The sequence below is a fragment of the Kluyvera sp. genome (assembly GCF_965301105.1).
This window is the reverse complement of record NZ_CBDKZX010000020.1, coordinates 1-54,497: the sequence shown is the minus strand read 5'-3', so window position 1 is coordinate 54,497 and position 54,497 is coordinate 1. Positions and strand designations below refer to the sequence as shown.

The window sequence follows — 54,497 nt, the reverse complement described above, 5'->3', positions numbered from 1 at the left end:
CCGAACAGCGGCCACAGGCTCTTCACGCCGCCCAGCGGGTCAACCACGCCTTGATACAGCAGGTAGCCCCACAGACCGACGCAGCCCGCGGTAGCGACCACGCCAGCCACCAGAGAGTCGGTTTTCTTCAGGAACGGCACGAAGTTACCGAGCAAATCCTGCAGCATAAAGCGGCCCGCACGGGTACCGGCGTCCAGCGCGGTGAGGATAAACAGCGCTTCGAACAGAATACCGAAGTGGTACCAGAAGCCCATGTCAGCCATCGGCAGGACTTTGTGGAACACGTGAGCAATACCGACAGCCAGCGTAGGCGCGCCGCCCGCGCGGTTCAGGACCGACGGTTCGCCGATGTCTTTCGCGGTTTGCAGGATCTGCTCTGGCGAAATCACGAAGCCCCAGGAACTGACGGTCGCCGCCGCATGCGCGGTCACATCTTTCAACTGCGCAGCAATCAGCGCCGCGTTCTCACCGCCCATTTCGTGCAGGTTCGGCATTGTGATGCCAAGGCCCGCTGGCGGGGTGTTCATCGCAAAGTACAGGCCAGGCTCGATAATGGAGGCCGCAACCAGCGCCATAATCGCCACGAAGGACTCCATCAGCATCGCGCCGTAACCGATAAAACGCGCGTCGGTTTCATTCGCCAGCAGCTTCGGCGTGGTGCCGGAGGAGATCAGCGCGTGGAAGCCTGAAACGGCGCCACAGGCGATGGTGATAAACAGGAACGGGAACAGCGCGCCTTTCCACAGCGGGCCGGTACCGTCGATGTACTGGGTTACCGCCGGCATTTTCAGATCCGGGTTGAGGATCACGATGCCCAGCGCCAGGCCGACGATAACGCCGATTTTCAGGAAGGTGGCGAGGTAGTCGCGCGGTGCCAGAATCAGCCATACCGGCAGCAGAGCGGAGATAAAGGCGTAGCCAATCAGCGCGAAGGTGATGGTGGTGTCTTTAAAGGTCAGCGCCGGGCCCCAGTACGGGTCGTGGGCAATCACGCCGCCGAAGTAGATGGAAGCCACCAGCAGCACGATACCAATTACCGACACTTCACCGACGCGGCCCGGGCGGATAAAGCGCATGTAGATACCCATAAACAGCGCAATCGGCACGGTCGAGCAGACGGTGAACACGCCCCACGGGCTTTCCGCCAGCGCTTTCACCACGATCAGCGCCAGCACGGCGAGGATGATGATCATAATCAGGAAGCAGCCGAACAGGGCAATCGAACCCGGCACGCGGCCCATCTCTTCTTTAACCATCTCGCCCAGCGAGGAACCGTTACGGCGCGTGGAGATAAACAGCACCATAAAGTCCTGCACCGCGCCCGCGAGCACCACGCCCGCCAGCAGCCACAGCGTACCCGGTAGGTAGCCCATCTGCGCGGCCAGTACCGGCCCCACCAGCGGACCTGCGCCGGCAATCGCGGCGAAGTGGTGGCCGAACAGCACGTAGCGGTTGGTCGGCACGTAGTTCAGGCCATCGTTGTTAATGACCGCCGGCGTCGCGCGCGTCGGGTCGAGCTTCATCACCTTCTGGGCGATGTACAGGCTGTAGTAGCGATAGGCCACCAGATAAACGGAAACCGACGCCACGACGATCCACAGGGCACTGACGTGCTCACCGCGGCGCAGAGCGACGACCGAGAGGCAAAACGCACCGATGATTCCGAGAATCACCCAGGGTATGTGCTTGAATAGCTTTTTCGTATCCATAGTAAAACCTGGTTTTTAAGATTAATAATCAGCCGAAGCTGCCGTTGTTTTTTGGGTTTGGGGGTTGAGGAGGTCTTGATTCTGCTGATGAGTTTGCCAGACCTACGCGCGCGTAAAGTTGGGTAAATGGGTGAGCGGTTAAAAGCGGAGGCTAAGCGGTCACTTTTCGCGGTAAGCGGTTGGGCAACCTTTGTCCTACGCGGAAATATGTGATTGAGATCGCAAGTTTTTTTCCCGTCGCCGTTTCCCTACGCGCAACTACGTATGATTAAAAACCAATAAAAAACACTATTGTCACTAATTGATCACAACTCAGGGGGATGACCGTCTCCACACCGCCGCTTTTTCCCGACTATTGGCTCAACCCGGCCGGTGAGCCATTCAGCCCGCTGGCCTGTACCCCTAAAAAGGATTAACACAATGAATAATAAGCGGCTAAAAGCACTTTGTTGGGTTCTGGGCGCAGGAATCTTGTGGCCAGCGGTAGGGCACTCCGCCACGGAATTACGCATGTCGTGGTGGGGCGGCAACCAGCGCCATCAGGCGACCACCGAGGCGATTAAAGCCTTCGAAGCACAGAACCCTGACGTCAAAATCAATACCGAACCGAGCGGCTGGGATGGTTACTTATCGCGTTTGAGTACCCAACTGGCAGGGAACACCGAACCGGACGTGATGCAGATTAACTGGAACTGGCTGGTGATGTTCTCAAAAAACGGCGACGGGTTTTACGATATTAACCGCCAGTCGTCGATTATCGACCTTAGCCAGTTCTCCAGTCAGGGCAAACAGCTGGTGACGATGAACGGCAAGCTGAACGGCGTGCCGGTGGCCATGACCGGTCGCTCGATGTACTACAACCCCGAACTGTGGAAAAAAGCGGGCGTTGCCTATCCGCAAACCTGGGAGCAGATGATTGCCGCGGGGCCGGTGTTTAAAACCAAGCTGGGAGACGACTACTACCCGTTTATCCTCGCCAATCACGACACCACCATCATGACGTTTCTGAACTCCTATATGGTGCAGAAATACAATATCCCGATGATTGACCCGCAGAAGAAAGACTTCACCTACACCCGTGAGCAGTGGCTGGACTATTTCGGCATGTATAAGAAGCTGGTGGACAATCATGTTATTCCGTCGATGAAGTACCTTTCGTCCTTTGGTAAAGCCAACGCCTGGGAAATTAAACCGTGGCTGGACGGCAAAATTGGCGGCGTGCACACCTGGAGCACCGACGGCACCTTTGCCGGTAGCCTGCGCGCGCCTGCGCATCTGGAAGTGGGGCCTTATCCAATGCTGCCCGGCGCGACCGATGCCGGCATCTTCTTTAAACCGGCGATGATGTTCTCCATCGGTAAAAACAGCAAACACCCGGAGCTGGCGGCGAAGCTGATTAACTTCCTGCTTAATGACCCACAGGGCATTAAAGCGATGGGCCTCCAGCGCGGCGTACCGCTGAGCGCCGAGGCGGTCAAGGTCTTGCAGCAGGAAGGCGTGTTGGATAACAGCCAGATTCAGGTGCAGGGGCTGGCACAGGTGGATCAACTGATGGGCAAAATCGAACCGTCACCGTGGTTTGAAAACCCGCAGCTGCTGTCCTACTTCCTTGATGCCGTTCAACGCTATGACTATGGGCAGCTCACCCTCGAACAACTGGCCGATGAATTCCCTCAGCGCGCGCAGCGTGTGCTGAAAAAGATCATGTAATTGAGGTGGTTATGTCGCAATTATTAAAAGAGTCCATTTTAAGCAAGCTGGATACCCTGTTTAATGAAGTGATTGTGGTACGCACCGATGACGCCGAGCTGAAAAAACAGAAAGTTATCGCTTCTGACCTGTCGATTGAAAACTGGGACTGGTCGCAGGGCGTGGGGATTTACGGTATCTGGCGTCTCTATCAGATTACCCGTGAGCCGCGCTACCTTGACTATCTGAAGGGCTGGTTCTCACGGCGCATGGCCGAAGGGCTGCCGGAGAAAAATATCAACCGGATGGCGCCGATGCTGACCGCCACCTGTATGGCGGCGGAACTCGGCGAAACGGGCTGGCTGGCGGATATCGCCGAGTACGCCGACTGGATCGACACGCGCCTGCTGCGCACGCAGGAAAACGGCTATACCCACTGTACCAGCGACCATCTCAACGAAGAGCAGCTGTGGGTCGACACGCTGTTTATGAGCGGCCTGTTCCACGCCAGAGCGTCGCAGCTGCTCAATAAACCGCACTACATGGACGATGTGGCGTATCAGTTCTTACTGCACATCAAATACCTCGTCGACCGTCGCAGCGGGCTGTGGATGCACGGCTGGAGCTTTATCGAGCACAATAACTACGGCGCGGCGCTGTGGGGGCGCGGTAACGGCTGGGCGGCGGTCGGCAGCGTCGATTTTCTGGAGATGGCGAACGCGGATACCGCCAACACGCGGTTTATCCGCGAGGCGTTTCTCCGCCAGATGCAGGCGGCGGTGCACTACCAGCATAACAACGGGATGTGGTCGACGTTAATCGATCACCCTGAGAGCTATCAGGAGGCGTCGGGGACCGCGGGGCTGACCTATGCGTTGCTGAAAGGCGCGCGGCTGGGTCTTTTGGATAACCGCTGCCGCGACGCGGGTTGGGCGGGCATCCAGGCGCTGATTGCACGGATTAACGATCAAGGGGAAGTGGCTGACGTGTCGGCGGGCACATCGGTGGGGCGCGACCTCCAGCACTATCTGGATATTCGCGTTCGTCAGCGCGCCTACGGGCAGTCGCTGGCCATGCTGGCGCTAGGGGAAGCGCTTGCCCATTTAAACGGATAACTTAAGGACAAGGTCATGACGACAAACCCTTGCGCGGTGCTGAGCGTCGAGGAAGAGCAAAACATTCTGGCGCGGATCCATGATCCGCGCATTCCTTCAGCCGAGGTGAACGTGCGCGATTTTGGCGCCGTCGGCGACGGCGTCACGCTGGACACGCAGGCGATTCAGCGGGCTATCGCTTATCTCCACCGCCAGGGCGGCGGCAGGGTGATTGTGCCCGCCGGGCGCTATCTTACCGGCTCTCTGGCGCTGCTCAGTCATATAAATCTGCATCTGGACAGCCCGCAGAGCGTGCTGTTGTTCACGACCGAGACCACCGAAGCGCACTACCCGCTGGCCTTCGGCCACTGGGAGTGCTCGCCGCTGTGGAACTACCGGGCGCTGATTTACGCCTGTGATGCGCAAAATATTGCGCTCACCGGGCGAGGCGTGCTGGACGGTCAGGCCAGCGACGGCGTCTGGTGGCACTGGACGCATCAGATTGAGCACGCCTGGTCGACCTCCGCCCGCAACCTGCAGCGCCCCGCCAGCCTGCGGCTGCGTGAAATGAACCTCAACGGTGTGCCGGTGGCGGAGCGGCGCTTTGGCGACGGGCACTACCTGCGGCCCATGTTTATCCAGACGCTGCGCTGTCAGAACGTGCTGCTGGAAGGCGTCACGCTACGCAATTCGCCGATGTGGCAGGTGAATCCGGTCATGTGTCGCAACGTCACCATCCGACGCATGACGCTACGCTCCCATGGCCACAATAACGACGGCGTCGATCCCGAAAGCTGCTGTGATGTGCTGATTGAAGACAACCTGTTCGACTCCGGCGATGACTGCATCGCCATTAAATCCGGGCGCGATCGCGACGGGCGTGAAGCCAACATTCCCTGTGAAAACATCATCATCCGCAATAACCGTTTTGCCGACGGTCACGGCGGTATTGCGCTGGGCAGCGAGATGAGCGGCGGCATTCGCAACGTCTTCGCCGTGGGGAATGAATTTGACAGTCCGGCGCTAACCTACCCGCTACGTCTCAAAGCTAACGCCTTGCGCGGCGGCGTAATCGAAAACATCTGGCTACGCCACTCACGGGTCAAGCGGGTGCGTGACGCGGTGGTTCACGCCACCATGAACTATGCCGAGGGCGTCTACGGTAGCCATCTACCGCGTTTTCGCAATATCGTGATTGAAGACCTGGAAGCGAGCGGCGGTGAATACGGTCTGTTTATTGAAGGTCTGGCGCAGTCGCCGATTGAAGGTCTGGTGCTGAAGGATATTCGCATCACCGACGTCGACCATCCGCTGCATGCCGCCCACTGGGGCAGCGGCGTGAAGATGGAAAACGTCACCATTAACGGTCTGGCGTACCCTCGACCGGTGCAGCTTTTCATTCGCGGACTGCCGCAGGTGGGCGATTATCTGCGGGCGATTGCGCAGTTGCCGGGTGATGATGAAGCGGTCCTGCATTATTCGTGGTGGCTGGGAAAAACGGCGGAAGGGCCAATGACGCCGCTGGGCGAGGGCGATATTCTGGCGCTGACGCCGACCATGGCCGGGCGCTTCGTGCGCTGCCGGGTCAACCACGGTGAGATGAGCTTGCTGAGTAAGCCGTGGTTGATTCAGCCGGAAGGCAGCATCGATCTGGCGAACGGTAATTCGGTTAATGCCGGTATTTTGCGCGCACGCGGGGTGATCGAAGAGGAAAGCGGCGCGGAGTGTATTACCCGCTTTGAACTGGCGCAGATGATCATTCGTCTGTGGGGATTGCAGTATCAGCCGTCGAATGGCGTCGTCATCCAGGATATTGCGCCGGACTCCGTCTGGTATCCGGGCATTGCCGCGCTGATTCAGCGCGGCATGATGGCGCTGGTGCAGGGGAAATTCCTGCCCGACAGGCCGATCCGCCGTGAAGAAGCGGCCACGGTGGCGATGATGAGCTGCGGCGTATCGTACCGTAACGCATCAACGATGCTGCAATCGACCTTCACAGACGGACGTATCCTGCGCGATATCTACCTGACTAACGCCCAGCGGGCGGTGGCTTTTGGCTTTATGCGCTGCGATGAAGAAGGGCGCTTCCGTCCGCGCCGCTATCTGCGCCGCCATGAGGCGCTGGAGATGCTGTTGGCGATTGGTCACTTCATGGGCGATCAGGATGCGCCGCAGCGGCAGGTGAAGCCGCTGCGCTAGCGAAATTAACGGCGAGCGGTTTGATCGATCGAACGGATCATCGACTGTTTCGCCGTCATTAAATGGTTGCGCAGCGCCAGGGTGGCGTCGATCTCGTTACGGCAGATCAGCGCGATCAGGATCATCATATGTTCGTCAATGGCGATAATATTGCGTTGTTTAAGATCGCTTTCATCCCACTGATAGTGGAAGTGGAAAATAACCGAGATAATCTCCAGTGATTGATTGAAAAATATATTATCAGCAGCCGAAAGTAATAATGCATGAAAATCCCGATCGAGCTGGGAGAATGTTTTTACGTTATCGCCAATGCGATCTCTTAATTGGCGATGATGTTCCAGTAATGTTTTCGCCTGCAGCCAGTGAGGATCGCCATCGGGCAAATTAAGGAAGCGCTGAAGGGCGTGTAATTCCAGCATTTCGCGTAATTCAAAAAGCTGTTCGGCGTAGGCTCGGTCAAATTCTTTCATGCGCCAGAAGCCGCGTTTTTCGCTGACAATCAGATTATAGCGACCAAATTTGAGCAAATATTCCCTGGCGGCTACCGGGCTGACCCCGGCCATTTTTGCCAGCGCTATTTCGCTCATCACTTCTCCGGCCTTCAGCTGCCGCTGGTTAATCATCGAAAAGAACGCCTGTTCAAAAATCTGCGTCTGCTCTTCGAGCGGCGCCTGGGTGCATTCGAAGCCGTCCAGCGCATCGGGTTTACGTAGCACGATGTAATCATTGCCAATTTTTTCCAGCACGCCGCGCTGTTGCAGATGGGTGAGAATGTGCCTGACGGTGGTGCGGCTAATGTTGTACATCTCGGCCAGCGCCGATTGCACCGGCAGCGGAGAGGGGATATGGCCGCGGGCGATACCTTCAATAATCTGGTTCACCACGCTACGGCGTAAATTCTGCGAACGGCTCATGCTGACATCCTCCTGATAATCATTAAAAACGAATTTAAAACCTATTTCTGCGTTGGCATTCACAAGAATTTGTGGCGTGACTGCTGAATTATTACGAAATCCACAATAACAAGGAGAACAAAAAAGGAGAAGTTCAAATGAATATTATGAAAGCGTTAGTTTGTCAGCAACCGGGTGAATGGGCATGGCAATCAAGAAATATTCCAAAGCCACAAAAAGATGAGGTGTTAATAAAAATAAAAACGGTAGGGATATGTGGCACTGATATCCATGCATGGGGCGGTAAACAGCCTTTTTTCAGCTACCCACGGGTATTAGGGCATGAAATTTGCGGCGATATTGTTGAGGTCGGCAGCGAGGCGCAACAATGGCAGATTGGGCAGCAGGTGGCGGTGATCCCCTATGTGGGTTGCAATACCTGTAGCGCCTGTCGCGAGGGGCGCGGCAACTGCTGCGAGAATATCGCGGTGATCGGCGTGCATCGCGACGGCGGCTTTAGCGAATATCTTTGCGTACCGCAGCAGAACGTACTGCTGGCGGAAGGGATTGCGCCGGAAGCCGTTGCGCTCATTGAACCGTTCGCCATCAGCGCCCATGCGGTGCGGCGCGCGGCGGTACGGGCGGGGGATGAGGTGCTGGTAGTTGGCGCGGGGCCAATCGGTCTGGGCGCGGCGGCCATTGCCAAAGCGGAAGGCGCGCGGGTCGTGGTGGCGGATGTCAGCGATGAACGACGTGCGCATGTGACGGATCAGCTGGATCTTCCAGCGCTGGATCCGCTGGCGGCGGATTTCGACGCCCGGCTGCGCAGCCTGTTTGGCGGCAATCTGGCGCAAAAGATCGTGGATGCGACCGGCAATCCGCAGTCAATGAACCGTGCGGTGGATCTGATCCGTCACGCTGGCAGCATCGTGTTTGTTGGTTTGTTTAAGGGCGATCTGCAGTTTTCCGATCCGGAGTTTCATAAAAAAGAGACCACCCTGATGGGCAGCCGCAACGCCACCGCCGAGGATTTTGCCCGCGTTGGCGAACTGATGCGCAGCGGCGAGCTGAGTGCCGGAATGCTACTGACCCACCGGTTGCGCTTTAGTGAACTGGGTAGCACCTTTGAGCGCGACGTCATCAATAATCCACGGTTGATTAAAGGCGTGATAGAGTTTGCAGAGAACATCGACGGCGCCTCCGGGAATTAATGTGATTTAAATCACTGCGTTAACCAAGTAAAACCTGCGCCTCCGTCTACGCTTTATGCCAGTACAACAATAATACGGAGAACTACATGACAACGGTCAACATCGCACTCAACGACGCTTACACGCTGGCCTTCGAGGTCCTGCGTGCCAACGGTTTTTCACAACCTCATGCCGACGCCATCGCGCGTAACGTAACGGCGGGTGAACGCGACGGCTGCGCATCGCACGGCCTGTGGCGTCTGCTCGGCATTGTGGAAACCCTGCGCAAAGGCAAAGTTTCGCCGGACGCCGAACCGACGATCGTCGATCAGGCTCCGGCGATCGTCAAAGCTGATGCGCATGGCGCGTACTCGCTGTGCGCGTATGAACAGGCGCTGCCGCTGCTGATTGAAAAGGCGCGCCACTGCGGCATTGCGGCGTTGGCGATCAACCGTTGCGTGCATTTCTCCGCGCTGTTTGCCGATGTTGAGCCGTTGACCGAGGTTGGGTTGGTGGGCTACGCCTGCACACCGAGCCACGCATGGGTGGCGCCAGCCGGCGGAACCCAGCCGCTGTTTGGCACCAACCCGATTGCGTTTGGTTGGCCGCGTGGCGACAAGCCGCCGTTTATCTTCGATATGGCGACCAGCGCGGCGGCGCGGGGTGAAATTCAGCTCCATCAGCGGGCCGGTAAAGCGATTCCGGAGGGCTGGGGTATCGATAGCGACGGTCAGCCGACCACCGATCCGCAGGCGGTACTCGACGGCGCGATGCTGACATTCGGCGGACATAAAGGATCGGCATTGGCCGCCATGGTGGAGCTGTTCGCCGGGCCGCTGATTGGCGATATGACCAGCGCCGAATCGCTGGCGTGGGATAACGGCGCGGGTGGCCTGCCTTACGGCGGTGAGCTGATTCTGGCGCTTGACCCAGCACGGTTCCTCGGCGATGACGCCACATCCCATCTGGCGCGCGCCGAGACGCTGTTTAGCGGCATGCAGGCGCAGGGGGCGCGACTGCCGGGTGAGCGTCGCTACCAGGCGCGCCAGCAGAGTGAACAGCAGGGGTTGAATCTTTCGCGTAGCCTGTATGAGGAAATCTGCGCGCTGCGTAAATAGCATCTTTGAGTAGGCCGGATAAGGCGGAGCCGCCATCCGGCAATTTGTGCAGCTCTGCCTGGTGGCGCTACGCTTATCAGGCCTACATCCACTCTGGACGCGACGACAACGCCATGGTCTCGCGTCAATCCATAACGTCCGAATATTCCACCTTCCCCGCGTATTAATAGTCACATTTTCTATAAAGTTTTTCCTTTCGCCGCCGAAAATTCGTTATTCGTCTGGAGGAAAGAGAAACATGTTAAAGCGTATTAAAATCGTCACCAGCCTTGTGCTGGTTTTGGTGTTGTTTGGCTTGTTGCAAATGGTCTCAGGGGGCCTGTTCTTTAACTCACTGAAGCATGACAAAGAGAACTTCACTATCTTACAAACCGTGCGTCAGCAGCAGTCCGGGCTGAACGGCAGCTGGGTTGCCCTGCTGCAAACCCGCAACACGCTTAACCGCGCCGGGATCCGCTACATGATGGATCAGAACAACATCGGTAGCGGCGCCACCGTTGCCGAGCTGATGCAGATTGCCACGAAATCGCTGGCTGAAGCGGAAAAACGCTGGGCCGAGTATGAAGCGATGCCTCGCGACCCGCGGCAAAGTGAAGCCGCGGCGCTGGAAATTAAGCGTAACTACGATATCTATCACGGCGCGCTGGCGGAGCTGATTCAGCTGCTGGGGGCCGGCAAGATTAACGACTTCTTCGACCAGCCGACCCAGGGTTATCAGGATGGTTTTGAGAAAGCGTACGTCAACTATTTGCAACAGAACGACAGCCTCTACGAGCTGGCGGTAAAGGACAGCAATGCCTCTTATACCCAGGCGATGTGGATCCTGTTCGGCGTGATGATTGCCGTGCTGGCTGTGATTATCACCGTCTGGCTGGGCGTACGTAAGACGCTGATTGCACCGCTCAATCGTCTCATTGACAGCATTCGTCATATTGCCGGTGGCGATCTGGTGAAACGCATTGATGTGGAAAGCGATAACGAAATGGGTCAGCTGGCGCATTCGCTGCGTCATATGCAGGGTGAGCTGGCGCGCACCGTCGGGGAAGTGCGTCAGGGCGCCGATGCCATTTACAGCGGCGCGAGTGAAATCGCGATGGGCAATAACGATCTTTCCTCGCGTACCGAGCAGCAGGCGGCTTCGCTGGAAGAGACCGCCGCCAGCATGGAAGAGCTGACCGCAACCGTGAAGCAAAACGCCGAAAACGCGCGCCAGGCCAGCCATCTGGCGCTGAGTGCGTCGGAAACCGCGCAGAAGGGCGGTAAAGTGGTCGATAATGTTGTGCAGACGATGCGCGATATTACCGCCAGTTCGCAGAAAATTGCCGATATTATTAGCGTCATTGACGGAATTGCCTTCCAGACCAACATCCTGGCGTTGAACGCTGCGGTCGAAGCCGCCCGCGCAGGCGAGCAGGGCCGAGGTTTTGCGGTGGTGGCCGGAGAAGTGCGTAATCTGGCGCAGCGCAGCGCCCAGGCGGCGCGTGAGATTAAGAGTCTGATTGAAGATTCGGTTAATCGTGTCGATCTCGGCTCCACGCTGGTGGAAAGCGCCGGGGAAACCATGGATGAGATCGTGAATGCGGTGACCCGTGTGACCGACATCATGGGGGAAATCGCCTCTGCATCGGATGAGCAGAGCCGTGGTATCGATCAGGTGGGTCTGGCGGTGGCCGAGATGGATCGCGTGACCCAGCAGAACGCCTCGCTGGTGGAAGAGTCCGCCGCCGCCGCCGCTGCGCTGGAAGAGCAGGCCAGCCGCTTGACGCAGGCCGTTGCGGTATTCCGCATCCAGCAAAATCAGAGCAACAGTGGGCGCGAAGCGGTGAGCGCTGCGCCGATGCCTGCGCCGACCCTGCTGCGTAAAGCGGCAGCAACCGACGGTGGGGAAAACTGGGAAACCTTCTGACCCGGATGCGCCCTTTAACGGGCGCGTTAACGTAGTGCCAGGCGCATGGCGCAGCGAGACTCCGCTGCCAGGCCGTGCGCCGCTTCTTCACGCAGTTTTTGCCGCAGCGCGTCGCTAAGTAATGCCTCAGGCACGATTTCAAACCCCATCCGCGCATACCACGGTGCATTCCACGGCACGTCGCGAAACGTTGTGAGCGTGAGAGCACTGAAGCCTTTTTCTCGCGCCTGTTCGATCGCATAAGCCATCAGGCGACGGCCAAGACCGCGCCCCTGCCAGTCAAGGTGGAGCGAAAACTCGACGATAAAGAGCGAAGCGTCGTGCGCTTCCGCCAGCAGAAAACCCACGGGACGATCGTCTGCCAGCGCTAACCAACTCATGGCCTGGCTGACGAAGTGCTGATGACGTTCGGCGCAGATCACCGGGCCGGCGGCGAGCCAGCTGAATTCAGGCAATAGCGCGAAGCGCTGCGCGGCGGCGCGTTCAATCGCCGGTAGGGCGGAAATATCCGCCGGGGATGTCGGACGAAAGGTGTAGATCATGCGCTGAGTATAACCTGATGCCTGATACCCGTGTGACCGTTATCCGGCGCAGAGCAGAATCGGCGAGTAAAAATTGCTGATAACCACGGCTTTATCCGGTGTTGTGCGGATGCTCAGCAACCTTTTCTGACCTGCGGTAATGCCCAGTGCGTACTGTTCAAACACCCCTGCAGGCACGTTGTCGTGGCCAAATTTTTCTACCTGGGTGATGTACAGCTGATAGAACGATTCATGCACGTATTGCCAGTTAAAGCTCTCCTGACGTGAGACCTTCATGTTCTGGCCGTTATTCATTACATCGCCGTTGATATTGAAATAGCCCGTACCGTTCGGCGTAAAGTGCATCACGACCATCCCTTCAAAGGTGAAATGGTTATCCAGGCGGCTATCTTTGTAGGTCAGGCTGCCCTGGCAGGTCATGGAAAGGCGCGTGCTTTGGTGTATCCACAGCAATGTACCGAGGATCAGCAGCGCATTGAGTGCGATGATGCAAAAAAGTTTTTTCTTCTGTTTCACTCTCTACCACTCGTAAAAGTACAGCGTCTGGCAGGTGCTGGCCTTGCTGCGAAACTGGGAGCACTGCGACAGGACCAGGCGGCCTTCTTCGCCATAGAGAACGGGATCCTGAATATGTATGTAAAAAATTGAGCTTGGCAGACAGGAGAAAGCGCCTTCATTTTTGATCTGTCCGAGCAGCGTCTGGGCTTGCTTTTGGAATACGTCAGAGAGCGGGGCCAGCGTATAGACCGGACAACTGTCGATGTGAGCCAGCAGATATGGCTCAATTTGCTGGCGCTGGGCATTCCAGATGAGAGCGGTGGCGCACAGGAGCGTCACGGTGGCGGTCACGATACTATAAAGCCAGTTTCGTCTTTTGGGGACCGCGCGTTTGCTGCTTACCGGCGCGGGCGCAGAGACGGGCGCATTGAGCGGCACGACGCTGATATCCGCGCTGAGCATAAACCCGACTTTGGGAACGGTGACGATAAACAGGTTGTCCGGCACCATCCCTGCCAGCATTTTGCGCAGGATGCTGATGTACTGATTCAAGGAGTTGCTCGACCCGCGCAGGCCGCGATCGTCCCATACCTGCTGGAGAAAGACCTCGCGTTCGACCACCATCCCGTGATGGGCAATCAGCAGGTTCAGGATGGTTTGCGCCGTACAGGTCAGCGTCTGGCTCTCGGCGTCAGCGCTTTGTAAGGTCAGTGAACCATCCTCGTTGTCATACACGATGGCATCGGCAAGCAGGTATTTCATGAAATTGTCAGCGATCCGTCTTAGAGAAAAAAGAGTGACCCGGTGCGGGAAGGAAACTGTACCGTGAATTGTTATCGGTAACATTGATCCAGGCCGCGCATTATTTAGATTAATAAGTGAGCGTCACCACGACATTATCGCTAAACAAGCCCGTGCCGGTGAGGGGTTGCGTTGGCACCGTGCCATACACGGTGACCGTCTGCACACTCCCGTCGTGATGACTCATTTCCATCGTATTGTTTCCCGGTGTTTCGCCCCATGGGCGGGTGGCGGCGGCATCCTGCCAGAGGGCGTATTGCAGACACTGCTGGCGATCGTTACACATCTGGCGCTGAGTACCCGAGGCATGCTCACCACGGCTGATGCCCAGTGAATAAGTGGTTCCGACCGGGCAGCGCGCGCGAATGCTGGCCGTCGAGGCCAGACGGGACGTCAGCGCCGTGCTGCCCACGGTGCCAAAGCTGAGCGACGTGACGCTCTGAATAAAGCAGCTATCGGAGAGCGTGGCGCTGGCGTTGGATGAGGCATCCGTCGCTACCCCCTGCCACTTACCATCCTGACAACTGGCAAGCGCCTCTTTTCGGGTGGCGCTGTTCCACGTCAGTTTCAGCCCCAAAGTATAGTTGAAGTAGCTACGCACCGGCAGGTTGCTTTGCCCGGCGGGAATGGTGGCGAGCAGCGGAAAGCTGCCGCTGGAGGTCTGATTGCCGCCTATCGTTAGCGTGGTTTGCAGCGCGCGTCCCGCGCCGCCAGAGGTCAGTTCCAGGCTGTTATCCAGCGTGCTGTAAAGACGAAACAACATCGTGTACTGCTTACCTTCTTCATCCGCGTTGGAGGTCATTTTAAACGGTGCCGATTCCAGGCTGTTCAGACAGATGTTGAAGTAGCGCGTTTCGCCGTAGTCGGCGTAGCAGGTGAACTTTACGCTTGACTGCGCCGAGCCGGGATTGCCCGCGACCAGCGTGCCGAAGGCGGTGGAGGCGCCCTGAGTTATCCAGCAGTTAGCGGCTTGTGCGCGGCTTGAAAGCAGCGCGAGCGTCAACAGTAGCAGTAAGGTGAGGGGCAATTTTAATGACACAACAAGGTTCCCAGATTGAGCATCGTGGCAGAGGAGGGCGCGGCGGGAAACGTTACGTTGCAGTAGCCAATCGGCGTATGAATACGTAATGAACCCGGCATTGGCGGGTTTTCCAGCCAGATATAGCCGTCACGCCCGACAACAGACTCCACGCCGGGATAGCTGACGCTGCTGCCGACCGGTATCGGTTGGTGCTGGTGGTCGAAAAGTTGGGCCGACACCAGGCGTGCGCGATGCACCTGAAAATCGACCTTCACCGCCGTGGTCATCCCGGGTCGGGCATGAATTTCGGTTAACGGTGTAACGATCTCCGGCGGCAGACTGAGTGGGTCGAGCGAGATTTTGGCGTTATGGTAGAGCGGTAAATCCGTCAGCAGCAGATAGCCGTTTTTATCGGTTTTGCCCGCTTGACGGTTTTCGACGGCGATGGGCACATCGCCAATACCGTTCGTGGAGATCAACGCGATTCCCTGCCGGTTGTAGCGCAGCGCATAGGGGTGATTTTCCAGCAGCATCATCGAACCTTCTCCGCTGAGATAGCAGTTGGCGCTGCTCTGGTCACGGTCCAGTCCCGCATGCCACTCGCCGTATTGGCCAAGGTAGCCGATATCTGCATGCGCCTGGCGCGACGCGCTGCCCATGTTCTGGCTTACCTGCCACGACCAGCCGCCCAATTGGCTATCCGGCTGGTGGCGATAATCCCAGCGAGACGAGGGATTTCCCGCCTGGAGTGAGAGTGAGTCGCGGTTGCCCAGCGGAACGGAGAGCATGAGCTGGAAGGTTTTATCACCGCTGTTCAGCGCATGGGTAAACCCCAGCGTGGCTGACACCCGGTTATGAAAGGATTTTGACCAGCTGGCGTTGAGGTAGCGGGCGCTATCCTGACGTACCCAGCCAACGCCCAGCGTTCCCCAGTCGGGGACGGTTTGACTCATCCACACGTTATCGCTGTGCTGTACCGGCAGGCTACCGCTAACGCGGGCGATATCTGCCCAGGCGTTGCTGCTGCGGCTGGTATTCGCGGAGAGCCCGAGTCCTTGAGCATTCCACTGGTAACCGATACCCCATTTGTTCCCTTCTCCTTGCGGACTTTGGCTGACGGCCGTGTGACCGCTGATAATTCCGGCCAGCGGTGAGATCAACCAGTCGCTGGCGATGCCGATGTTGTGTGCGTCGCGATGTTGCTCAGTGTGGCCGCTGACCGTCAGGCGATTACTTACGCCGTAGCGCCAGCCCGCGTCGAGCAGCGGTGAGGCGGCGTAATCGTTAGAGCGCGTGGCATAGTTTTTTCGTAGCCAGCCGACGTCCAGCGAACTGCTGCTCACGCCTTGCGCCAGCATATCCGGCGCACCGTACAGATCGAGCGTGACTTCGCGGCGCTGGCCGTTGATGTCGGTGATGACAACCTGCGCCTGCCCACTGCCGGAAAAGGTGGGCAAGGTATCGAGAATGTAGCTACCAGGCGTGACCTGCTGGTGGCTTTGCTGCAGTCCATCAATGTACAAGTCGACGGTAGACGGCAGCACCACGCTATCGCTGAACTGCGCGCGTGGCGCGGTGTTCAACTGTGGATCGAGCTGGAAATTACGCGCCAGATGCAGGCCTGCGAAACGTACCTGACGGCTCCAGCTAACACCGGTAGTCACGTTGTCGCCAAGCGCAACGCTGGTGAGCCACTGCGGGAAGTCGTGCTGCCAGGTGGTCATCAACCGGGTCTGCGTGGTGCCCTCGTCGTGTTGCCCGTGTGGAAATCGGCTGTTCATACTGCTGCTGAGCTGCCCCGGTAGCCAGCCGGAGGTTTGTAGCTGGCTTTGCAGGCTGGTTTGCTGTTGGCTGGCGGTCTCGCTGGAATAAAGGGAATAGTCGAGCGTGAGGTTGCCCAGCGGCTGGGCCTGTTGGGCGTATGTGAAAGCGGAATGTGGCTGACTTTCCAGATGCTGGACGTGTGTTAGCGCCTGCTCAGGAAGGGTAAGCGACAGTTGCTGTTGCAGACTGTCGAAGTTGACCTGAATGCCAGGCAGAGTGGACAGATTGAGCCACCCCGCGTTCGCCTGCTCAGATGCAATACCCAACTTGACCGCATCGTGAGTGGCTATCCACAGCGCATTATCCACCACACGCACGGCCCACAGTCCATCGTAAGCGTAGTGGTTAACGGTGACGGAAAGGTATTGTGTGTTGGCGGTGGGAGGTTCAGCGTGAAGGGTCATCGACAGAAGCCACAGCAGCAGAATGCACGTTAAGCAGGCTGGCTTGGGTATGTTCATTCAGATACGCGCGCAGGGAAGAAGGCGGATGGCGATGAAGCTGTTTAAACGGCAGCACGAATCGTTGACCGGGTAGGACGTAACCTGCCAGCCCGGAGATCGTTTCCGCCACCTGTCCCTGCGCGTCGATCGCCTCGACGTGACTCAGGCGTATATGCACAGTACCCTTGTTCTGACAGCTGATGCTGGCATCCTGTCGCGTACAGGTGAGCTGAGTATCTTCAGCTTTGCTCTCCGTTTGCTCGCTGGCGATAAACAAGGGAATGGAGTAGCGCAGCAGAAAATGGACGCCGTTCTGCTCCGTGCCAGCCTGATGCCCGCCGGGGAGCTCATCAACCAGCAGTCGGAAGCTCTGTTCCTGTGGGTGGGCCATGGGGTTGAGCACCACAATGCGCACCAACTGCTGCTGCCCCGGTTTCAATGCGGTCACTGCCGGACTGCTGACGATGTCGTCGGTCAGCGTCAGCACGTCTTTGCCCTCTGACTGCGACCAGTCATACACGCGAATCTGCGCATGGATTGGCTCACTGCCGGTGTTGGTCAAATACAACGCCGTCGCCCGCTGGGTAGCATTAAGGTTCAGCATTACCGGTGCAACCTGGAGCGTGGCACTGATGGCATAGCGAGCGAAAACCACGATCACGGCCAGCCAGCAAAGGGCAAAGAGGGTGATTCTGCGCATCTTAGTACACCAGATTTAGCGTGACGTTATCGCTGTACAGGCCCGCTTTGGCGTTGGTCAGCGCGCCTGCTTCGATAACGCCAACAATCGTTTCTGACTGCGGCTGCCCAGTTCCGGTGCCTTCAATGCCGCCGCTAGCGTTCACCGGCGTTTTCTTGCTTTCATCCGCATAGAGCCGATAAGCGATGTTCTGCGCATTGATACTGCTGTCCTCGGGCTTAAGCCAGAAGGTTCCGTCGCTTTCGCCGTCACTGCTGGCCGCTGACAGGGTAAACGGCGTGCCGTTGGTACACAGAACACTTAGCTGGGTCATCGCGTTGATTTCGCTGGCTTCATCGGAGCCATGGCTGGCGAAGTTGAGATCGTTGGCCTGCAGCGTGCAGGATTTCAGCACCTCAAGCGAGACATGCATCGTTGCTGTCGCTGAGCTATTGGCTAGCGCAGTTTGATAAATTGCACACAATAAGCTGAAAATGACGAGGGGCATCCTTTTCATGGTGAACTCCGATAAATGAAATCACTCAGTGGTTTAATAAGCCTATTTTTTCGGCATGATGAATGCGCAGAGAATAAATTCGACGATGCGATTAAAGATATCTTTATCTGCTAAATCTAAGCTTATTCCTGATAATGTAATAAAAATGTTCGGTGTAAGTTTCTGAGGTATTTCCTTCCGGAAACACCCGCGTAATTCTTGCTTCGCAACAGATATGATTTCCCTGGTTTATTACTGATGAAGCGAATGGTTTTCTATCGTTCGTATTTTTCGGTGTAATTCCGCTAGCGTATTGCAATGGAATTTCGCCATCGCATTTCGTCGATGTGTATAGATCGTTTTAGGGGATTTATGCAGCATACGGGCAATGGTATTGGGGGAAAAACCCATAATTATCAGCAAGCAGATGTGGATCTCTGAGTGTGTTAACGGTGATTCTTTACGCATGCAGCGGCGAAATTCAGGGTGCTTAAGCTGCTGGGTGAGCTGCTTTATCGACAGTTTGTCGCTGAGTACGCAAACGCGCCCTGGCGGCAGAAACTGCTGGATTTCCTGCGTCCGATTCTCTTCGGTAATGATCAGCCATTTTGTTTCGCTATTATCACAGAGGATCTTTTCGCGCAGTTCAAAGACGCAGTTGTCATTGTCTTTATTAAACCACTGTAGTGTGGGGGCGGGGTTAACCATATAAGGAAGCGCGTGTTTCACTCCCTGCCACAGGAAATAATTTTTACTCAGGATTACCAGCTGATAAGGTGCAAACATATTGATTACTTATTCCACAGAAAACCTTGACCATAATTAGCGTGAGAATCACAGGCTAATTGATAGTCAGCGAGCGTTTCGATGCCTTCCACAAGGACTTCATCGGCAATCTTTTGGCAACAACGGGCCAGCTTAAAAAATGGTTCTTTGCATTTGCGTGCCGTCCAGAACGCGTGTTTATCAATTTTGGCCCCGGAAAAGTGATAATTCTGTTCAACCAGGCAGGGCAAAATGTCGTCATGAACGTCGTCAGCCCAGACGGCAATCCCCATTCCTCTTACGACGTTGATACACGCACGTAGCTGCTGACTCTTCGCAGGGGTCAGCGCCATCAGTTGATCCAGATCGGTCAGCTCAACGGCAATGCGTTCGGGCGCGACAACCTGCTCTTCGAGCTGTTGCAAAAAGTGAGGTGTCAGCATGACGTCCGCGCTGGCGTTCAGGTAATACTTGCCGGAGCCCGCGGTGTTGATCACATGCGCAAGCTGGGCGAAGAAAAGTTCGACTCTGGCATCGAGGGCCAGGTTGCTGAAAAAATGCTCGAGGTTTATCTGATCTGCTGCGGTTGAGAGAACTTCCCAGGCAACGATACGTTCATTATGTAAGACGCGGATGGATTCGAATTTATAACCTGTGAGCATGATTACGCAGCAATGTTGACCAATGTTTTTCAATATTGGTAAATGCTATGTAATTTGCTTTTGTTGGTATATTTATAAATATGAATTCGATTTATATGGTTTTTATGACTTATTTATAAGCTGTTTATAGGTTTTTATTTTTACGAAAGTAGGTGAGGGAAAGGGGGGCGTTATGCCCCCACGCGCTTCATGTATTAGCCTTGCGCATCGATCACTTTGATTTCCACCATTCCTATACCTAGCTGGCGCGGAGAGTGGCCGAGGATATTGCCCTCGTTAGTTGACTGCGGGTCTGGCGGCACAATGACCAGCGTGCTGGCAGCCGACGGGTTGTCGAAGTGCAGCGTAGTGGTGGTCACATCGTGGCTAAGCGTGATTGTCTGTTCGCTGTTGCCCACGCGAACCGGGATCGGTTTATCCGCGTTTGGCCCAAAGGCTTTGGCAGTGATCACCAGGTCGAAGCGCTTCGGTAGCGGGTGCTGATACTCAATTTTTACCTCCTCGCCAAGCTGGGCGTTGGACCAGCGGCCCCAGGCTTCCGGGCGAGAGATGCCGCTAAAGCTTTTCACTTCTTCCGGCGCGCCCGCGACGTTAAAGATAAAGCTATCGGCTTTGTAGCGGATATCGTTGTCGACGGTTTTCAATGAATCGACGTTGCCTTTGTAGCGCACCATATCGATCACCGTGTCTTTAAACTCGGTTTTACCGTTCCACTGCGTTTTGTCGACGTGCTGTACTTTTTGCTCGCCGCCAAGTTGGCCCTGCGACACGCACCAGTCGGTAGACAACGCCAGATTTGGTGACCACTGTTGCGCCATTTTGTAGCAGCGATCGACCCAAACGAAGTTATCACGTGGGGCAAAATCGGCCAGCTGGTAGCGCAGCGGCGCGGAGTATTCGCTTTCCGGCAGCGGCTCAACGCGGTTATCCGACACGCGCAGCAGCAGCGGCAGGCGGAAGTGGCTCCCGGAAAAAGCAATCATGTTTTTCTGGGTGTCGATAGAGAAGTTTTTGATCTCTTTCGGGAAGTTCCACAGGCGAATAATGTCTGGTTTCCACGCCAGCACCTTCTCTTTCATGTTCAGGAACACTTCAGACAGCGACTGCCCGGACAGGCTGCTGCGGCCCAGGCCGATAAAGTTGTCGCCGCCGAGCATATCCAATACCGTTGCGCCGTTATCCATGGTGTTACGTTTTACCGCCAGCACGTCCTGCTCGTCGGGTTTATCACCGCGAATCACAAAGAACAGATTGCTGCGGTCTTGTTTATTCAGGTAGTCCCAGGCGGTGTTTTTCATCGCCAGATGGTCGGAAGAAACCACGATAATCGTATTTTTAAACCAGGGGGACGCTTTGATTTTATTAATAAATTCCGCAATATTTTCCTGGCTACAGGTCACTGCGCTGAACGACTGGTTGGCTTTACCGTTGATATCGTATTTTTTGCGATTGCAGGTACGTGAGATAAAACCGTCGGGGTGGTGGGTATCGACGGTTAAGGTGAACAGCGAGAAGCGCTTGCCTTCGCGGGATAGCGTCTCAAATTTCTTCCATGCTTCGTCGAGAACGGTATCGTCGTAGTAGCCCCAGTCGTTTTTGTAGGCCGGGTCCGCAACGGTGGTTTTCAGCTCTTCCGCGCCGTACAGATTGTCGAAGCCGTGCGATTTCAGGAACACGTCTTTGCCGGCGAAACGCAGGTTGGCGCCCTGCACGAAATAGTTTTCGTAGCCGGAGTTTTTAAGGATATCGCCAAGGCAGATATTTTGCGGGAAGAAGCTCGACAGCGATGCGGAGGCGTTGCCTTCGAACGGCGCGAACAGCGGGATGCCGCACTGGGAGGCAACCATGCCGGCAATGGTGTAATCGGTACCCGGCAGCTGCATGGTATGGCTGAAATCCAGGCTCTGGTTTTTCAGCTCGCCCAGCTCTGGCGTCAGGTTAGGGAAGGCATCGTTGTCAAAGTAGGTGCGTTCCAGGCTCTCGCCGTAGATATAGACGAGGTTCAGCTTAGGGTTCGGGATCGTTTTCGACGGCTCTTTATAGTAGGCCGAGAAATCAGGATCGCCGTCGCGCGACTGGGATTTTACCAGTTCGCTAATCTGGCGGAACGCCGGGCTGGCGTCGACCGAGCCGACGGCCAGAATCAGCGCCAGCAGGCTGTAGCCAAAATGGTGGGGATGATGACGGCGTCGGCGCAGTAGCCAGCCTAGCGCGCTAAAAACGGCGACCAGCGCGACGACGAGGCCGACTCCAGGAAGAATGTATTTGCTGACGCCCGCGCCTGTCAGGCTGTTGGTCAGCGTATAGAGCACCGCATCGTTGATACCGTCACCGGTAAAGTAGTCGCTGGCATACAGGGTAATATTCAGGACCACAAACAGGCCCAGTACCGTTAACGTGGCGGCAAACCACCACTTATTGCGCCCTGCCTTCCAGGCGTATATCGCAATGGAAGCCAGAAACAGAACGAGGGATAACAACTCTGACACTACACGTCCTCAACCGCGCCAGGTTTTCTGGCTACACAGAAAGTAACTTCACAATGTAATTGTGCCGTCATCTGTCTGCAATTCTAACGTAGTGAAAGTGTGCTGTTATTCGGAATTGGTTTAGAAATGAGCGTTATTTGAGCGATTTCGGGCGGCGAGTGTGAGTCCCGCCACCCAGATTGACTATCAGGAAATGAAGCTAACACCTTGTTTCAGGACGAAATCACAGGCTTTTGCTTTCACTTTTTTACCCAGTTCGGTATTCCCAAGGCTGTCGAGATCGAGTTTCTGACCGTCTTTGGCGTTCAGCAGCCCCTCAAGGCCTTCCATGTAGCCGGTATCTTTCTTTTGCTCAGTCGCGGTGTTGAGGCCCAGTTTATCCAGTACCTGATTTTTTACGTTATCCACGTTGGCGACGGAAGTCAGTTTTTCTTTCGCGCAGTACCCCATGATGCCGGCGGCATTGTTCATGCTGCTGGCGCTCAGCGACTGACTGCCACCGTTAAGCAGACTGGTCAGCGTTGAGATGGACGTTCCGCCGCTCTGTGACGAGCTGCTGCTGCCGGCGAGGGAGCTGGCTGCGCTACTCAGATCATTCAACGATACGGCGCTCGCAGCGGTAGAAATAAACGCGCTGGCAATGATTACGCGGCAAAGCATCGATTTTACAGATTTCATGGGGTCTACTCGTGTGTGCAATTATAAATGGACGTGATAAGTATACGCCTGTCATTCATCAGATATATCTTAATACTCTTTCCCGGTCACCCGGCTGCGGTAACTTTCCCAATTGAAGATGACCCACAGGCTGTTACCGAGGCGCATGCGGTCCATTACTCGTTCACCCAGCAGCTTGTTCATTTCGTCGAGATTGCTGTTGGTGAGCATGCCGGTCGGGCGCTTGGACGACGAGCGGCGATCGACAATCTGGTTGATGATCACCTTCTCATAGCGCGATTCGGTCTGCATGCCGATCTCATCGATGACCAGCAGGTCAACGTTGCTTAAGTCGCTTAACAGCTGTTCTTCGCTGGTTTCACGGTTGCTGAAGGTCTCTTTCATTGCCGACATAATATCGGCGACGGTAATAATCAGCACTGATTTCCCACGCAGCAGCAGTTCGTTGCAGATGGCGGCGGCAAGATGGTTTTTACCGGTGCCTGGCTTGCCGGAGAAGATAAAGCTCGCGATATTGCCGTCGAATTCGTCAACGTACTGCCGCGCTTTCGCCAGCGCGTTCATCTGGCCTTCGTTTTCCACGCGATAGTTATCGAACGAGCAGTTCTGGTGCAGCGGACGAATGCCGGAGCGGTTAAAGGTACGCTGCATTTTCATCGCGCGGTTTTCACGCGCCAGCGCCGCCGCGCGGATCTCGCCCTGTTCTTTCTGCCAGGCCAGCAGCTCTTCGCCCGTTTTAAAGGCGGGTTCAATATGCGCCGGCATCATCTTTTGCAGGCGTTTCATTAATTCGCCAACGTTTTTCATGCTCAACCTCTGAAACCCGGTGGAATCTGACGGTCAGGTTCGCTGACCGCGTTAACGTCGCGCCGCATCTGGCCACTATTATTCGCCCGGCCCATCTGTACGCTGCGCGCTAATTTTTGCTGCCACTGCACGTGGTGGAAGACTTTGCCTTCCGCCTGCCAGTATGCGACGAAGGAGGCCAGCTCTTCCGGCGTGACCGGCTCGCTTAAGGCGATCCCCCACAGCGCGGAAAGACGCAGAAACTCGGCATCGGGCTGCCATCCTGCGTACATGGCAAATTTTCCCATCGGTACGGAGACCGGTGCCGCCGTGGGTTCTTCAAAGAACTGGGCGTCCAGCGTCACGTCGCTGCCCGGACGGGCAAGCTTTTCTTCCAGCGCCAGCAATTGCGCCAATCGCTCCGGCGTGACGGCATAGAACGCCGGCGCATTATTGGCAAACACGGCGATCGCGCCGCCCTGGGTTTGCGCAAGAATGGCTGCCGGATCGGCCACGAAAGCGTCAATACCAATCACGTTTGGCGTTAAAATACGAGAAGACATAACACACTATCTCAATACTGAAAAATACGGGAAGGGTGCGGGAAATCCGCACGAATACTGCACATAGTAGCACAAGCTGGGGGAAGGGCGGCACTCTCCAGCACCGCCCCCAGGATCACACCCGTGGGCGCTTGCGATACAGCCACAGCCCGGGAATCGACAGGCCGATGGAGAGCGCGCCAACGATGGACGACGCCTTCAGGAAGTTACTTAGCAGGGTGATCATCAGCTCTTCGGAATAGCCAAAATGGCTGATTTTGACCGCCGAGATCATGGCCGTGTAGGCCGAAATTCCGGGGAACATCGGGATGACAGCGGCCACGGTGAATATTTTCGGATGCGCCAGATACCAGCGCGACCACTGGATGCCGATGCTGCCCACCAGCATGGCGGCCAGGAAGGTGGCCCATTCGATATTGAAGCCCGCGGTCATCATGCAAAAACGCGAAGCATGGCCGATGGCCCCCAGCAGCGCGCACCACGGCAGCGCGCGGTGCGGCACGTTAAAGACCATGGCGAAACCAACCGCTGGAATGGCCGACAGCACCATGTCCTGCGCCAGCAGCAGTACAAAATCGATTACACCCATCCGCGCAGCCCCCATAAGGTCATGGCCATCACCACGCCGACACAGGTGGCAAGGGTTAACAGACTGGCAATCGCCCAGCGCGCCAGGCCGGTGTTGATATGCCCTTTGAACATGTCGGCGACGGCATTAATTAGCGGGAAGCCCGGCACCAGCAGCAGGACGCTGGCCGCCATGGCGACGGTCGAAGTCTGATGAAAGGCGGGCAACTGTAGCATCAGACCGGAGACGGTGGTCGCCACGAAGGCGGTCAGCCCAAAGTTAATCTGCGGATGCATGGAACGGTGCGTGAGCAACTGGCGGATGTACATGGCAATAGTACTGGCGCAGAAGGTGACCAGCGCGCCGTCCCAGCCGCCGTTGTTCAGCTTGCAGAAGCAGGCGCACGATAGCCCGACCATCAGCACGACCAGCCAGCGCGGATAGCGAAGCGGTTTTATCTGCGCAAAACGTTTACCGACATCTTTATAGTCCAGCAGCTTGTGCTCGGCCATGATGACGATGTGCTGTACTTCGGTGACCACGTGCATGTTAATGCCGCGATCGCTGTTTTTACGCGTGGACGTCAGGCAGAGACCATCCTTGATGGTGGTTAGCACGATGGCGTTCGATGAGATGGCGCTTTCGACGCTGTCCATCCCCAGCGCCCGGCCCAGCCGCGTTGACAACTCCTCCACCAGGGCGCTCTCCGCCCCGTGCTGCAATAAAAAAAGCCCGCACTGAATACATAGCCGCGTAACGATGCGTTGTTCTGACTGATCGACTTCCATAAGCACCCTGGTACCCAAAACGCCTGTGTAATGACCTACTTGTACCCGAAGAGTTGGTCTGTACTCTCCGTGCCGGATCAAACAATGTGCAAAAATTCAGCGTTCGTCACCAGAGGGCGAAGAGTTGATATCGCCCACACTTTTGCAAAACTGTTCGAAAGTGCAAATTTTGAACGGATTCTGGCCTTCTTTTTCGTTACTGACTTATCAAAAATGCATTCTGAAACTTTATGTATACACAAAACAAACAAATAATTAACCAGAATGTGAGGTCACCCTATGAACACGCAAGTCGCCATTATCGGTGCCGGGCCTTCGGGGCTGCTGTTAGGCCAGCTGCTGCATAACGCCGGGATTAAAACCGTTATCCTTGAGCGCCAGACGCCGGAGTATGTACTGGGGCGCATTCGCGCGGGCATTCTGGAAAACGGTACCGTTGAGTTGCTGCGTGAAGCGGGAGTTTCTCGCCGCATGGACGCCGAAGGGCTGATTCACCACGGCGTGGAGTTTCTGTTTGCCAACCAGCGCATTCCCGTGCCGCTGAGCGAGCTCACGGGGGGGAAAACGGTGATGGTTTACGGCCAGACTGAAGTGACGCGCGATTTAATGGAGGCGCGACAGGCGTGCGGCGCCCAGACCATTTATGGCGTAGAACAGGTCGAGCTGCACGATCTCAAGAGTGATAAACCTTGTGTGACGTTTGTGAAAAATGGCGAAACGTGTCGGCTGGAATGTGATTTTGTCGCGGGTTGCGACGGGTTCCACGGTGTTTCGCGACAGAGCATTCCCCGCGAGATTCTGCGCGAGTACGAAAGTATCTGGCCGTTCGGCTGGCTGGGGCTGCTCGCGGATACGCCGCCGGTAAACCACGAGCTTATTTATGCTCACCATGAACGTGGGTTTGTATTGTGTAGTCAGCGCTCACTAACAAGAAGCCGCTACTATCTCCAGGTCCCGCTCAGCGATAAGGTCGAGCAGTGGTCTGATGAACGCTTCTGGGAAGAATTGAAACGTCGTCTGCCGGATGAATTGAGTCAGAAGTTAGTGACTGGTCACTCACTTGAGAAGAGCATCGCGCCGCTGCGTAGCTATGTGGTGGAGCCAATGCAGTATGGCCGAATGTTCCTTGTCGGTGATGCGGCGCACATTGTCCCACCGACGGGCGCCAAAGGGTTGAACCTGGCGGTGTCGGATGTGAATTATCTGTGGCGTATTTTGCGTCAGTACTACCGCCATGGCCGCGAAGATTTGCTTAGCCACTATTCGCAGCTGGCGCTGAACCGGGTGTGGAAAGGCGAACGCTTTAGCTGGTTTATGACGCATCTGCTACACGATTTCCAGGACAAGAGCGCGTTCGACAGAAAAATGCAGGAGGCGGATCGCCAGTATTATCTGGGATCGCGCGCCGGGCTGACGACCATTGCGGAGAACTATGTTGGGTTGCCTTATGAAACAGTGGAATAGAACATGAAGCGTGCGGGCGTGGCGACACCACAGTCGGATATCGTGCCGGTCTTTAAGCTCTATGGTGAGCAGATAGGCTGGCCCACGCCTGACCTGTTGCACTGTGAGTCGATACTCCAGCGCAGCAGCCTGTATGAGTGGCATATCCGCGTGCATCAGCATGCGGAACTGGTGCAGTTGCTCTATTTGCACAAGGGGCAGGCGGAAATTGAAGTGGAGGGCGAGCGCTACGTGGTCAACGAGTCCAGTATCCAGGTTGTGCCGTCGCTGTGCGTGCACGGTTTTCGCTTTTCACCCGGTACCCAGGGCTACGTGCTGTCGCTAGCGCTTCCATTGCTGAGCAAGCTGGAGGCGCAGTTCGGTGGCCAGCTTGATGTGCTTAGCCAGCCAGGATGTATTCCGGTTAAGCGTTCAAGTCGTCATATTCGGTCGGTGTTTACGACGCTGCTTGAGGAGTATACGCACGAGAACGATGCGCGCGAGATGATGCTCTATTCACTACTGGGCGTGTTACTGGTTTGGCTAAATCGGCAGGGCACGCCGTCAAAGGTGATTGAAGACAAAAGCGAGCGCAAGCGCGGCGTGCTTCGGCAGTTTGCGCGGCTGGTTGAAAGCCATTATCGCGAGCATTTGTCGCTGGCGGAATATGCACAGCGGCTCGGGGTATCGACAACCCATTTAAACTGCCTGTGCCGCGAATTCCATGGGGCCAGCGCGCTGAGCGTACTTCACCAGAGACTGTTGCTGGAGGCCAAAAGAAGCCTACAGTACACCAGTATGACCATCACTCAGGTGTCTGACTATCTTGGGTTTAGTGATGTCACCTATTTTTCCCGTTTTTTCAGAAAACGGGGGGGCATGACGCCCAAAGAATTCAAAATAAAAATGCAATAACGAGGAGAAAATACAGGGCGCGAATTTTAATTTTTTCTTATAACTCAATTAATATTTTCTAAGTTAGTGCTTTCCAGACGACATGTCATACTACCTTCGTCAATCCCACCAGTACATCCATGTGGCAAAATATTTATTGGTCCGGTAACGACAACATAATAATAATTTTATTGCAGTAAAGGGAATAGAAACGGATGGGTTCAGTTTCCTGTTAATACTTTGCATAGTATTAAATAATTTTATATTCAGGAAATGAATCTTCGAATGGATACGGAGGTTTTATGTCGCCAGAATACTGCAAATTCGCGGTGATTATCAGCAAAATACCGGTAATGCAGTCTGGGCTCAGTACGATAATGGAAACACATTTTCCTGATTATGAGCTCAATTTTTGCCAGTCTCTTGAAGAGTTAACGTTACTTCAGTTACGTCGTACTGACGTAGTCATTGTTGATTTTTCGGGGGAGGTCAGACACCCTCGCGCGCTTTGCGAACAATACTACACGCTGTTGTCCCAATATCGTGATATTCACTGGATCTTCATGATTAGTCGGCAATATTACCCGCTCGCCGTTGAGTTTTTAATGCGCCCGGAAAGCACGTTGCTTTCAGATTCAGATCCCATTGAACGTCTTATCAAAGCCGTCCAGCAGGGGGGCGTCAGTACGGAAAAGATCAGTCAGACGCTGCTTTCCATGCAAAACAACGATGATATTGATGGTGAAAATGATCAATTAATTATGCTTACGCTATCAGAACGTAAGGTATTACGTCTGCTGGCTAAAGGCTGGGGAATTAATCAAATCGCCGCTCTATTGAAAAAGAGCAACAAGACGATCAGCGCGCAGAAAAATAGCGCAATGCGTCGGTTGTCATTGCGCAGTAATGCGGAAATGTATGCCTGGATCAATAGCAATCAAGGGATGAAGGAACTCAATCTCTACTCGGCTTATGGGGAACAAGCGGAATGGAAAAGCACAGCAGGAAGCAGTGCGTCGCTATCATAGAACATTGTATGATGGCTGAAATGGGGCTGCGTCATCTGTTGACGCATTCTCATTATCGGAATTTTACTTTTCACTTTTATCGATCTATTCGTGAATTTAAGCTGGCGCTCCGTCAGACCTCTTTTGATGTATTAATCTGCTGCCTGCCCGGTACAAGGGAGCCACGAATTGAGTGTCTGCTTACGATGGAGGAGATTGCGCGTCATGACGCCGGAATAACACGTATCGTTCTGGCGAACGATAGCGTAGAGGCAGAACTTATTAAGCATCTCTCACCAACTTATCTTCACGGAGTACTGAGTAAATCCAGTCCGTTAGCGGAGCTTCAGCAGAGTATGCAGGATCTACTGCGAGAGGCGGCGCTTGGTCATGAATACATTGATGCATCCTTACTGCATCATGAAAGTCGCAGTCTGAGTCCGACCGAAAATATTATTCTGCGTTATATGACTTACGGCTATTCGCTGATGGAAATTGCGCAGCGCCTGGATAGAAACATCAAAACTATCCGTGCGCACAAATTCAATGCGATGACGAAGCTCGGTGTGAATTCAGACGTTGGACTGCTGAGTGCCGCTGACTTATTGGTGTCTCTGCCCGACAGGAATATCGCATACAACCAGAGACCATCCCATTCTGTTTAATGGGATGATGGTAAGCAGACGTCAACCCACGTTGCCGAGGTCAGGCTGGCCATTCTTTGCGGAGAGATGCGTACCGCGCTATGAATGGTGCCCGCCGCCGGGAGAACTTCGTCATAGGCCTGCAGTGAGATATCGCAATAGACGTCCAGCGGGTTTTCCAGACCAAACGGGCATACGCCGCCGACGGGGTGTCCGGTCAGCATGACGACTTCATCACTGCTGAGCATGCGAGCCTTCGCCCCGAACGTTTCTTTCAGCTTTTTATTGTCCAGACGGGCATCGCCTTTGGCGACCACCAGAATGACACGGTCTTTGATCTTTAACGACAGAGTTTTGGCAATCTGTCCAGGCTCAACCTGGTGAGCGGCGGCGGCCAGCGCGACGGTCGCAGTGCTTTGCTCAAGCTCGATAATATTGATGTCGGGCGCGTGCTCGGCAAAGAATTCTCGTACAGACTGTAAGCTCATCATGGTCTCCTGATTTTTCGGCGAGTCACTCTGTCATAAAGCTACCTTGGTTGTAAATATATCGACTAAGTTGTGCAAAAATTGTTTGATTTCTGGATCTCCTTCACATTCGCTGCAACCGGTTACAGTAACCGGTTGCGGTTCGTGTTCAGTCGATTGATACTGCGAGGGTAACTTCCTTTGTATCCATAATAAGAGCCATATATGAACTGTATCCCTATGAACAATATGTCAGGTCGCGTTGCTGCAACCGCAGAGCGTTCACAGTTTGCCCAGTCGTATGTCGGCAAAATCGTTGTTGCTGTGCTTACGTCTAAAGCCTGTCAGGAGGGCTGCTATGTCTGCTAATCACGCTGCATTTAATTTGATATTTCGTTTTGTAGAAAACTACGTTAGTCCAGTTGCTGGGCGTATTTCATCTCAGCGCCACGTCATGGCTATCCGTGACGGCTTTATCTCTGCTATGCCTTTCATGATTGTGGGGTCGTTCTTGCTGGTATTCGCATACCCGCCATTCTCGCCGGATACCACCTGGGGCTTTGCTCGCGCATGGCTGGACCTGGCGAAACAGTTTGAAGGCCGCATTCTGACGCCGTTTGATATGACGATGGGCATTATGTCTATCTATATCTGTGCCGCCATCTCCTACAACTTAGGTAAACACTACGAAAAGACCAATCAGCTCGATCCCTTCATGTGTTCGATGCTGTCAATTATGGCCTTCCTGCTGGTTGCCGCACCGAAAACTAACGGCACTCTGCCGGTAGATAGCCTCGGCGGAACCGGGATCTTCACCGCCATCCTCGTCGCCGTTTATTGCGTAGAGATGATGCGTTTTCTGAAAATCCGCAACATCGGGATCCGTTTACCGGACCAGGTGCCGCCGATGATCAAAAACTCCTTCGACCTGCTGATTCCTGTGCTGGTGGTGGTGCTGACGCTTTATCCACTGAGCCTGTTTATTCAGAGCCAGTTCGATATGCTGATCCCTCAGGCCATCATGTCGGTGTTCAAACCGTTAGTGTCCGCGGCTGACTCCTTACCGGCTATTCTGCTGGCGGTACTGATTGGTCACCTGCTGTGGTTCGCAGGGATTCACGGGGCGGCGATTGTATCCGGCATGCTGCAGATGTTCTGGCTGACCAACCTCGGTTTGAACCAGACCGCGCTGGCGCAAGGGGCACCTCTGCCGCACATCTTTATGGAAGCGTTCTGGACCTTCTTCATCGTGGTCGGCGGTTCAGGTGCCACCATGGGTCTGGTATTCTGCTATCTGCGTAGCCGCTCGGCACACCTGCGCTCGATTGGCCGTCTGAGCGTGGTGCCAAGCCTGTTCAACATCAACGAGCCGGTGATTTTCGGTACGCCTATCGTAATGAACCCGGTGTTCTTTATTCCGTTCCTGCTAGCGCCGATGGTTAACGCTATTCTGGCTTGGGCCGCAATGAAGCTGGATCTGATTGGCCGAGTGATCTCTGTTGTTCCGTGGACTGCGCCGGCACCTATCGGTGGCGCGTGGGCATTAGGTTGGGATTTCCGTGCGGCGATTCTGGTCGTGTTGCTGGCCTGTGTTTCGGCAATTATCTACTACCCGTTCTTCAAGGTGTATGAGAAACAGTTGCTGGCACAGGAAGAGGAAGAAGCACAGCGTTCGGCTGAAGAGAGCCAGCAGGTTGCTTAATGATTAGAAAATCGACGGGGCGTTATCGCCCCGTTGGTTATTTTAGCGTGCAGTCGCCGCATTGCTGGACGTCTGGCAGGCGATAGCGCTGACAGCAGGTACGCCGCGCCAAACGACCTTCTCTTACCACAACGGTACGCCAGAGCGGATTATCCTGACCATTCGCCAGCGTTTTGCTAAAGAAGTATCGCTGACGCAGTTGGTTCACCTGTTCTTCACCCAGTAAAGCCATCATGTCCCCGAGATACCAGTTAATTAAATAACCGGTATTACTCCAGATAAGCTTTCCATTAATGTCGCCAGTCGCTTCCAGCGCTTCAATAACCGGCGTGATTCCCTGAATCACCAGATGATCCATACGCTCGACGAGCGGCTTTTGGCTGGCGCGCAGATCGTGGCGTACGTCGACCCAGAAGCAGGCTGCACGGCCGGTTTCGTGAAATTCGACGTGGATATGTTCTGGCGAGACGGCGATAGCCGATTCTTCGGTCAGTAACGCCAGCATCAGCGGTGGTACCATCAGGCCGAGATACCACTGCGCCCAGAGTGAAATCAACGGCTTGTTTTCACGCGGCTGCGTTGGCTGGTTGCGGTAGATATGATCAGAGTAAATAGCCAGCAGAGAACGCAGTTCCGTTGGTTTTGCCCACTCGGCTAGCGTTCTGGCGTTGCCTGGCGGCGTCTCGTCCAGGCGAAACATCTCCAGCATATGCGGACGATGCTCGGCGATTTTCGCGCGTACCGAGTCAGCGAACGCGTGTTCCCACGAAGGAAGCGGCGCGCGCCAGATGAGATCATCAGCAATCGGAGCGGAACGATAGGCCATAGGATTAGCTAGATACAAAACTAAATGATAATGATTAGCAATCCTAGCTATAGATAAAAACAAGCGCAAGCGGTTTATCGCTCGCGCTTGTTTTTTGTGAACTCAGATGGCGGGAAGCCGTTCGCTGGTCAGGGCGTTGTTACGCCCCTGGTGTTTGGCTTCGTACAGCGCCTTATCCGCCATCTGGATTGCCGCGTCGATATCGTTATCCTCTAACGGGGCAATGCCGATACTGACGGTGACATGGGTGGCGACGCTGGCATTAAACATATGTGGGATCTTCAGATCGTAGACCTGCTGACGAATGCGCTCTGCCGTCAGGATGGCATTATTCAGATCACACTGCGGCAGCAGGACCAAAAACTCTTCGCCACCGTAGCGGGTCACAATGTCGCGAGAGCGCACCGCATTGCGAATCGCGGCAGAAACACGCATCAGCGCCTGATCGCCCATCATATGACCGTAGTGGTCGTTGTAGGCCTTAAAATGGTCGATATCCAGCAGCAGCACCGAGTGTTGCGCCGGGCCAAGCGCTTTCAGGGAATCCAGGCGGAACTGGAAGCCGCGACGATTATACAAGCCGGTAAGTGGGTCGAGCATGCTCAGGCCGTTCAGCGTTTCGCGTTCCTCCAGCAGTTTGTACATCAACCCCTGGGCAAAGCTGTCGTTACGCCGCTGGATGATGTGCTGAATGGTAATGCCGATTAATGGTAGCGCGAAGCAGTAGACCATTCGCCACCACTCTTCCGAATTGCTGCTGAACAGGCAGACAATAAAAGTCGGTAATGAATGCAGCACAAAGGCAACGATATTATTTGAAAAGGCAATAGTTCCAACAAATAACACGCTAAATAGCGCAACCATTTGAAAGTTATCATTTACCGTGGGGAGTACAAAAGTTTTACTTAAAATATGCCAGCCCCACAGGCAGCCAAATATTGCCGAAACTATCGGCAGGTTGAGTTTTACTCTCGCGTATCGCCAGTTCCACAGCAGCATAGCGCCGCTGCCCACCGCGATGAGCATTGCCGGTAAGGGAAATATATGTACATCATATATCGGACTGAACACCGACAGCGCCGATGAGACCAAATTGAGAAACAAAAACAGCCGGAACGTTAGCTGATATTTTTGCGCACGCAGGGTGCGCCATGATTGTACAGTCATTGTTTGAAGTTGTAGTCAGCCTTAAATAAATAAGTAACTGCATCAAAAGCAACAATAATGCAGGAAGAGTTGTGCGTTTGCTTTATATTTGACATGTTGGTTTTTTAGACAACTTAACACCATATAATATTCATGTCATTAATGAATATGAAACCTTAGCGCAATAGCAGACAAATGACAAAAAAGACTATATGATATTGGTAATCATTATCATTTGAAGGTCTGGTCATGTTGCAAAAAACGTTAGGCAGCGGTTGGGGCGTAGTGCTTCCGGGAGTGATTATGGCGCTACTCAGCACCATGGAGCTTTCTGCCGATGTCTGGCGCGGAGTGATTGTCTGCGGGCTGCTGCTAAGCAGTGCGATGATCTGGCATCGTCAGCTAAGGCATTTTGTACTGTTGCCGTCTTGTATTGCGTTAATTGGCGGTATTGTACTGATTATAATGAATTTAAAATCGATGGGATGAAGCGAGAAAGGAAATCAGGAAGAGAACGAGGAAACTGGTGCGAGGGGGGGGACTTGAACCCCCACGTCCGTAAGGACACTAACACCTGAAGCTAGCGCGTCTACCAATTCCGCCACCTTCGCACAGTGCGAGCGATATAACGTGGATTATGGTGCGAGGGGGGGGACTTGAACCCCCACGTCCGTAAGGACACTAACACCTGAAGCTAGCGCGTCTACCAATTCCGCCACCTTCGCATACCATCGATTCTTTATGAAAGAATCGTTACCACGGAGGCGAATTCTAGAGATTTTACGCTGTGCGTCAATAGTTAATTATCGAAGACTGCGCGATTGCCGAAAAAAAAGGCGTTTATGCGGATTTTACCGTTTGTTGTAGGCCGGATAAGCGTTAGCGCCATCCGGCCTTGTTCGATGCAGCGCCGGATAGCGGCGTAAATGCCTTATCCGGCCTGCATTGATTAGGCTTTTTTCGCCTGACGGGTCATAACGGTGCGGTACACCTTGAAACGGCCAGTCTGGGCAATGACTTCATGGAAGCCAAAGGTCTCATCCAGCACTGCCGGATACGGCAGGAAGGCGTTGGCCACGATGCGTAGCTCGCCGCCGCTGTTCAGATGACGCACGGCGCCACGAATCAGCGTTTGCGCGGCGTCCAGGCTGGTCTGCATGCCATCGTGGAACGGCGGGTTGGAGATGATCATATCGAAACGACCGTTCACCTCAGAGAAGACGTTGCTCGCCAGCACGTCGCCTTCAATGCCATTTGCCGCCAGGGTTGCGCGGCTGGCTTCGACCGCCGGAGCGCTCACATCGCACAGGGTCAAACGAACCTTCGGCGAGTGGCTGGCCAGCGTCGCCGCCAGCACGCCCGCGCCGCAGCCGACGTCCAGCACTTTACCTTTGGTGTGTGGTGTCAGGGTGGAGAGCAGCAGCTGGCTGCCGACATCCAGCCCGTCACGGCTGAAGACGCCCGGTAGGGTCTTAATGGTCAGCTTATCAAGCTGATATTCGCCCCAGAATGTTTCCGCATCGAACGAAGGCTGTTTTTCCAGACGACCGTGATACAGGCCGCAGCGGCGAGCGCTGTCGACTTTATTCAGCGGCGCGAACTCTGCCAGCATCTGTTCGGCGCTGCGCACGCCGCTGCGGTTTTCGCCAATGACGAAAATATCGGTACCCACCGGCAGCAGAGACAGAATGTTCATCAGCTGGAACTGGGCTTCCGGTTTGTTCTTTGGCCAGTAGTAGATAAAGGTGTCGCTGTCGGCGACGTCTTCCGCCTGCGCCACAAGGCCGAAGCGGACGTTGTCGCCCATCTGGCGGCTCAGCACCTGCCAGTGGTGAAACTGCTGGGTATGTGCGCGGCTTGCGGCGGTCTCAAGACGTGCGGGCAGGTCATCCTGCAGATCGCCGGCAAAGAAAATACGGCTCTGTTCGAAATCGTCACTGTGGCGCAGCAAGACTTCACTTGCCGGGGTAAAAGCAGACATGAATGGTTCCTCATTAAACTCAGGCCGCGATTATACACGTCATCCTTCAAGTTGCCTCTATGTTGGCTGCACTCATTCACCCCAGTCACGTACTTTTGTACGCTCCTGGGGATTCATTCGCTTGCCGCCTCGATGCAACTCGAATGATTTTGTGTATATAGAGTGTAATTGGCGCAGTTTCGATGAATTTGCTATATTTGCGCCCTTGATAGACAGGAGCGTTGCACATGACATCCCGGCGGGACTGGCAATTACAACAGTTGGGTATTACTCAGTGGTCACTACGTCGCCCTGGGGCGCTGCAGGGTGAAATTGCGATTACGCTTCCACAGCACGTTCGCTTAGTCATTGTCGGCGAGGATCTGCCCGCGCTGACGGAACCGCTGATGGGCGATATTCTGCGCGCTCTGCGTCTGACGCCGGACCAGGTTTTACCGCTGACGCCCGATCGCGTCGCGATGCTGCCGCAGGAGAGCCGCTGCCACTGCTGGCGGCTGGGTAATGATGAGCCCGTCACGCTGGAAGGGGCGGTGATTTCGACGCCGCCGTTTAATGAACTGCAAGCCAGCGCGCCCGCGCGCGCCGCGCTTTGGCAACAAATTTGCGCCCATGAACACGATTTCTACCCTCAGCACGACTGATTTACCCCGCGCCTTCGCGATTGAAACGCGCGCTCATGCGTTTCCCTGGAGTGAAACAACCTTCGCCAGTAATCAGGGAGAGCGCTATCTGAACCTGCAGCTGTCGGTCGACGGTGAAATGGCCGCCTTTGCGATCACGCAGGTGGTGCTGGATGAAGCGACGCTGTTCAATATTGCCGTCGACCCGGCATATCAGCGCCGTGGGCTAGGGCGCGAGTTGCTTGAACATCTCATTGATGCGTTAGAAGCCCAGGGCGTGGTCACGCTATGGCTGGAAGTCCGCGCGTCAAATCATGCCGCTATTGCCCTGTATGAAAGTTTAGGCTTTAACGAGGCGACGATCCGTCGCAACTATTATCCCACGGCAGAAGGCCGCGAGGATGCCATTATTATGGCGATGCCCATCAGTATGTAAGACAAGGTGAAAAGATGATGAAGTGGGACTGGATTTTCTTCGATGCCGACGAGACGCTGTTTACGTTTGACTCGTTTAGCGGCTTACAGCGGATGTTTCTCGACTATAGCGTGACCTTTACCGCGGAAGATTTCCAGGACTATCAGGCGGTGAATAAGCCGCTGTGGGTCGATTACCAGAACGGCACGATCACTTCTCTCCAGCTTCAACATCAGCGCTTTACCGGCTGGGCGGAACGTCTGAACGTTCACCCGGGCGATCTGAACGATGCTTTTATGAACGCGATGGCCGAGATTTGTGCGCCCTTGCCGGGGGCGAAATCACTGCTGAATGCCCTGAAAGGCAAAGTGAAAATGGGGATTATCACAAACGGTTTTACCTCATTACAGCAAACGCGTCTTGAGCGTACTGGCTTTAGCAATCACTTTGATTTGCTGATCATTTCTGAAGAAGTCGGCGTTGCCAAACCGGATCGCCAGATCTTTGATTACGCCCTTGAACAAGCCGGTCATCCGGACCCTTCCCGCGTGCTGATGGTCGGCGATACCGCCGAGTCTGATATCCGCGGTGGAATGAACGCCGGCTGGGCAACCTGCTGGCTGAATGCGCACCAGCGCGCGCTGCCGGAAGGCATCACGCCTGACTGGACGGTAACCTCATTGCCTGAACTGGAGCGACTCCTGTGTAAACAGTGATTGCCAGCCCCCCTTTGATGGGTAAAATAGCCGCAATTTTTTCGTATTCAACATGCGCGGCGCGTTGCCGCGTTTACTAAGAAGATTGAATTATGACGTTGTCTCCTTATTTGCAAGAGGTGGCCAAGCGCCGCACTTTTGCCATTATTTCTCACCCGGATGCCGGTAAAACGACGATTACTGAAAAGGTGCTGTTATTCGGACAGGCCATTCAGACCGCCGGTACGGTAAAAGGCCGTGGTTCCAGCCAGCATGCGAAATCCGACTGGATGGAGATGGAAAAGCAGCGTGGTATCTCGATTACCACGTCCGTAATGCAGTTCCCATACCGTGACAGCCTGGTGAACCTGCTGGACACCCCGGGGCACGAAGACTTCTCCGAGGATACCTATCGTACGCTGACAGCGGTCGACTGTTGTCTGATGGTTATCGACGCCGCGAAAGGCGTAGAGGATCGTACCCGCAAGCTGATGGAAGTCACCCGTCTGCGTGATACGCCGATCCTGACCTTCATGAACAAACTCGACCGTGATATCCGCGATCCGATGGAAGTGCTGGATGAAGTTGAGCGCGAGCTGAAAATCGGCTGTGCGCCGATTACCTGGCCGATTGGCTGCGGCAAGCTGTTCAAAGGCGTTTACCACCTCTATAAAGATGAAACCTATCTGTATCAGACGGGTAAAGGCCACACCATTCAGGAAGTGCGTATCGTTAAAGGGCTGAACAGTCCTGAGCTGGACGCGGCGGTAGGTGAAGAGCTGGCCCAGCAGTTGCGTGACGAGCTGGAACTGGTGCAGGGTGCGTCCAACGAGTTCGATAAAGAGCTGTTCCTGGCAGGGGAAATTACTCCGGTCTTCTTCGGTACCGCGCTGGGCAACTTCGGCGTTGACCATATGCTCGACGGTCTGGTGGAGTGGGCGCCAGCGCCGATGCCGCGTAAAACCGATACCCGCCTGGTGGAAGCGCAGGATGAGAAGTTCTCCGGCTTCGTGTTTAAAATTCAGGCCAACATGGACCCGAAACACCGCGACCGCGTGGCGTTTATGCGCGTGGTATCCGGTAAATATGAAAAAGGCATGAAGCTGCGCCAGGTGCGTACTGCGAAAGATGTGGTTATCTCCGACGCGCTGACCTTTATGGCGGGCGACCGTTCGCACGTTGAAGAAGCCTATCCGGGCGACATCATCGGGCTGCACAACCACGGTACCATCCAGATCGGCGACACCTTTACTCAGGGCGAGATGATGAAGTTCACCGGTATCCCGAACTTCGCGCCGGAACTGTTCCGTCGTATCCGTTTGAAGGATCCGTTGAAGCAGAAACAGCTGCTGAAAGGGCTGGTACAGCTGTCGGAAGAGGGCGCGGTGCAGGTGTTCCGTCCGATTGCCAACAACGATCTGATCGTGGGCGCCGTGGGTGTACTGCAGTTCGACGTGGTCGTTGCGCGTCTGAAAAGCGAATACAACGTTGAAGCGATTTACGAATCGGTGAACGTCGCCACCGCCCGTTGGGTAGAGGGTAAAGACGCGAAGAAATTCGAAGAGTTCAAGCGTAAAAACGAAGTTCAGCTGGCGCTGGACGGTGGCGATAATCTGACCTACATCGCCCCGACCATGGTAAACCTGAACCTGACTCAGGAACGTTATCCTGACGTTGAGTTCCGCAAAACTCGCGAGCACTAAAACCCCCTTCAGGGTGCGGCAGCCGCTGCACCCTGACACTTTTCCTTCCTTTTTAGCCTGTTACGGAAAGTTCTTAATTCCGCTCCTTTTTCCATTAACTGTCTGTTTTTTGCCCAACGAAGCGGGCGCTTTCAAAATTGTGATCTATATTTAACAAAGCGATGACATCTGTGTCGGCTTTAAATTCTGTTAGTCACGCCATGTAAAGTGCTTAAAGCTGACACTTATTTTCATCGCAATATTAATAACTGGATAAGGGCGCGTTTTCGCGGTGATTTGTGACCCGAAGAATTGGGACTGTCGTGAAATACGTGGTCAGGGGCTTCGTCCCCTATTCAGCAATGCAACCTGCGTGTTGCACATGCTCAAATTGCGGGCAAAACATACAGGAATATTTTGATGATGAAAAAACTGACGATGTCTAAAACGCTGCTTGCCGTAATGCTGACTTCTGCTGTGGCTACCGGTTCCGTCTACGCAGAAACGACAACGATGGACAAGGCTCAGGCCAGTGCTGAAAGTGCAGGGAATAAAGTGGGTAACTTTATGGATGACAGCACAATCACGGCAAAAGTTAAAGCCGCCCTGCTGGACAACGAGAGTATTAAGAGCACGGATATCTCTGTGAAAACAGACAAAAAAGTCGTGACCCTGAGCGGCTTTGTACAAAGTCAGGCGCAGGCGGAAGCGGCTGTCGCAGCGGCGAAAACCGTTGAGGGCGTTGCTTCTGTGAGTGACAAACTCCACGTCCGCGACAGTAAAGAAAGCTCGATAAAAGGCTATGCCGGTGATACGGCAACGACCAGCGAAGTGAAAGCCAAGCTGCTGGCTGACGACATCGTACCCTCACGTAACGTGAAAGTTGAGACGACAGACGGCGTTGTGCAACTGTCGGGTACCGTGGAATCCCAGGCGCAAAGCGAGCGTGCGGAAAGTGTCGCTAAAGCCGTCGAAGGTGTGAAAAGCGTCAAAAATGATCTGAAAGTGCAGTAATAAGTGGTCATCTTGTCTCCTGAAATTTGGCAGGAGACAAGATGTGCACCACACTAAAAAAGTGCCGATGGGTGGCCTGGACGCTCATAGCAAGCGGGCGACATTAACTATGGTAAAGGAGAAGCTTATGTTTCGTTGGGGCATTATATTTCTGGTTATCGCGTTAATTGCCGCCGCATTAGGATTTGGTGGACTGGCAGGTACCGCTGCATGGGCAGCGAAAATCGTGTTTGTTGTGGGGATTATCATCTTCCTGGTGAGCCTGTTTACCGGGCGTAAACGGCCCTAGAGCATCGCGTACGAAATAGCATGAAATCAAAGCCAGTCCAGCGGACTGGCTTTATTAGTTTTAGCCGACGCGAATTTAGGCTACTTTGTTAGTCTGAGAACTAAAAAACAGGTAGGTAGAGGTGGGGCAGCGTATACCCGTCACGCTTGGCAATATTGCGCCATTATCGCTGAGGCGTTTCACTCCTGGTCGCATGGCGCTGGTCTGCGAGGGGGGAGGGCAACGTGGTATCTTCACCGCAGGGGTGCTTGATGAGTTTATGCGGGCACAGTTCAACCCCTTCGATCTCTACTATGGCAGCTCGGCGGGAGCGCAGAATATTTCTGCCTATCTGTGTAACCAACCGGGATACGGGCGTAAAGTCATCATGCGTTACACCACCCGGCGGGAGTTTTTCGACCCGGTTCGTTTTGTCCGCGGCGGTAACCTTATTGACCTGGATTGGCTGGTCGGCTCAACCGCTGGGCAAATGCCGCTGGCAATGGACACCGCCGAACGCCTGTTTGAACGTGGAAAATCCTTTTATATCTGCGCCTGTCGCAGTGATGACTATACGCCGAGCTATTTTTCACCCACCCGGCATAACTGGCTCGATATTATTCGGGCGTCCAGCGCGATTCCGGGCTTCTATCGCCCCGGCGTGGCGCTGGATGGGATTAGTTACTTTGATGGCGGCGTGAGCGATGCGATCCCGGTGCGCGAAGCAGCAAAGCAGGGGGCGAAGACGCTGGTGGTGATCCGCACCGTGCCATCTCAGATGTACTATACGCCGCAGTGGTTTAAACGAATGGAACGCTGGCTGGGGGAGAGTAGCCTGCAGCCGCTGCTGAATCTGGTGCAACACCATGAAACCAGCTATTCCGAAATCCAGAAATTTATCGAGAATCCTCCGGGTAATCTGCGTATTTTTGAAATCTATCCGCCGAAACCGTTGCTGAGTATGGCGCTTGGCAGCCGTATTCCCGCCCTGCGGCAGGATTACAAAACAGGGCGTTTGTGCGGTCGCTATTTTCTGGCGACGATCGGGAAGCTGTTGGCGGAAAAACCGCCGTTAGCGCGCCATATTTCACCCGGCGTGAGGTCTATTCCTACGCTACCGGTCGCAAACGATATTCCTACGGCGGCGATTTCCGACGTATCGCCCGTCAATGACACTCTCTTCAATAATGAGGATCTGGCTTGAACAGCAGCTTCATTGATACCCATTGCCATTTTGATTTTCCACCGTTTACCGGCGATGAAGAGGCCAGTATAGAACGCGCGGCGGCAGCCGGTATTAGCAAGATAGTGATCCCGGCAACCGAGGCTGACAATTTCACTCGTGTGCTGGCGTTAGCCGAACGCTTTCCTTCTTTGTATGCCGCGATTGGCCTGCATCCCATTGTTGTGGAACGCCATAGCGATGAGAGCCTGGCGCAACTGGAAGTGGAACTCTCCCGTAAGCCCCCCAAATTGGTTGCGGTGGGAGAAATTGGTCTCGATCTCTACCGCGAAAACCCGCAGTTTGAACGCCAGCAGTACCTGCTGGACGCACAGCTGCGGCTAGCCAAACATTACGATCTGCCGGTAATCCTTCATTCGCGACGCACGCACGACAAGCTGGCGCTGCATCTGAAGCGGCACAACCTGCCGAGAACAGGGGTGGTGCACGGTTTTTCCGGTAGTCTGCAACAGGCTGAGCGGTTTGTGCAGTTAGGCTATAAAATTGGCGTCGGCGGCACAATTTCGTATCCGCGCGCCAGTAAGACGCGTGACGTGATGGCCCGGTTGCCGCTTTCGGCGCTGGTGCTGGAAACCGATGCGCCGGATATGCCGCTCAATGGCTATCAAGGGCAGCCTAATCGTCCCGAGCGCATTGCCGAGGTGTTTACGCATCTGTGTGCGCTGCGCCCGGAATCACCGCAACAGATAGCTCATACCCTTTACGAGAATACCAGGGCCCTCTTTTCGGGCTTGTAGGGTGACTTAGGTCTCGTTATTGAGTATTAACTCTCCGCTATTGCGAAAAACCTGTGACATTAAACGAAAAATATAATTGCGGAACGTTATAATCGGCCTCGCTGGTTTGCCGTAATCTTTATATTTTTCAATACACAGGGACTCTGTATGCAAATCCTCATGGGACTTATCGGCATGGTGGTGCTGCTCGCCATTGCCTTACTTCTATCGAGTAATCGTAAAGCAATCAATCTTCGCACCGTGCTGGGAGCCTGGCTTTTGCAGGTGGGCATCGGTGCATTAATCCTCTATGTGCCTGCCGGGCGTAAGGTGCTGTTGGCGATGTCGGAAGGCGTGGCTAACGTTATCGCTTACGGCAACGAAGGGATCGGCTTCCTGTTCGGCGGTCTGGTCTCCGACAAGATGTTTGAAGTCTTTGGCGGCGGTGGTTTCGTCTTTGCGCTGCGCGTGCTGCCGGTCATCGTCTTCTTCTCCTCGCTGATTGCCGTGTTGTATTACCTCGGCATTATGCAGTTTGTCATCCGTATTCTCGGGGGCGGCCTGCGCAAGGTGCTCAAAACGTCGCGTACCGAATCACTTTCTGCGACTGCGAACATCTTCGTTGGCCAGACGGAAGCGCCGCTGGTTGTCCGTCCGTACATTGCCACGATGACGCGTTCTGAGCTGTTTGCCGTAATGTGCGGCGGTCTGGCATCGGTAGCCGGTTCCGTGTTGGCGGGTTACGCGCAGATGGGCGTACCGTTGGAATACCTGATTGCCGCATCGTTTATGGCTGCGCCGGGTGGCCTGCTGTTCGCTAAGATTATGGTTCCTGAAACCGAAACGCCGCAGGATTCCCCTACGCTGGAGCAGAATTCGAAAGATCCGGATGCGCCAACTAACGTGCTGGACGCCGCGGCATCGGGCGCGGCATCCGGGATGCAGCTGGCGCTGAACGTGGGCGCAATGCTGCTGGCGTTTATCGCGCTGATTGCGTTGCTGAACGGTATCCTCTCTGGCGTGGGCGGCTGGTTCAACTACCCGGAACTGTCGTTGCAGCTGATCCTGGGCTGGGTGTTCTCGCCGCTGGCGTGGGTTATTGGGGTTCCGTGGAGTGAAGCGACGGTAGCGGGCTCATTTATCGGCCAGAAGCTGGTGATTAACGAATTTGTGGCCTACATGAACTTCGGCGAATACCTGAAGGCGGATGCAGAAGTGGCGGCAGCAGGGCTACAGGTCATTTCAAACCATACCAAAGCGATTATCTCTTTCGCGCTGTGTGGGTTTGCTAACCTCTCGTCTATTGCCATTCTGATTGGCGGCCTGGGCAGCATGGCGCCGAAGCGCCGTCAGGATATTGCCCAGTTGGGCCTGAAGGCGGTGGCCGCCGGGACGCTCTCCAACCTGATGAGCGCCACCATTGCCGGCGTGTTCCTCGCCCTATAAGTACAGCGCCGGAGGGATAATTTGCGTTATTCCTCCGGCACGTAGCGCCTGGCTTAAGGCTTCGATATCCTGAGGCCCGGCGCTACGCCATGTTCTGGCTTCACCATAAACGCCATGTGCATGAAAAGCGTTCAGACGAATAGTCACCTCACCCAGCCCGCCGATAAATCCGCTCAGCGCCTTCGCCTCCTGTAGATAATCCGTTTGGTCGGGAATGACTAACAATCGCAGTTCAGCCAGCATGTCGTGTTCAGCCAGCCATTGAATGCTTTGCTTTATCCGCACGTTGCTTCTGCCGGTCAGCGCGAGATGACAGGCATTGTCCCAGGCTTTTAAATCGACCATCACGCCGTCACACACCGGATGCAGCTTTTCCCAGCCGCCGATGGGCAATTCACCATTGCTGTCGACCAGACAGGTCAGATGCTTAAGCGCCGGCGTGGCCTTCAGGCGAGTGAACAGCTCACAGACAAACGGCAGTCGAGTGGTGGCTTCGCCGCCGCTGACGGTAATGCCTTCAATAAACGGCGCCACCTTGCTGATGTGCTCAATCACCTGCTCAACGCTCATCGACTGCGCCATCGGCGTTGCCTGCTGCGGGCACAGGTGCAGGCAGGTATCGCACTGCTGGCAGACGTCGGGTTGCCACACCACGCGACCAGCCTCAAGGCTGAGCGCCTGATGCGGACACTGTGGCACGCATTCGCCGCAATCGTTGCAGCGCCCCATAGTCCACGGATTGTGGCAGTTCTTACAGCGTAGGTTGCAGCCCTGCAGGAACAGGGCCAGGCGGCTGCCCGGCCCGTCGACGCAGGAGAACGGGATAATCTTACTGACTAAAGCGCATCTGCTGTTCATGGCTCACGACACGAGGTTGACGTTCCAGAATACGGGTATTACGCGCGGCTTCTTCACCGAGCCAGGTAGTATTGGTACGTGAGCCTTCCGCGCGGTATTTTTCCAGATCGGACAGGCGCACCATATAGCCGGTGACGCGCACCAGATCGTTACCGCTGACGTTAGCACTGAATTCACGCATCCCCGCCTTGAACGCGCCAAGGCACAGTTGCATCACCGCCTGCGGGTTACGTTTCACGGTTTCATCGAGGGTCAGAATGTCGCTAATGCCCGCGGCGTAGAACGCATGGTGCGGTGCGACGGCCAGCAGATGGCTAATCGGGTCCGGTTCATCGCCATAAGGCAGACGCGCGCCCGGCGTGGTGCCGGTGTCGGAGCTGATGCCAGACTGTGCGTGCAGCAGCGCGCGCTGCTGCCAGCCGTACTGCACCGGCGTTTGGGCGACGAACTCGGCCAGCGCCGCGCTGATGCGATAAGCCAGCGTATTGGCCTGCTCATCTTTACCGTAGCGCCCGGCAATGCCGTTGCGTTCACACAGGATGTTGACCGCTTCCGCCAGCGAGTAGATCCCGAACATCGGTACAAAACGGTCCGGGCTTATCAGCCCTTCGCTCACCAGGAAGCTATTCTCAAAGAAGTGAGACTGCTCGTAGAGGAAGCGGCAGCGGGCATCAATGATATCGATTTGCAGCTGGCAGTAGTGTGGCAGGACGCGGCTGAAGAAATCGTCAATCGAGTCGCTTCGTTGGGCAACCTGCTGCAGATTCATGCGAACCAGGGTGCTGCCGCCGCCGGCGATCGGCAGAGAGTTGTAACAGCTCACGATGCCATATTGGCCTTTTGTGAATATTTTATCATTCACCGGGCCGTTAGCGATATGTGGTTTACTGCACTCGCAAATATTTTGTGCCACCTGTAACAGCAGATCGTCAGGTGTAATTTGTGGATCGTAGATAAAGGTTAGATTAGGCGCAACCTGCTTTAATTCAGCATCAGCACGTAAAATGGCGCGCGTAATCGGCGTATCGTGCGGGCCAATGTTTACGTGTGTGAAGGCATCGGGCAGCGTGCGATCGAGATAGCGCCAGAAACGTTTTATTCGAACATCGATTTCATCTTGTGTTAGAATTCTAACATAAGGTGACAGCAACGCATCAAGATGGCCGAGATACACCGGCATCGCCGTCACAGAAGGAACATGGTGATACAGGATGGTCAGCAGCGACAGGGCGTCGTCCAGATCCTGCGCACCTTCCAGCTCCAGCCATGCGGAGCCGTTGGCGAGAAAACGTTCGTAGTCCGGCAGGACATAGCGCGGTTTGTAGGGGGCGTGTCCTTCGAACATATCGCAGATAACGCCCTCGCTCAGCGCGGCTTGCGCCTGCTCTGATAGCTCAGGATAGGGCAGGGCATTCTCGGCTTCTAATGCCAGGAAATGGCGTTTTTGTTCCGGGGATAACACGGAGCTTGTCACAATTTGCTGGCAGTGTTGCAGCAGTGATGATTCTGGCGAAGTGGACATGTTGAGTTCCTCAGACGAGCGATGCGCGAAGTGTATGAGAAACGATGAAGGCATCTTTTGATCCGAGCCGTTGAAGTGGTGCTTTATGGCTCATCTTTGGTGGCAAAGTTTGATTAAGATCTCGTTGTTGTTATGCAAATTTGTACGAAGTTTTCACTAAGTGTGATGAAAGTCGAAGTGTGAGCGCGGGGCGGTGTTACAATAATCACAGACCCGCAAGGTAACGATTTAAACGGCAATACGCCGTTGGAGAGCAAAATGACTGATTTAAAGGCAAGCAGCCTGCGTGCACTGCAACTGATGGACTTAACCACCCTGAACGAAGATGACACCGATGCGAAAGTGATCGCCCTCTGCCATCAGGCGAAAACGCCGGTGGGCAACACCGCCGCTGTCTGCATCTATCCGCGTTTCATCCCGATCGCGCGTAAAACGCTGAAAGAGCAGGGAACGCCTGACATCCGTATTGCCACCGTGACTAACTTCCCGCACGGCAATGACGATATTGATATTGCTCTGGCGGAAACCCGCGCGGCGATTGCCTATGGCGCTGACGAAGTTGACGTGGTCTTCCCGTACCGCGCGCTGATCGCCGGGAACGAGCAGGTTGGTTTTGATCTGGTCAAAGCCTGTAAAGACGCCTGTGCGGCGGCTAACGTGCTGCTGAAAGTGATCATCGAAACCGGTGAACTGAAAGAAGAAGCGCTGATTCGTAAAGCGTCTGAAATCTCTATCAAAGCTGGCGCTGATTTCATCAAAACCTCTACCGGTAAAGTGCCGGTGAACGCGACCCCAGAAAGCGCACGCATCATGATGGAAGTGATCCGTGATATGGGCGTACAGAAAACCGTGGGCTTCAAGCCTGCTGGCGGCGTGCGTACCGCAGAAGACGCGCAGCTGTTCCTGTCTATCGCGGACGAACTGTTTGGCGCGGACTGGGCTGACTCCCGTCACTACCGCTTCGGCGCTTCTTCTCTGCTGGCTAGCCTGCTGAAGGCGCTGGGCCACGGCGACGGTAAGAGCGCAAGCAGCTACTAAGTTTGCATGTTCGACGGGTGTACCCTCACCCGCCCCTCTCCCTGGAAGGGCGAGGGAGAAAACCGGGTAACGTCATGACAGACAAACGATGTCATACGGTTCCCTCTCCCCACGGGGGAGAGGGCTAGGGTGAGGGGGCATCCCCGCAGCCTCGCTATTAACTCCAAAGGAGGGTACCTTGTTTCTCGCTCAAGAAATTATTCGCAAAAAACGTGATGGCCTGGCGCTGAGTGATGAAGAAATTCGTTTCTTTATCAACGGCATTCGCGACAACACCATCTCTGAAGGGCAGATTGCCGCGCTGGCGATGACCATTTTCTTCCATGATATGAGCATGCCAGAGCGTGTCTCGCTGACCATGGCGATGCGAGATTCAGGCACCGTCCTGGACTGGAAGAGCCTCAACCTCAACGGCCCGATTGTCGACAAGCACTCTACCGGCGGCGTCGGCGACGTCACTTCGCTGATGCTTGGCCCGATGGTAGCGGCCTGCGGTGGCTATATTCCGATGATCTCCGGTCGCGGCCTCGGCCATACCGGCGGCACGCTCGACAAACTGGAAGCCATTCCGGGCTTCGACATCTTCCCGGACGACAACCGTTTCCGTGAAATTATTAAAGACGTGGGTGTGGCGATTATTGGGCAGACCAGCTCGCTCGCACCGGCGGACAAACGTTTTTACGCCACCCGCGACATTACCGCGACGGTGGACTCCATCCCGCTGATCACCGCTTCCATCCTCGCCAAAAAACTGGCGGAAGGTCTGGACGCGCTGGTGATGGATGTGAAAGTCGGCAGCGGTGCGTTTATGCCGACCTACGAACTCTCTGCTGCGCTGGCGGAAGCCATCGTCGGCGTTTCCAATGGCGCAGGCGTCAAAACCACGGCGCTGCTGACCGACATGAATCAGGTGCTGGCCTCCAGCGCGGGTAATGCGGTGGAAGTACGTGAGGCCGTGCAGTTCCTGACAGGTGAATATCGCAACCCGCGTCTGTTCGACGTCACGATGGCGCTGTGCGTGGAGATGCTGATCTCCGGCAAGCTGGCGAAAGACGACGCCGAAGCGCGTGCCAAACTGCAGGCGGTACTGGATAACGGTAAAGCAGCGGAGATCTTTGGCCGGATGGTTGCGGCGCAGAAAGGCCCGACCGACTTCGTTGAAAGCTATGCGAAATATCTGCCAACGGCGATGCTGAGCAAAGCTGTCTATGCTGATACTGAAGGTTTCGTCAGCGCGATGGACACCCGCGCGCTGGGTATGGCGGTGGTTTCTATGGGCGGCGGCCGTCGTCAGGCGTCTGACACCATTGACTACAGCGTTGGCTTTACCGACATGGCTCGTCTGGGCGACAGCATCGACGGGCAGCGCCCGCTGGCGGTGATTCATGCGAAAGATGAATCAAGCTGGCAGGAAGCGGCGAAAGCCGTCAAAGCGGCAATTAAACTGGACGATAAAGCCCCAGAAATCACACCGACAGTCTATCGTCGTATTACCGAATAGCGATATACTGATCTGATCGCTTTTTTGCAGCGCAAGATGTATGGAGAACAAGATGAAACGTGCATTTATTATGGTGCTGGACTCCTTTGGGATTGGTGCAACGGAAGACGCTGACCGCTTTGGCGACGTTGGCGCGGATACCATGGGCCACATTGCCGAAGCCTGCGCCAAAGGTGAGGCTGACCACGGTCGTAAAGGCCCGCTGACGCTGCCTAACCTGACCCGTCTGGGCCTGGTGAAAGCCCATGAAGGCTCTACGGGTAAAATTGCTGCCGGAATGGACGGCAACGCGGAAGTGGTGGGCGCATACGCCTGGGCGCATGAGCTCTCCTCCGGTAAAGATACGCCGTCGGGCCACTGGGAAATTGCCGGCGTGCCGGTACTGTTCGACTGGGGCTATTTCAGCGACCACGAAAACAGCTTCCCACAAGAACTGCTGGATAAACTGGTTAAGCGTGCCAATCTGCCGGGCTACCTCGGCAACTGCCACTCTTCCGGTACGGTCATTCTGGACCAGCTCGGCGAAGAGCACATGAAAACCGGCAAGCCGATTTTCTACACCTCCGCTGACTCCGTGTTCCAGATCGCCTGTCACGAAGAGACCTTTGGCCTGGATAAACTCTACGAGCTGTGTGAAATCGCGCGTGAAGAGCTGACCGAAGGCGGCTACAACATTGGTCGCGTTATCGCGCGTCCGTTTATCGGCGACAAAGCGGGTAACTTCCAGCGTACCGGCAACCGTCACGACCTGGCCGTTGAACCGCCAGCGCCGACCGTGTTGCAGAAACTGGTGGACGAGAAAAACGGCCACGTGGTTTCCGTCGGTAAGATTGCGGACATTTACGCTAACTGTGGCATCACTAAGAAAGTGAAAGCCACCGGTCTGGACGCGCTGTTCGACGCGACCATCAAAGAGATGAAAGAAGCGGGCGATGAGACCATTGTCTTCACCAACTTCGTCGACTTCGACTCGTCCTGGGGCCACCGTCGCGACATCGCGGGCTATGCCGCAGGCCTGGAACTGTTCGACCGCCGTCTGCCAGAGCTGATGGAGCTGGTGGGGGAAGATGACATTCTGATCCTGACCGCTGACCACGGCTGCGACCCGAGCTGGACCGGTACTGACCATACCCGTGAGCACATTCCGGTGCTGATCTACGGCCCGAAAGTAAAACCGGGCTCGCTGGGCCACCGTGAAACCTTCGCGGATATTGGCCAGACGCTGGCGACTTACTTTGGTACGTCGCCAATGGAATACGGCAAAAACATGCTGTGAGTATTTGGGCGGGAGGATTTCCCGCCCTTCGTCTATTTAAAAAATAAAGGATATTACGATGGCTACCCCACATATTAACGCTGAAATGGGCGATTTCGCTGATGTCGTGCTGATGCCGGGCGACCCGCTGCGCGCGAAGCACATTGCTGAGACTTTCCTCGAAGATGTCCGTGAAGTGAACAACGTTCGCGGCATGTTAGGTTTCACCGGTACTTACAAAGGCCGTAAGATCTCCGTGATGGGCCACGGCATGGGTATCCCGTCCTGCTCCATCTACACCAAAGAGCTGATCACCGATTTCGGCGTGAAGAAAATCATTCGCGTAGGTTCCTGTGGCGCTGTGCGCATGGACGTCAAACTGCGTGACGTGGTGATCGGTATGGGTGCTTGCACCGACTCCAAGGTGAACCGTATTCGTTTCAAAGATCATGACTTCGCGGCTATCGCTGACTTCGACATGGTCCGTAACGCGGTTGACGCGGCAAAAGCGCTGGGCGTAGACGCGCGCGTAGGCAACCTGTTCTCCGCTGACCTGTTCTACTCTCCGGACGGCGAAATGTTCGACGTGATGGAAAAATACGGCGTACTGGGTGTGGAAATGGAAGCGGCGGGCATCTACGGCGTTGCGGCTGAGTTTGGTGCGAAAGCGCTGACCATCTGCACCGTGTCCGACCACATCCGTACCCACGAGCAGACCACTGCCGCTGAACGTCAGACGACCTTCAACGACATGATCAAAATCGCGCTGGAATCTGTGCTGCTGGGCGACCAGGAGTAAGCAGTAAATCGACCCGGACGAGGTGCGTCAAGGCCTGGTCCGGGTAATGTCAGCGTTATATCAAATCTCTTCCGATAATCTATTCATATTTCCTCTCGCTCTCTCTTTGTTTGTGTTGACAATCAAAGGTCTGTGTCCTTAAATCCATTCAAGTATCTATTCATTAATCTATTCATCTATGAGCGCATTAACCGATTTGCTCCTACAGGGGCCGAGTTCCGCCGCTGAATTAAGATCATCGCTGGCCATTAGTCAGGCAACGTTCTCTCGTCTGGTTTCCGCGCATCAGGACGTCATCCAGTTTGGTAAAGCCCGTGCAACGCGCTACGCGCTTGTTCGGCCTGTTCGCGGCGTTGCGGCCTTTCCCCTCTGGCAGGTCAATGCACAAGGGCAGGCCGCTAAGTTTGGCGTTCTTTATCCGTGTTGGCCTCAGGGGAGTTGCCTGGTTGCGCTTGATACAGGTGAATGGCAATGGTTTGACAGCCTGCCATGGTATCTGACCGATCTTCGGCCACAGGGATTCCTTGGGCGAGCCTGGGGAAGGGCCGTGGCTGGGTATGCGCATCTGCCTGATGACATCCGGTTGTGGCAAGAGGATGAAGTCCTGTATGCGCTGCGGGCGTATCAGGGTGAGAATGCGGGCGGCTGGATCGTGGGTGAGGAAAATTACCAGCGTTGGGTGACCGCGCCGGATGCGACGGCAATTACGCAGGCCGAAAAACTCAACCGCTATCAACAACTGGCGGAAGATGCGCTCGCAGGTGAGGTCATCGGCTCTTCAGCCGGTGGTGAGCAGCCTAAATTTGCCTGTTTTGCAGAAACAAGATGGGGCAATCAGCACGTGCTGGTGAAATTCAGCACGCGTGAAAGGAACGCCGTTTCTGAACGCTGGAGAGATCTCTTGATTGCCGAGTCCATCGCATTAGCCGTGCTTTCTTCCGCCAACATTGACGCCAGTTCAGCCACGGCGATTTGCAGCGAGGGAGGACAGGTCTTTCTGGAAAGCATTCGCTTCGACTGCACCGGGATACGTGGTCGTCGGCAAATTGTTTCCCTGGAGGCATTGCAAGGCGAGTATGCATCTTCGCCAGGCATCTGGCCGGTGGTCACGCATCGGCTTGCCGGGCAGGGCATTATAGATGCTGTTGCCCATCAGCAAATTGAGAAAATTTGGGCGTTTGGTCGGCTTATCGCCAACAGCGATATGCATGCGGGTAACCTCTCGTTTTATTACTCCGATACCCCGATGGCGCTCGCGCCTGTCTATGATATGTTGCCGATGGCTTACGCTCCGGCGGCATCGGGCATGTTGCGCTACGCGCCTGTCGACATCCGTGTGGAGGCAACAATCGATAAGAAAGCGTGGGAATTTGCCTTGCCGTTGGCCGAGCGCTTTTGGCTGCTGGTCGTGGATGATAGACGCATCAGCGCGGGCTTTCAGGAGATTGCCCGCGCGATGGTGGGTAAATTGAAGTTAGCCGCGCAGACCATCGGGCGGCTGGCGTAGACGCTTAGCGTACAGCTTGAGCCATCCATGCAGCCAGTTCTCGCAGCTCACCTTTCTGAGCCGGGAATTCAGCAATTAAAGATTCGCAGGCCTGCTCCAATACATCCACTCGATACTGGCAGCCCTGTAAACGCTCGCCCAGTGCCTCAAACGGCACCGGATTCAGGCTATCGGTAAACACCTGAGTGCGGGTAATCACGCCTTTCTCAACGTCGAAATGTAGCTCGACGCCACCCCAGGTAAAACGTTCATCCAGCAGATGGCTGAACGCCGGCGCCTGGCCGAAATTCCACTCCCAACTGCTTTGTCGGGCAAAGGTTTCGGCGAAGTTGGGCAGGTCTGGCACGTTATCCGGCGAGATAATTTCTGCTTCGACGCGCTCACCGTAGTGGCGGAAAAACGCTTCGGTTACGGCTTCGCAAATTTGCTGGTGGGTAATATCCGGCAGCAGTTCAACCAGGTTCGCCACGCGCCCACGCACGGAGGTTATTCCCTTTGCCTGGAGCTTTTTCTTGTCTGGATTCAGATAATTGGCCAGTCGGCTGAGATCGGCATTCAGCAGCAGCGTGCCGTGGTGGAAACCACGATCTTTCGTTTCCCGGTAGGCTGAGCCGGAGACTTTACGATCGCCTTCCTCCGTTTTAACGATCAGATCGTTTCGCCCTGAGGCTTCAGCCGTAATGCCGAGTGAATTCAGTGCCTCCAGCACGATGGCGGTAGAGACGGTCTTGTCGTACTCCGGTTTACCCGCCATAAAGGTAAAGCAGGTGTTGCCAAGGTCGTGGAACACCGCGCCGCCGCCGCTGCTGCGACGCGCCAGGCGGACGTTATCTTCTTCCATACGTCGGGTATTGCACTCTTTCCATGGGTTCTGCGCGCGACCGATAACGACCGTGTCCGCGTTGCGCCACAGGAATAGCACCCGCTGGGTGGCGGGCATCTGGCGAAAAATACACTCCTCGACGGCGAGGTTGAACCACGGATCGTGAGAGTCAGAAAGCAGCAGGCGCAGCGTTGTCATAGCGATTTCCTTTTCTGATTAATCTTTATCTTCGTCCTGTACGGGCTTGTTGGCGGTGAGCAGGAACGGCGACTGCTGCCAGCGAGTACGTTTGCCGCGCAGCAGCGTGCGTGCCAGTACCACGCCAATGGCCAGCGACAGCAGCAGCATCAAGCGTAAAATATTGGTGGTGTTATCCACCTGATTGGATTCGGTGGCGATGGTGTGCGTATCGAGCGTCAGACGCAGATAGCCGAGCGGGCCATTTTTTCCCTGAATAGGTTCAACAATCTGCTGGTTGAAGTAGCTCCCGGCCTTTTTGCCGTCCAGCGCCAGACGGTCGCGAAGCTCAACCTGTTCGCCGGCGCGCGCGATAAGGTCGCCCTGCTCATCATAGACGCCCGCGTCGAGGATTCGGCTTTTCACGGTAAGTTGTTTCAGCAACTGGCCGATTTTTTTCTCGTCCGGCGTTTCCGTTTTCATCATCGGCGCGAGATTGAGCGACACCTGATACGCCAGCGTCCTCGCCAGATCTTCCAGCTGCGGATTGCGTTGTTTCTGGCTTTGCTGACTGAACCAGGACGCCCCCTGCATCAGCGCGACGAGCAGCGCCAGACAGATAAGAACAATCACCGTGCGATGCAGTCGAAATTTCAGTTTTGCGCGAACCATATTCCACCTTTGAAAATTTACAGCTTAATGTTGCCAGAAGCGCTGGTTACAAGGTAGCCTCATGCGTTATTTTCCTGGGCTTAATAAAGAAGATTGGAGCTGTAATGCCAAACAGTTTGACCTGGTGCGACCTGCCTGAAGATGTCTCCTTGTGGCCTGGGTTGCCGCTTTCGCTCAGCGGTGATGAAGTGATGCCGCTGGATTACCACGCTGGCCGTAGCGGCTGGCTGCTGTATGGCCGCGGCCTGGATAAAGCGCGTCTGACAACCTACCAGCGCAAGCTGGGCGCGGCTATGGTCATTGTGGCAGCCTGGTGCGTGGAAGACTATCAGGTGATTCGTCTGGCCGGATCGTTAACGCCGCGCGCGACGCGACTGGCGCATGATGCCGGGCTGGATGTCGCGCCGCTGGGGAAAATCCCGCATCTGCGCACGCCGGGCCTGTTGGTGATGGACATGGACTCCACGGCCATTCAGATTGAGTGCATTGATGAAATCGCTAAACTGGCCGGCACCGGCGAGCTGGTGTCGGAAGTCACCGAACGCGCGATGCGCGGCGAGCTGGACTTCAGCGCCAGCCTGCGCCAGCGTGTGGCGACGTTGAAAGATGCGGATGCCGATATCCTGCGTCAGGTGCGCGAAACGCTGCCGCTGATGCCGGGGCTGACTCAACTGGTGCTGAAGCTGGAAACGCTGGGCTGGAAGGTGGCGATCGCCTCCGGCGGCTTCACCTTCT

Annotated in this window: 52 protein-coding genes and 2 tRNA genes; 27 read left to right on the top strand and 27 right to left on the bottom strand. The window is 55.2% G+C overall.

What is annotated here, in order from left to right; all coding sequences use genetic code 11:
* On the bottom strand, positions 1-1,709 hold a 1,709-nt coding region (btsT, locus tag ACW14G_RS10145; protein WP_455648575.1), incomplete at its 3' end, for a pyruvate/proton symporter BtsT.
* A 510-nt stretch (positions 1,710-2,219) separates the two neighbouring features.
* Between btsT and ACW14G_RS10140 the strand changes: the two genes are divergently transcribed.
* Genes ACW14G_RS10140 through ACW14G_RS10130 form a run of 3 tightly spaced genes read left to right on the top strand, consistent with a single transcriptional unit; the run spans position 2,220 to position 6,691 of the window.
* Positions 2,220-3,419, top strand: coding sequence for an ABC transporter substrate-binding protein (locus ACW14G_RS10140; RefSeq protein WP_163448844.1), 1,200 nt, complete (start codon positions 2,220-2,222; stop codon positions 3,417-3,419).
* Between the two features lie 11 nt (positions 3,420-3,430).
* The gene (locus tag ACW14G_RS10135) at positions 3,431-4,513 is read left to right on the top strand and encodes a glycoside hydrolase family 88/105 protein (RefSeq protein ID WP_249022379.1); all 1,083 of its coding nucleotides are present in this window, start codon (positions 3,431-3,433) and stop codon (positions 4,511-4,513) included.
* A 15-nt stretch (positions 4,514-4,528) separates the two neighbouring features.
* Complete coding sequence (locus tag ACW14G_RS10130; protein WP_223803390.1) at positions 4,529-6,691, top strand: glycosyl hydrolase family 28 protein; 2,163 nt, start codon at positions 4,529-4,531, stop codon at positions 6,689-6,691.
* Positions 6,692-6,696: 5 nt separating this feature from the next.
* Here ACW14G_RS10130 and ACW14G_RS10125 read toward each other — a convergent pair whose 3' ends face one another.
* Positions 6,697-7,605, bottom strand: coding sequence for a GntR family transcriptional regulator (locus ACW14G_RS10125; RefSeq protein WP_163448841.1), 909 nt, complete (start codon positions 7,603-7,605; stop codon positions 6,697-6,699).
* A gap of 146 nt (positions 7,606-7,751) precedes the next feature.
* On the opposite strand from ACW14G_RS10125, the gene ACW14G_RS10120 reads away from it, so the two are divergent.
* The 3 genes from ACW14G_RS10120 (at position 7,752) to tsr (ending at position 11,798) form a co-directional block, all read left to right on the top strand.
* Positions 7,752-8,795, top strand: coding sequence for a zinc-binding alcohol dehydrogenase family protein (locus tag ACW14G_RS10120; RefSeq protein ID WP_271458133.1), 1,044 nt, complete (start codon positions 7,752-7,754; stop codon positions 8,793-8,795).
* Positions 8,796-8,881: 86 nt separating this feature from the next.
* Positions 8,882-9,892 carry an Ldh family oxidoreductase gene (locus ACW14G_RS10115; protein WP_249022378.1) on the top strand — a complete coding sequence of 337 codons (1,011 nt, stop codon included), beginning with the start codon at positions 8,882-8,884 and terminating at the stop codon, positions 9,890-9,892.
* A gap of 238 nt (positions 9,893-10,130) precedes the next feature.
* Entirely contained in the window at positions 10,131-11,798 is a 1,668-nt protein-coding gene (gene tsr, locus ACW14G_RS10110) for a methyl-accepting chemotaxis protein (protein ID WP_249022377.1), read from the top strand.
* 26 nt (positions 11,799-11,824) lie between these two features.
* On the opposite strand, the gene ACW14G_RS10105 is transcribed toward tsr, so the two are convergent.
* The 15 genes from ACW14G_RS10105 to ACW14G_RS10035 form a co-directional block, all read right to left on the bottom strand.
* A complete protein-coding gene (locus tag ACW14G_RS10105) occupies positions 11,825-12,340 on the bottom strand; it encodes a GNAT family N-acetyltransferase (protein ID WP_249022376.1) in 516 nt (171 codons plus the stop codon).
* Positions 12,341-12,379: 39 nt separating this feature from the next.
* Complete coding sequence (locus ACW14G_RS10100; RefSeq protein ID WP_223803387.1) at positions 12,380-12,856, bottom strand: hypothetical protein; 477 nt, start codon at positions 12,854-12,856, stop codon at positions 12,380-12,382.
* A gap of 3 nt (positions 12,857-12,859) precedes the next feature.
* Positions 12,860-13,600, bottom strand: a complete 741-nt coding sequence (locus ACW14G_RS10095) for a winged helix-turn-helix domain-containing protein (protein ID WP_249022375.1) — start codon at positions 13,598-13,600, stop codon at positions 12,860-12,862.
* A 109-nt stretch (positions 13,601-13,709) separates the two neighbouring features.
* Positions 13,710-14,678, bottom strand: coding sequence for a Csu type fimbrial protein (locus ACW14G_RS10090; RefSeq protein ID WP_249022374.1), 969 nt, complete (start codon positions 14,676-14,678; stop codon positions 13,710-13,712).
* A complete protein-coding gene (locus ACW14G_RS10085) occupies positions 14,669-16,888 on the bottom strand; it encodes a fimbria/pilus outer membrane usher protein (RefSeq protein ID WP_419057306.1) in 2,220 nt (739 codons plus the stop codon). The genes ACW14G_RS10090 and ACW14G_RS10085 overlap by 10 nt, the downstream gene beginning before the upstream one ends.
* Positions 16,872-17,627 carry a fimbrial biogenesis chaperone gene (locus tag ACW14G_RS10080; RefSeq protein ID WP_249022372.1) on the bottom strand — a complete coding sequence of 252 codons (756 nt, stop codon included), beginning with the start codon at positions 17,625-17,627 and terminating at the stop codon, positions 16,872-16,874. The genes ACW14G_RS10085 and ACW14G_RS10080 overlap by 17 nt, the downstream gene beginning before the upstream one ends.
* 1 nt (position 17,628) lies before the next feature.
* Positions 17,629-18,123: a Csu type fimbrial protein gene (locus ACW14G_RS10075; RefSeq protein WP_167576952.1), complete on the bottom strand. Its 495-nt coding sequence runs from the start codon at positions 18,121-18,123 to the stop codon at positions 17,629-17,631.
* Between the two features lie 231 nt (positions 18,124-18,354).
* A complete protein-coding gene (locus ACW14G_RS10070) occupies positions 18,355-18,888 on the bottom strand; it encodes a helix-turn-helix transcriptional regulator (protein WP_163448831.1) in 534 nt (177 codons plus the stop codon).
* A gap of 5 nt (positions 18,889-18,893) precedes the next feature.
* Positions 18,894-19,529, bottom strand: a complete 636-nt coding sequence (locus ACW14G_RS10065) for an EAL domain-containing protein (RefSeq protein ID WP_223803381.1) — start codon at positions 19,527-19,529, stop codon at positions 18,894-18,896.
* A 194-nt stretch (positions 19,530-19,723) separates the two neighbouring features.
* A complete protein-coding gene (gene opgB, locus ACW14G_RS10060) occupies positions 19,724-22,018 on the bottom strand; it encodes a phosphatidylglycerol--membrane-oligosaccharide glycerophosphotransferase (RefSeq protein ID WP_249022369.1) in 2,295 nt (764 codons plus the stop codon).
* A gap of 186 nt (positions 22,019-22,204) precedes the next feature.
* Positions 22,205-22,696: a DUF2501 domain-containing protein gene (locus tag ACW14G_RS10055; protein ID WP_163448829.1), complete on the bottom strand. Its 492-nt coding sequence runs from the start codon at positions 22,694-22,696 to the stop codon at positions 22,205-22,207.
* 69 nt (positions 22,697-22,765) lie between these two features.
* Complete coding sequence (dnaC, locus tag ACW14G_RS10050) at positions 22,766-23,503, bottom strand: DNA replication protein DnaC (RefSeq protein ID WP_163448828.1); 738 nt, start codon at positions 23,501-23,503, stop codon at positions 22,766-22,768.
* A 2-nt stretch (positions 23,504-23,505) separates the two neighbouring features.
* Positions 23,506-24,045 carry a primosomal protein DnaT gene (dnaT, locus tag ACW14G_RS10045; protein WP_249022368.1) on the bottom strand — a complete coding sequence of 180 codons (540 nt, stop codon included), beginning with the start codon at positions 24,043-24,045 and terminating at the stop codon, positions 23,506-23,508.
* Positions 24,046-24,160: 115 nt separating this feature from the next.
* Positions 24,161-24,634 carry a threonine/serine exporter gene (locus ACW14G_RS10040; protein WP_163448826.1) on the bottom strand — a complete coding sequence of 158 codons (474 nt, stop codon included), beginning with the start codon at positions 24,632-24,634 and terminating at the stop codon, positions 24,161-24,163.
* Entirely contained in the window at positions 24,625-25,401 is a 777-nt protein-coding gene (locus ACW14G_RS10035) for a threonine/serine exporter family protein (protein WP_163448825.1), read from the bottom strand. The genes ACW14G_RS10040 and ACW14G_RS10035 overlap by 10 nt, the downstream gene beginning before the upstream one ends.
* A 279-nt stretch (positions 25,402-25,680) precedes the next feature.
* On the opposite strand from ACW14G_RS10035, the gene pobA reads away from it, so the two are divergent.
* From pobA to bglJ, 4 genes are all read left to right on the top strand, one after another.
* Entirely contained in the window at positions 25,681-26,865 is a 1,185-nt protein-coding gene (gene pobA / locus ACW14G_RS10030; RefSeq protein WP_223803378.1) for a 4-hydroxybenzoate 3-monooxygenase, read from the top strand.
* Positions 26,866-26,868: 3 nt separating this feature from the next.
* Positions 26,869-27,759 carry a helix-turn-helix domain-containing protein gene (locus ACW14G_RS10025; RefSeq protein WP_249022367.1) on the top strand — a complete coding sequence of 297 codons (891 nt, stop codon included), beginning with the start codon at positions 26,869-26,871 and terminating at the stop codon, positions 27,757-27,759.
* Positions 27,760-28,040: 281 nt separating this feature from the next.
* On the top strand, positions 28,041-28,766 hold the full coding sequence (locus tag ACW14G_RS10020; protein ID WP_163448822.1) for a response regulator transcription factor: 726 nt from the start codon (positions 28,041-28,043) through the stop codon (positions 28,764-28,766).
* An 8-nt stretch (positions 28,767-28,774) separates the two neighbouring features.
* Positions 28,775-29,410: a DNA-binding transcriptional activator BglJ gene (gene bglJ / locus ACW14G_RS10015; protein WP_249022366.1), complete on the top strand. Its 636-nt coding sequence runs from the start codon at positions 28,775-28,777 to the stop codon at positions 29,408-29,410.
* Here the strand turns inward: bglJ and ACW14G_RS10010 are convergent.
* A complete protein-coding gene (locus ACW14G_RS10010) occupies positions 29,407-29,877 on the bottom strand; it encodes a YbaK/EbsC family protein (protein WP_249023370.1) in 471 nt (156 codons plus the stop codon). The two genes, bglJ and ACW14G_RS10010, sit on opposite strands and share 4 nt — an antisense overlap.
* A 337-nt stretch (positions 29,878-30,214) precedes the next feature.
* On the opposite strand from ACW14G_RS10010, the gene ACW14G_RS10005 reads away from it, so the two are divergent.
* Positions 30,215-31,558: a PTS sugar transporter subunit IIC gene (locus tag ACW14G_RS10005; RefSeq protein ID WP_163448819.1), complete on the top strand. Its 1,344-nt coding sequence runs from the start codon at positions 30,215-30,217 to the stop codon at positions 31,556-31,558.
* Between the two features lie 37 nt (positions 31,559-31,595).
* Here ACW14G_RS10005 and fhuF read toward each other — a convergent pair whose 3' ends face one another.
* Positions 31,596-32,384 (bottom strand): siderophore-iron reductase FhuF, encoded by a 789-nt coding sequence (gene fhuF / locus ACW14G_RS10000; protein ID WP_249022365.1) that lies wholly within the window; start codon positions 32,382-32,384, stop codon positions 31,596-31,598.
* Positions 32,385-32,486: 102 nt separating this feature from the next.
* Positions 32,487-33,551 carry a GGDEF domain-containing protein gene (locus tag ACW14G_RS09995; RefSeq protein ID WP_163448817.1) on the bottom strand — a complete coding sequence of 355 codons (1,065 nt, stop codon included), beginning with the start codon at positions 33,549-33,551 and terminating at the stop codon, positions 32,487-32,489.
* Between the two features lie 228 nt (positions 33,552-33,779).
* On the opposite strand from ACW14G_RS09995, the gene ACW14G_RS09990 reads away from it, so the two are divergent.
* Positions 33,780-34,019 carry a DUF1435 domain-containing protein gene (locus ACW14G_RS09990; protein WP_163448816.1) on the top strand — a complete coding sequence of 80 codons (240 nt, stop codon included), beginning with the start codon at positions 33,780-33,782 and terminating at the stop codon, positions 34,017-34,019.
* A 35-nt stretch (positions 34,020-34,054) separates the two neighbouring features.
* On the opposite strand, the gene ACW14G_RS09985 is transcribed toward ACW14G_RS09990, so the two are convergent.
* From ACW14G_RS09985 to rsmC, 3 genes are all read right to left on the bottom strand, one after another.
* Positions 34,055-34,141 (bottom strand) — tRNA-Leu (locus ACW14G_RS09985).
* A 27-nt stretch (positions 34,142-34,168) separates the two neighbouring features.
* A tRNA-Leu gene (locus tag ACW14G_RS09980) sits at positions 34,169-34,255 on the bottom strand.
* A gap of 224 nt (positions 34,256-34,479) precedes the next feature.
* Positions 34,480-35,511 carry a 16S rRNA (guanine(1207)-N(2))-methyltransferase RsmC gene (gene rsmC, locus ACW14G_RS09975; protein ID WP_249022364.1) on the bottom strand — a complete coding sequence of 344 codons (1,032 nt, stop codon included), beginning with the start codon at positions 35,509-35,511 and terminating at the stop codon, positions 34,480-34,482.
* A 227-nt stretch (positions 35,512-35,738) separates the two neighbouring features.
* Between rsmC and ACW14G_RS09970 the strand changes: the two genes are divergently transcribed.
* The 9 genes from ACW14G_RS09970 (at position 35,739) to ACW14G_RS09930 (ending at position 43,610) form a co-directional block, all read left to right on the top strand.
* On the top strand, positions 35,739-36,152 hold the full coding sequence (locus ACW14G_RS09970; protein ID WP_167576944.1) for a DNA polymerase III subunit psi: 414 nt from the start codon (positions 35,739-35,741) through the stop codon (positions 36,150-36,152).
* Positions 36,121-36,567, top strand: a complete 447-nt coding sequence (gene rimI, locus ACW14G_RS09965) for a ribosomal protein S18-alanine N-acetyltransferase (RefSeq protein ID WP_249022363.1) — start codon at positions 36,121-36,123, stop codon at positions 36,565-36,567. Before ACW14G_RS09970 ends, rimI begins: the two co-directional genes overlap by 32 nt.
* 17 nt (positions 36,568-36,584) lie before the next feature.
* Positions 36,585-37,262: a pyrimidine 5'-nucleotidase gene (gene yjjG / locus ACW14G_RS09960; protein WP_249023369.1), complete on the top strand. Its 678-nt coding sequence runs from the start codon at positions 36,585-36,587 to the stop codon at positions 37,260-37,262.
* Positions 37,263-37,354: 92 nt separating this feature from the next.
* Positions 37,355-38,944, top strand: coding sequence for a peptide chain release factor 3 (gene prfC / locus ACW14G_RS09955; protein WP_347289784.1), 1,590 nt, complete (start codon positions 37,355-37,357; stop codon positions 38,942-38,944).
* A 399-nt stretch (positions 38,945-39,343) separates the two neighbouring features.
* Entirely contained in the window at positions 39,344-39,937 is a 594-nt protein-coding gene (osmY, locus tag ACW14G_RS09950) for a molecular chaperone OsmY (protein ID WP_411908104.1), read from the top strand.
* Positions 39,938-40,064: 127 nt separating this feature from the next.
* Complete coding sequence (locus tag ACW14G_RS09945) at positions 40,065-40,226, top strand: DUF1328 domain-containing protein (protein WP_064547200.1); 162 nt, start codon at positions 40,065-40,067, stop codon at positions 40,224-40,226.
* A gap of 121 nt (positions 40,227-40,347) precedes the next feature.
* A complete protein-coding gene (locus tag ACW14G_RS09940) occupies positions 40,348-41,409 on the top strand; it encodes a patatin-like phospholipase family protein (RefSeq protein ID WP_249022362.1) in 1,062 nt (353 codons plus the stop codon).
* Positions 41,406-42,185, top strand: a complete 780-nt coding sequence (locus ACW14G_RS09935; protein ID WP_249022361.1) for a metal-dependent hydrolase — start codon at positions 41,406-41,408, stop codon at positions 42,183-42,185. Before ACW14G_RS09940 ends, ACW14G_RS09935 begins: the two co-directional genes overlap by 4 nt.
* A 147-nt stretch (positions 42,186-42,332) precedes the next feature.
* Positions 42,333-43,610 (top strand): NupC/NupG family nucleoside CNT transporter, encoded by a 1,278-nt coding sequence (locus tag ACW14G_RS09930; protein WP_163448808.1) that lies wholly within the window; start codon positions 42,333-42,335, stop codon positions 43,608-43,610.
* Here the strand turns inward: ACW14G_RS09930 and ACW14G_RS09925 are convergent.
* The gene (locus ACW14G_RS09925) at positions 43,605-44,468 is read right to left on the bottom strand and encodes a YjjW family glycine radical enzyme activase (protein ID WP_249022360.1); all 864 of its coding nucleotides are present in this window, start codon (positions 44,466-44,468) and stop codon (positions 43,605-43,607) included. The genes ACW14G_RS09930 and ACW14G_RS09925 overlap by 6 nt on opposite strands.
* Positions 44,440-45,990, bottom strand: a complete 1,551-nt coding sequence (locus tag ACW14G_RS09920; RefSeq protein WP_167576932.1) for a YjjI family glycine radical enzyme — start codon at positions 45,988-45,990, stop codon at positions 44,440-44,442. Before ACW14G_RS09920 ends, ACW14G_RS09925 begins: the two co-directional genes overlap by 29 nt.
* A gap of 258 nt (positions 45,991-46,248) precedes the next feature.
* On the opposite strand from ACW14G_RS09920, the gene deoC reads away from it, so the two are divergent.
* From deoC to yjjJ, 5 genes are all read left to right on the top strand, one after another.
* A complete protein-coding gene (gene deoC / locus ACW14G_RS09915) occupies positions 46,249-47,028 on the top strand; it encodes a deoxyribose-phosphate aldolase (RefSeq protein WP_064547166.1) in 780 nt (259 codons plus the stop codon).
* A gap of 178 nt (positions 47,029-47,206) precedes the next feature.
* A complete protein-coding gene (gene deoA / locus ACW14G_RS09910; RefSeq protein ID WP_249022359.1) occupies positions 47,207-48,529 on the top strand; it encodes a thymidine phosphorylase in 1,323 nt (440 codons plus the stop codon).
* Positions 48,530-48,581: 52 nt separating this feature from the next.
* Positions 48,582-49,805, top strand: a complete 1,224-nt coding sequence (gene deoB / locus ACW14G_RS09905) for a phosphopentomutase (protein ID WP_163449615.1) — start codon at positions 48,582-48,584, stop codon at positions 49,803-49,805.
* Positions 49,806-49,863: 58 nt separating this feature from the next.
* Positions 49,864-50,583: a purine-nucleoside phosphorylase gene (gene deoD, locus ACW14G_RS09900; RefSeq protein WP_000224865.1), complete on the top strand. Its 720-nt coding sequence runs from the start codon at positions 49,864-49,866 to the stop codon at positions 50,581-50,583.
* Positions 50,584-50,761: 178 nt separating this feature from the next.
* Entirely contained in the window at positions 50,762-52,090 is a 1,329-nt protein-coding gene (gene yjjJ / locus ACW14G_RS09895) for a type II toxin-antitoxin system HipA family toxin YjjJ (RefSeq protein WP_249022358.1), read from the top strand.
* 4 nt (positions 52,091-52,094) lie between these two features.
* On the opposite strand, the gene lplA is transcribed toward yjjJ, so the two are convergent.
* Positions 52,095-53,111: a lipoate--protein ligase LplA gene (gene lplA, locus ACW14G_RS09890; protein WP_249022357.1), complete on the bottom strand. Its 1,017-nt coding sequence runs from the start codon at positions 53,109-53,111 to the stop codon at positions 52,095-52,097.
* Positions 53,112-53,129: 18 nt separating this feature from the next.
* Complete coding sequence (locus ACW14G_RS09885; protein ID WP_167576924.1) at positions 53,130-53,762, bottom strand: YtjB family periplasmic protein; 633 nt, start codon at positions 53,760-53,762, stop codon at positions 53,130-53,132.
* A 104-nt stretch (positions 53,763-53,866) separates the two neighbouring features.
* Between ACW14G_RS09885 and serB the strand changes: the two genes are divergently transcribed.
* Positions 53,867-54,497: phosphoserine phosphatase SerB (gene serB / locus ACW14G_RS09880; RefSeq protein ID WP_455648574.1), on the top strand; the 631-nt coding region annotated here is incomplete at its 3' end.

Coding starts and splice junctions, on each gene's coding strand:
- rsmC (WP_249022364.1), bottom strand. CDS start 35,511: ATGTCTGCTTTTACCCCGGCAAGTGAAGTCTTGCTGCGCCACAGTGAC.
- ACW14G_RS10085 (WP_419057306.1), bottom strand. CDS start 16,888: ATGACCCTTCACGCTGAACCTCCCACCGCCAACACACAATACCTTTCC.
- ACW14G_RS10005 (WP_163448819.1), top strand. CDS start 30,215: ATGTCTGCTAATCACGCTGCATTTAATTTGATATTTCGTTTTGTAGAA.
- ACW14G_RS10135 (WP_249022379.1), top strand. CDS start 3,431: ATGTCGCAATTATTAAAAGAGTCCATTTTAAGCAAGCTGGATACCCTG.
- deoB (WP_163449615.1), top strand. CDS start 48,582: ATGAAACGTGCATTTATTATGGTGCTGGACTCCTTTGGGATTGGTGCA.
- ACW14G_RS10115 (WP_249022378.1), top strand. CDS start 8,882: ATGACAACGGTCAACATCGCACTCAACGACGCTTACACGCTGGCCTTC.
- ACW14G_RS10020 (WP_163448822.1), top strand. CDS start 28,041: ATGTCGCCAGAATACTGCAAATTCGCGGTGATTATCAGCAAAATACCG.
- ACW14G_RS10140 (WP_163448844.1), top strand. CDS start 2,220: ATGTCGTGGTGGGGCGGCAACCAGCGCCATCAGGCGACCACCGAGGCG.
- pobA (WP_223803378.1), top strand. CDS start 25,681: ATGAACACGCAAGTCGCCATTATCGGTGCCGGGCCTTCGGGGCTGCTG.
- yjjG (WP_249023369.1), top strand. CDS start 36,585: ATGAAGTGGGACTGGATTTTCTTCGATGCCGACGAGACGCTGTTTACG.
- lplA (WP_249022357.1), bottom strand. CDS start 53,111: ATGACAACGCTGCGCCTGCTGCTTTCTGACTCTCACGATCCGTGGTTC.
- bglJ (WP_249022366.1), top strand. CDS start 28,775: ATGATGGCTGAAATGGGGCTGCGTCATCTGTTGACGCATTCTCATTAT.
- ACW14G_RS10120 (WP_271458133.1), top strand. CDS start 7,752: ATGAAAGCGTTAGTTTGTCAGCAACCGGGTGAATGGGCATGGCAATCA.
- ACW14G_RS09970 (WP_167576944.1), top strand. CDS start 35,739: ATGACATCCCGGCGGGACTGGCAATTACAACAGTTGGGTATTACTCAG.
- yjjJ (WP_249022358.1), top strand. CDS start 50,762: ATGAGCGCATTAACCGATTTGCTCCTACAGGGGCCGAGTTCCGCCGCT.
- deoC (WP_064547166.1), top strand. CDS start 46,249: ATGACTGATTTAAAGGCAAGCAGCCTGCGTGCACTGCAACTGATGGAC.
- ACW14G_RS09925 (WP_249022360.1), bottom strand. CDS start 44,468: ATGAACAGCAGATGCGCTTTAGTCAGTAAGATTATCCCGTTCTCCTGC.
- ACW14G_RS10075 (WP_167576952.1), bottom strand. CDS start 18,123: ATGAAAAGGATGCCCCTCGTCATTTTCAGCTTATTGTGTGCAATTTAT.
- ACW14G_RS09995 (WP_163448817.1), bottom strand. CDS start 33,551: ATGACTGTACAATCATGGCGCACCCTGCGTGCGCAAAAATATCAGCTA.
- ACW14G_RS10010 (WP_249023370.1), bottom strand. CDS start 29,877: ATGAGCTTACAGTCTGTACGAGAATTCTTTGCCGAGCACGCGCCCGAC.
- ACW14G_RS10095 (WP_249022375.1), bottom strand. CDS start 13,600: ATGAAATACCTGCTTGCCGATGCCATCGTGTATGACAACGAGGATGGT.
- ACW14G_RS10055 (WP_163448829.1), bottom strand. CDS start 22,696: ATGAAATCTGTAAAATCGATGCTTTGCCGCGTAATCATTGCCAGCGCG.
- ACW14G_RS10125 (WP_163448841.1), bottom strand. CDS start 7,605: ATGAGCCGTTCGCAGAATTTACGCCGTAGCGTGGTGAACCAGATTATT.
- deoD (WP_000224865.1), top strand. CDS start 49,864: ATGGCTACCCCACATATTAACGCTGAAATGGGCGATTTCGCTGATGTC.
- ACW14G_RS09920 (WP_167576932.1), bottom strand. CDS start 45,990: ATGTCCACTTCGCCAGAATCATCACTGCTGCAACACTGCCAGCAAATT.
- prfC (WP_347289784.1), top strand. CDS start 37,355: ATGACGTTGTCTCCTTATTTGCAAGAGGTGGCCAAGCGCCGCACTTTT.
- ACW14G_RS09945 (WP_064547200.1), top strand. CDS start 40,065: ATGTTTCGTTGGGGCATTATATTTCTGGTTATCGCGTTAATTGCCGCC.
- ACW14G_RS10105 (WP_249022376.1), bottom strand. CDS start 12,340: ATGATCTACACCTTTCGTCCGACATCCCCGGCGGATATTTCCGCCCTA.
- ACW14G_RS10025 (WP_249022367.1), top strand. CDS start 26,869: ATGAAGCGTGCGGGCGTGGCGACACCACAGTCGGATATCGTGCCGGTC.
- ACW14G_RS10130 (WP_223803390.1), top strand. CDS start 4,529: ATGACGACAAACCCTTGCGCGGTGCTGAGCGTCGAGGAAGAGCAAAAC.
- tsr (WP_249022377.1), top strand. CDS start 10,131: ATGTTAAAGCGTATTAAAATCGTCACCAGCCTTGTGCTGGTTTTGGTG.
- ACW14G_RS09885 (WP_167576924.1), bottom strand. CDS start 53,762: ATGGTTCGCGCAAAACTGAAATTTCGACTGCATCGCACGGTGATTGTT.
- ACW14G_RS09990 (WP_163448816.1), top strand. CDS start 33,780: ATGTTGCAAAAAACGTTAGGCAGCGGTTGGGGCGTAGTGCTTCCGGGA.
- rimI (WP_249022363.1), top strand. CDS start 36,121: ATGAACACGATTTCTACCCTCAGCACGACTGATTTACCCCGCGCCTTC.
- ACW14G_RS10035 (WP_163448825.1), bottom strand. CDS start 25,401: ATGGAAGTCGATCAGTCAGAACAACGCATCGTTACGCGGCTATGTATT.
- dnaC (WP_163448828.1), bottom strand. CDS start 23,503: ATGAAAAACGTTGGCGAATTAATGAAACGCCTGCAAAAGATGATGCCG.
- osmY (WP_411908104.1), top strand. CDS start 39,344: ATGATGAAAAAACTGACGATGTCTAAAACGCTGCTTGCCGTAATGCTG.
- fhuF (WP_249022365.1), bottom strand. CDS start 32,384: ATGGCCTATCGTTCCGCTCCGATTGCTGATGATCTCATCTGGCGCGCG.
- ACW14G_RS09930 (WP_163448808.1), top strand. CDS start 42,333: ATGCAAATCCTCATGGGACTTATCGGCATGGTGGTGCTGCTCGCCATT.
- ACW14G_RS10070 (WP_163448831.1), bottom strand. CDS start 18,888: ATGTTTGCACCTTATCAGCTGGTAATCCTGAGTAAAAATTATTTCCTG.
- ACW14G_RS10065 (WP_223803381.1), bottom strand. CDS start 19,529: ATGCTCACAGGTTATAAATTCGAATCCATCCGCGTCTTACATAATGAA.
- dnaT (WP_249022368.1), bottom strand. CDS start 24,045: ATGTCTTCTCGTATTTTAACGCCAAACGTGATTGGTATTGACGCTTTC.
- ACW14G_RS10040 (WP_163448826.1), bottom strand. CDS start 24,634: ATGGGTGTAATCGATTTTGTACTGCTGCTGGCGCAGGACATGGTGCTG.
- ACW14G_RS10080 (WP_249022372.1), bottom strand. CDS start 17,627: ATGCGCAGAATCACCCTCTTTGCCCTTTGCTGGCTGGCCGTGATCGTG.